Annotated in this window: 48 protein-coding genes (2 of these 48 cut by a window edge); 20 read left to right on the top strand and 28 right to left on the bottom strand. The window is 61.9% G+C overall.

From position 1 onward, the window contains the following. Together EGJ27_RS19435 and EGJ27_RS19430 are read left to right on the top strand one after the other, a co-directional pair. A protein-coding gene (locus EGJ27_RS19435) for a putative DNA modification/repair radical SAM protein (RefSeq protein ID WP_125832359.1) crosses the window boundary here: on the top strand, positions 1-572 show its 3' portion. Its footprint begins 649 nt before the window's first position; the window shows 572 of its 1,221 coding nt (coding positions 650-1,221); the start codon falls outside the window, past its left edge; it ends in the stop codon at positions 570-572. After that, positions 569-1,414, top strand: a complete 846-nt coding sequence (locus EGJ27_RS19430) for a TIGR03915 family putative DNA repair protein (protein WP_125832358.1) — start codon at positions 569-571, stop codon at positions 1,412-1,414. The genes EGJ27_RS19435 and EGJ27_RS19430 overlap by 4 nt, the downstream gene beginning before the upstream one ends. A 21-nt stretch (positions 1,415-1,435) precedes the next feature. On the opposite strand, the gene EGJ27_RS19425 is transcribed toward EGJ27_RS19430, so the two are convergent. From EGJ27_RS19425 to EGJ27_RS19410, 4 genes are all read right to left on the bottom strand, one after another. Beyond that, complete coding sequence (locus tag EGJ27_RS19425) at positions 1,436-2,392, bottom strand: GlxA family transcriptional regulator (protein ID WP_371920871.1); 957 nt, start codon at positions 2,390-2,392, stop codon at positions 1,436-1,438. Between the two features lie 177 nt (positions 2,393-2,569). Next, entirely contained in the window at positions 2,570-7,699 is a 5,130-nt protein-coding gene (locus EGJ27_RS19420; RefSeq protein WP_125832356.1) for an ATP-binding sensor histidine kinase, read from the bottom strand. Between the two features lie 140 nt (positions 7,700-7,839). Further along, the gene (locus EGJ27_RS19415) at positions 7,840-8,682 is read right to left on the bottom strand and encodes a PhzF family phenazine biosynthesis protein (RefSeq protein WP_125832355.1); all 843 of its coding nucleotides are present in this window, start codon (positions 8,680-8,682) and stop codon (positions 7,840-7,842) included. Positions 8,683-8,721: 39 nt separating this feature from the next. After that, complete coding sequence (locus EGJ27_RS19410) at positions 8,722-9,255, bottom strand: hypothetical protein (RefSeq protein ID WP_125832354.1); 534 nt, start codon at positions 9,253-9,255, stop codon at positions 8,722-8,724. Between the two features lie 30 nt (positions 9,256-9,285). On the opposite strand from EGJ27_RS19410, the gene EGJ27_RS19405 reads away from it, so the two are divergent. After that, the gene (locus EGJ27_RS19405; RefSeq protein ID WP_125832353.1) at positions 9,286-10,125 is read left to right on the top strand and encodes an NAD-dependent protein deacetylase; all 840 of its coding nucleotides are present in this window, start codon (positions 9,286-9,288) and stop codon (positions 10,123-10,125) included. Here the strand turns inward: EGJ27_RS19405 and EGJ27_RS19400 are convergent. Beyond that, the gene (locus EGJ27_RS19400; protein WP_125832352.1) at positions 10,122-12,485 is read right to left on the bottom strand and encodes a DNA polymerase II; all 2,364 of its coding nucleotides are present in this window, start codon (positions 12,483-12,485) and stop codon (positions 10,122-10,124) included. The two genes, EGJ27_RS19405 and EGJ27_RS19400, sit on opposite strands and share 4 nt — an antisense overlap. A gap of 34 nt (positions 12,486-12,519) precedes the next feature. Further along, complete coding sequence (locus tag EGJ27_RS19395) at positions 12,520-12,747, bottom strand: hypothetical protein (RefSeq protein ID WP_125832351.1); 228 nt, start codon at positions 12,745-12,747, stop codon at positions 12,520-12,522. Here EGJ27_RS19395 and EGJ27_RS19390 point away from each other — a divergent pair. Together EGJ27_RS19390 and EGJ27_RS19385 are read left to right on the top strand one after the other, a co-directional pair. Next, positions 12,746-14,965 carry a bifunctional diguanylate cyclase/phosphodiesterase gene (locus EGJ27_RS19390; protein WP_125832350.1) on the top strand — a complete coding sequence of 740 codons (2,220 nt, stop codon included), beginning with the start codon at positions 12,746-12,748 and terminating at the stop codon, positions 14,963-14,965. The two genes, EGJ27_RS19395 and EGJ27_RS19390, sit on opposite strands and share 2 nt — an antisense overlap. 123 nt (positions 14,966-15,088) lie before the next feature. Beyond that, positions 15,089-15,532 (top strand): CBS domain-containing protein, encoded by a 444-nt coding sequence (locus EGJ27_RS19385; protein WP_125832349.1) that lies wholly within the window; start codon positions 15,089-15,091, stop codon positions 15,530-15,532. Positions 15,533-15,543: 11 nt separating this feature from the next. Here the strand turns inward: EGJ27_RS19385 and EGJ27_RS19380 are convergent, their stop codons facing one another. Both EGJ27_RS19380 and EGJ27_RS19375 read right to left on the bottom strand, forming a co-directional pair. Continuing rightward, positions 15,544-16,089: a DUF4174 domain-containing protein gene (locus EGJ27_RS19380; RefSeq protein WP_177523063.1), complete on the bottom strand. Its 546-nt coding sequence runs from the start codon at positions 16,087-16,089 to the stop codon at positions 15,544-15,546. 140 nt (positions 16,090-16,229) lie between these two features. Further along, the gene (locus EGJ27_RS19375; RefSeq protein ID WP_125832348.1) at positions 16,230-17,432 is read right to left on the bottom strand and encodes an aspartate aminotransferase family protein; all 1,203 of its coding nucleotides are present in this window, start codon (positions 17,430-17,432) and stop codon (positions 16,230-16,232) included. Between the two features lie 105 nt (positions 17,433-17,537). Between EGJ27_RS19375 and EGJ27_RS19370 the strand changes: the two genes are divergently transcribed. Further along, positions 17,538-18,458, top strand: a complete 921-nt coding sequence (locus EGJ27_RS19370) for a LysR family transcriptional regulator (RefSeq protein ID WP_125832347.1) — start codon at positions 17,538-17,540, stop codon at positions 18,456-18,458. A gap of 8 nt (positions 18,459-18,466) precedes the next feature. On the opposite strand, the gene EGJ27_RS19365 is transcribed toward EGJ27_RS19370, so the two are convergent. The 16 genes from EGJ27_RS19365 to EGJ27_RS24795 all read right to left on the bottom strand — a co-directional run bounded on the left by EGJ27_RS19365 (position 18,467) and on the right by EGJ27_RS24795 (position 38,360). Continuing rightward, the gene (locus EGJ27_RS19365; protein WP_125832346.1) at positions 18,467-19,330 is read right to left on the bottom strand and encodes a serine/threonine-protein kinase; all 864 of its coding nucleotides are present in this window, start codon (positions 19,328-19,330) and stop codon (positions 18,467-18,469) included. Next, positions 19,330-22,839, bottom strand: coding sequence for a type VI secretion system membrane subunit TssM (gene tssM / locus EGJ27_RS19360; RefSeq protein ID WP_125832345.1), 3,510 nt, complete (start codon positions 22,837-22,839; stop codon positions 19,330-19,332). Before tssM ends, EGJ27_RS19365 begins: the two co-directional genes overlap by 1 nt. A gap of 12 nt (positions 22,840-22,851) precedes the next feature. Beyond that, the gene (icmH, locus tag EGJ27_RS19355; RefSeq protein WP_256672886.1) at positions 22,852-23,682 is read right to left on the bottom strand and encodes a type IVB secretion system protein IcmH/DotU; all 831 of its coding nucleotides are present in this window, start codon (positions 23,680-23,682) and stop codon (positions 22,852-22,854) included. 38 nt (positions 23,683-23,720) lie between these two features. Next, entirely contained in the window at positions 23,721-25,052 is a 1,332-nt protein-coding gene (gene tssK, locus EGJ27_RS19350) for a type VI secretion system baseplate subunit TssK (protein ID WP_125832343.1), read from the bottom strand. Further along, positions 25,049-25,531 carry a type VI secretion system lipoprotein TssJ gene (gene tssJ, locus EGJ27_RS19345; RefSeq protein WP_125832342.1) on the bottom strand — a complete coding sequence of 161 codons (483 nt, stop codon included), beginning with the start codon at positions 25,529-25,531 and terminating at the stop codon, positions 25,049-25,051. Before tssJ ends, tssK begins: the two co-directional genes overlap by 4 nt. 5 nt (positions 25,532-25,536) lie before the next feature. Continuing rightward, on the bottom strand, positions 25,537-26,730 hold the full coding sequence (tagH, locus tag EGJ27_RS19340) for a type VI secretion system-associated FHA domain protein TagH (RefSeq protein WP_125832341.1): 1,194 nt from the start codon (positions 26,728-26,730) through the stop codon (positions 25,537-25,539). Positions 26,731-26,748: 18 nt separating this feature from the next. Then, a complete protein-coding gene (locus EGJ27_RS19335; protein ID WP_125832340.1) occupies positions 26,749-26,886 on the bottom strand; it encodes a type VI secretion protein in 138 nt (45 codons plus the stop codon). A 43-nt stretch (positions 26,887-26,929) separates the two neighbouring features. Continuing rightward, entirely contained in the window at positions 26,930-28,459 is a 1,530-nt protein-coding gene (locus EGJ27_RS19330) for a sigma-54-dependent Fis family transcriptional regulator (protein ID WP_125832439.1), read from the bottom strand. Positions 28,460-28,469: 10 nt separating this feature from the next. Next, positions 28,470-31,049 carry a type VI secretion system ATPase TssH gene (gene tssH / locus EGJ27_RS19325; protein WP_125832339.1) on the bottom strand — a complete coding sequence of 860 codons (2,580 nt, stop codon included), beginning with the start codon at positions 31,047-31,049 and terminating at the stop codon, positions 28,470-28,472. Continuing rightward, positions 31,046-32,068, bottom strand: coding sequence for a type VI secretion system baseplate subunit TssG (gene tssG / locus EGJ27_RS19320; protein ID WP_125832338.1), 1,023 nt, complete (start codon positions 32,066-32,068; stop codon positions 31,046-31,048). Before tssG ends, tssH begins: the two co-directional genes overlap by 4 nt. Further along, the gene (gene tssF / locus EGJ27_RS19315) at positions 32,032-33,819 is read right to left on the bottom strand and encodes a type VI secretion system baseplate subunit TssF (protein ID WP_125832337.1); all 1,788 of its coding nucleotides are present in this window, start codon (positions 33,817-33,819) and stop codon (positions 32,032-32,034) included. The genes tssG and tssF overlap by 37 nt, the downstream gene beginning before the upstream one ends. Before the next feature lie 107 nt (positions 33,820-33,926). Then, positions 33,927-34,346, bottom strand: a complete 420-nt coding sequence (gene tssE, locus EGJ27_RS19310) for a type VI secretion system baseplate subunit TssE (protein WP_125832336.1) — start codon at positions 34,344-34,346, stop codon at positions 33,927-33,929. Between the two features lie 6 nt (positions 34,347-34,352). Beyond that, positions 34,353-35,828, bottom strand: a complete 1,476-nt coding sequence (gene tssC, locus EGJ27_RS19305) for a type VI secretion system contractile sheath large subunit (RefSeq protein WP_125832335.1) — start codon at positions 35,826-35,828, stop codon at positions 34,353-34,355. A gap of 28 nt (positions 35,829-35,856) precedes the next feature. Further along, positions 35,857-36,363 (bottom strand): type VI secretion system contractile sheath small subunit, encoded by a 507-nt coding sequence (tssB, locus tag EGJ27_RS19300; protein ID WP_125832334.1) that lies wholly within the window; start codon positions 36,361-36,363, stop codon positions 35,857-35,859. Between the two features lie 34 nt (positions 36,364-36,397). Further along, positions 36,398-37,945, bottom strand: coding sequence for a type VI secretion system protein TssA (gene tssA, locus EGJ27_RS19295; RefSeq protein WP_125832333.1), 1,548 nt, complete (start codon positions 37,943-37,945; stop codon positions 36,398-36,400). Between the two features lie 277 nt (positions 37,946-38,222). After that, positions 38,223-38,360, bottom strand: a complete 138-nt coding sequence (locus EGJ27_RS24795) for a hypothetical protein (protein ID WP_158619368.1) — start codon at positions 38,358-38,360, stop codon at positions 38,223-38,225. Positions 38,361-38,462: 102 nt separating this feature from the next. Here EGJ27_RS24795 and tssD point away from each other — a divergent pair, with 102 nt between their 5' ends. The 7 genes from tssD to EGJ27_RS19260 all read left to right on the top strand — a co-directional run bounded on the left by tssD (position 38,463) and on the right by EGJ27_RS19260 (position 48,059). Then, on the top strand, positions 38,463-38,978 hold the full coding sequence (gene tssD / locus EGJ27_RS19290; RefSeq protein ID WP_158619366.1) for a type VI secretion system tube protein TssD: 516 nt from the start codon (positions 38,463-38,465) through the stop codon (positions 38,976-38,978). 82 nt (positions 38,979-39,060) lie between these two features. After that, positions 39,061-41,076 (top strand): type VI secretion system tip protein TssI/VgrG, encoded by a 2,016-nt coding sequence (gene tssI / locus EGJ27_RS19285; protein WP_125832331.1) that lies wholly within the window; start codon positions 39,061-39,063, stop codon positions 41,074-41,076. Further along, a complete protein-coding gene (locus tag EGJ27_RS19280; protein ID WP_125832330.1) occupies positions 41,073-41,945 on the top strand; it encodes a DUF4123 domain-containing protein in 873 nt (290 codons plus the stop codon). Before tssI ends, EGJ27_RS19280 begins: the two co-directional genes overlap by 4 nt. After that, positions 41,938-45,354, top strand: coding sequence for a toxin VasX (locus EGJ27_RS19275; RefSeq protein ID WP_125832329.1), 3,417 nt, complete (start codon positions 41,938-41,940; stop codon positions 45,352-45,354). Before EGJ27_RS19280 ends, EGJ27_RS19275 begins: the two co-directional genes overlap by 8 nt. 161 nt (positions 45,355-45,515) lie before the next feature. After that, positions 45,516-46,064: a permease gene (locus tag EGJ27_RS19270; RefSeq protein ID WP_125832328.1), complete on the top strand. Its 549-nt coding sequence runs from the start codon at positions 45,516-45,518 to the stop codon at positions 46,062-46,064. A 55-nt stretch (positions 46,065-46,119) separates the two neighbouring features. Further along, the gene (locus tag EGJ27_RS25105) at positions 46,120-47,355 is read left to right on the top strand and encodes a hypothetical protein (protein WP_256672885.1); all 1,236 of its coding nucleotides are present in this window, start codon (positions 46,120-46,122) and stop codon (positions 47,353-47,355) included. Between the two features lie 128 nt (positions 47,356-47,483). Continuing rightward, entirely contained in the window at positions 47,484-48,059 is a 576-nt protein-coding gene (locus tag EGJ27_RS19260) for a GNAT family N-acetyltransferase (protein WP_125832327.1), read from the top strand. A gap of 91 nt (positions 48,060-48,150) precedes the next feature. Here EGJ27_RS19260 and EGJ27_RS19255 read toward each other — a convergent pair whose 3' ends face one another. Next, positions 48,151-48,423, bottom strand: coding sequence for a hypothetical protein (locus EGJ27_RS19255; protein WP_125832326.1), 273 nt, complete (start codon positions 48,421-48,423; stop codon positions 48,151-48,153). Positions 48,424-48,584: 161 nt separating this feature from the next. Beyond that, positions 48,585-50,168 carry a TerC family protein gene (locus EGJ27_RS19250; RefSeq protein WP_125832325.1) on the bottom strand — a complete coding sequence of 528 codons (1,584 nt, stop codon included), beginning with the start codon at positions 50,166-50,168 and terminating at the stop codon, positions 48,585-48,587. Between the two features lie 690 nt (positions 50,169-50,858). On the opposite strand from EGJ27_RS19250, the gene EGJ27_RS19245 reads away from it, so the two are divergent. The 5 genes from EGJ27_RS19245 (at position 50,859) to EGJ27_RS19225 (ending at position 53,561) form a co-directional block, all read left to right on the top strand. Beyond that, complete coding sequence (locus EGJ27_RS19245; RefSeq protein ID WP_125832324.1) at positions 50,859-51,143, top strand: hypothetical protein; 285 nt, start codon at positions 50,859-50,861, stop codon at positions 51,141-51,143. A gap of 120 nt (positions 51,144-51,263) precedes the next feature. Continuing rightward, positions 51,264-51,635, top strand: coding sequence for an FKBP-type peptidyl-prolyl cis-trans isomerase (locus EGJ27_RS19240; protein WP_125832323.1), 372 nt, complete (start codon positions 51,264-51,266; stop codon positions 51,633-51,635). Positions 51,636-51,880: 245 nt separating this feature from the next. Continuing rightward, positions 51,881-52,183: a hypothetical protein gene (locus tag EGJ27_RS19235; protein ID WP_125832322.1), complete on the top strand. Its 303-nt coding sequence runs from the start codon at positions 51,881-51,883 to the stop codon at positions 52,181-52,183. Between the two features lie 91 nt (positions 52,184-52,274). Next, positions 52,275-52,508: a hypothetical protein gene (locus EGJ27_RS19230; RefSeq protein WP_125832321.1), complete on the top strand. Its 234-nt coding sequence runs from the start codon at positions 52,275-52,277 to the stop codon at positions 52,506-52,508. Positions 52,509-52,598: 90 nt separating this feature from the next. Further along, on the top strand, positions 52,599-53,561 hold the full coding sequence (locus EGJ27_RS19225; protein ID WP_125832320.1) for a class I SAM-dependent methyltransferase: 963 nt from the start codon (positions 52,599-52,601) through the stop codon (positions 53,559-53,561). A 128-nt stretch (positions 53,562-53,689) separates the two neighbouring features. Here the strand turns inward: EGJ27_RS19225 and EGJ27_RS19220 are convergent, their stop codons facing one another. Further along, the gene (locus EGJ27_RS19220) at positions 53,690-55,309 is read right to left on the bottom strand and encodes a methyl-accepting chemotaxis protein (protein ID WP_125832319.1); all 1,620 of its coding nucleotides are present in this window, start codon (positions 55,307-55,309) and stop codon (positions 53,690-53,692) included. Between the two features lie 196 nt (positions 55,310-55,505). Continuing rightward, on the bottom strand, positions 55,506-56,354 hold the full coding sequence (locus EGJ27_RS19215; RefSeq protein ID WP_125832318.1) for an IclR family transcriptional regulator: 849 nt from the start codon (positions 56,352-56,354) through the stop codon (positions 55,506-55,508). A 245-nt stretch (positions 56,355-56,599) separates the two neighbouring features. Between EGJ27_RS19215 and EGJ27_RS19210 the strand changes: the two genes are divergently transcribed. Together EGJ27_RS19210 and EGJ27_RS19205 are read left to right on the top strand one after the other, a co-directional pair. Beyond that, complete coding sequence (locus EGJ27_RS19210) at positions 56,600-57,628, top strand: ABC transporter ATP-binding protein (protein WP_125832317.1); 1,029 nt, start codon at positions 56,600-56,602, stop codon at positions 57,626-57,628. After that, positions 57,625-57,671, top strand: partial view of an ABC transporter permease gene (locus EGJ27_RS19205; RefSeq protein ID WP_125832316.1) — the 5' portion only. It continues 826 nt past the right edge of the window; only the first 47 of its 873 coding nucleotides appear in the window; the start codon lies at positions 57,625-57,627; its stop codon lies off the right edge, out of view. The genes EGJ27_RS19210 and EGJ27_RS19205 overlap by 4 nt, the downstream gene beginning before the upstream one ends.

Raw genomic sequence — 57,671 nt, 5'->3', positions numbered from 1 at the left:
GCACGCAGATGATCGTGGGCGCCGACGCTACCGACGACAGCACCATCCTGCACAGTGCCCAGACGCTGTACAGCAACTTCAAGTTGCGCCGGGTCTATTACTCGGCGTTCAGCCCGATTCCCAACAGCCCGGACAGTGTTCCGCTGGCTGCCCCGCCGTTGATGCGCGAGCACCGCTTGTATCAGGCCGACTTCCTGCTGCGCGGCTATGGCTTTACCGCCGGTGAACTGCTCAAGGGCCCCGGCGATCTGGCGCTGGATATCGACCCCAAACTGGCGTGGGCGCTGGACAACAGGCAGGTTTTCCCGCTGGACCTGAACCTGGCCGACCCATCGCTGATCGCGCGGATTCCCGGCATCGGCATCCGTACCACGCAGCGGCTGGTGGAGCTACGGCGCCAGCGGCGCATTCGCTATGAAGACCTGACCCGGCTACGCTGCATCCTGGCCAAAGCCAAGCCATTCATCATCACCAGCGATTACCACCCGCCGCAGTCGGAAGTCAGCAGCGCGCATTTGCACCAGCAACTGCGCGACCGGCCGCAGCCTCAGCAAATGGGACTGTGGGGATGATCTGCCTGGACTGCGACGACCTCTTTGACACGTGGCGCCAGCAGGCACGCTGGTTGCTCAGCCACCAGATCGACCCCAGCCGGGTCAGCTGGAAAGCGCCGGATGCGGCCGACCTGTTTTGCAGCGATGAAGAATTGCCGGAGCAGACCGGGCCTTTTCAGGCACGGGTGCCGCTGGAATTGCTGACCATGCTGGAAAGCGCTTCGGCGTATCGCGGGGACCAGCGCTGGAGCCTGCTGTACGAAGTGCTGTGGCGGGTCAGCCATGGCGACCGCACGGCCATGCTCGCCGGTGACAAGCTGGGCAGCGAGCTGCACCGGCGCCTCAAGTCCATCAGCCGCGAAGCGCATCACCTGCATGCGTTCCTGCGGTTCGTGGCGTTGCCGCCGGCTGATCCGGATGCCGACGCCCAGACCTTGCGCCCTGAATATGTCGCCTGGCACGAACCGGCGCACGACATTCTGCACAGCGCCAGCCAGCACTTTATCGGCCGCATGGGCCAGCATCGCTGGCTGATCGCAACGCCGCAGGACGGCGTGTATTACGACGGCCATCGGTTGATCCATGAACGCCGCTGCCCCGAAGGGTGGCAGCGTATGGCCCGGCAAGTGGACGACCCCCACGGTGAGTTGTGGCTGACCTATTACAGCCACATCTTCAACCCGGCACGCCTGAACCCCAAGGTCATGCAGGGCCACCTGCCGTCGCGCTTCTGGAAGAACCTGCCGGAAGGTCCGCTGATCCCGGCGCTGATCACCCAGGCCCGCACCGGCAAGCAACGCGACGGTCAGGCCAGTGACATCGGCGCCAGACGCGGCAAGAAGATTGCGCTCAAGCCGTAACAGGCTCGCGCGCCACGGTGCTCATGCGGCGCTGAACTGCTGCCGGTATTGGTTGGGCGTGACGCCGATGCGTTCACAGAAGACTTTTCTCATGTAGCGGGCGCTGCCGAAGCCGCAGCGGGTCGCGACGGTCTTGAGCGGCAGGTCGGTGCCTTCCAGCATCCGGCGAGCGTGGTCGATCCTGGCGTTCTGTACGAACTGCATGGGGGTCAGATTGACTTCACGCTGGAAGGCCCGGGCAAAATTTCGCGGACTCATGGCCGCCCTGTCCGCCATGCTCTGAACCGTGAATGCCTGGTCGATATGGTCGACGATATACGCCTGCACCTTGGCGATGGGCGACCCGTCGCGCGGCACCGCCGCCAGCAGCGGTCCGTACTGGGCCTGACCGCCCTGACGCTTCATGACCACCAGCAGAACCTTGGCGACCTCCAAAGCAAGTTCCTTGCCGTGGTCTTCGGCCACCACTGCCAGGGCCATGTCGATACCGGCGGTAATGCCTCCGGACGTGATCAGGTTGCGGTCTATGACATAGATCTGCTCGGTTTCCACTTTGCATTCCGGATAACGCTGCGCCAGGCGCTCCACATAATTCCAGTGGGTGGTACAGCGATAGCCGTTGAGCAGTCCTGCCTCGCCCAGCAGAAACACGCCGGTGCAGATGGCGCCAAAGCGCCTGGCGGTGCGCGTGGCCTCGGGCAGCCAGGCCTGAATCGCCGGATGCGCGACGTCGTAGGCACCCGGGCCGCCCGGCACCAACAGCAGATCGATGTGGGCAGGCGCCTCGGTCAGGGGCAAGTCAGCCATCGCCCGCAGGCCGCAGGAACCGCGCACCCATCCGTCGCCGACACCCAGGGTCAGCAGGCGATAGTGTCGCTCTTCGGGCAGGAAGCGATTGGCTATGGAAAAGGCATCCATGGGGCCGGAGACGTCAAGCATGAGCACTCCGTCAAAGAGCACCATCGCGATCGTCTTCATTGACTTGCCGTTTTGCATGTGTCGTTCGCCTGCGTGCGAGCCCGCCGCAGCAGGCCCAGAGCTCCCGGCGATGCCCGATTCCCGTGTGCAGGGCGGCATCGCAGAGGGTTGAGCGAGGCAAAATAGCATTTATTCTCAATAAAGTGACCCCGTAGTGTTCAGGGTCATGGTGCGGGGCTAATCGCCGACCGGCAGGGTGAATCTCATACGGCAGCCGCCGCACGGCGAGGTCTGCGCATACAGACCGCCGCCGTGGGCGCGCACCACCGAACTGCAGATCGCCAGCCCCATGCCCAGGCCGTTGGTCTTGGTGGAGTAGAACGCACCGAAAATCTTCTCCCGCTCATCGGCGGGAATTCCCGGGCCGTTGTCGTCGACGCAGACCTCGACTTCCGCGCCGATGATCCTTGAGGTGATGCGCAACGCACCGTCGCCGCTGCGAAATCCGGACAAGGCCTCCAAGCCGTTCATGAGCAGGTTGTACACCAGTTGCTGGATCTGGACCGGATCGGCCATCACCCGGACACAGGCGTCCAGCTCCGTTTCAAGCTTGACGCCTTGCTTGACGACTTCGGCGCAGGTCAGCCGTACCACCTGCGCAATCACCTCGTCGGGGTCGATCGGTTTGAGCTGGGCCGGGGATTGCTTGGCCAGGGCGCGTAACGCTTTGACAATGCCGGCCGCTCTCTCGCTGTCGGCGCGGATGTCTTCAAGCCCGGCAATCGCCTCGTCCAGGTCCGGGCTGTCCCGTTTCAGCCAGCGCAGGCTCGCCGATGCGTTGGAGGTGATGCCCAACAGCGGCTGACTGATTTCGTGGGCGATGGACGCTGACAACTCGCCCATCACTTGCAGGTGCGAACTGCGCGCCAGCTCGGCCCGCGAGCGCCGCAACTGTTCTTCCATCTGCGCCTTGATCTGGTTGTCCTCGGCCAGCCGGGTGAAGAGCTTGGCCGCTTGCAGGGACACCGCCGCCTGGGACGCGAGGATTTCCAGCATCGCCAGGCGTTGCGAGCTGAACAGATTGGGCACCAGACGATTTTCAAGGTAGACCAGACCGATCAGCACGCCCTGTTTGACCAGCGGCAGGCAAAGCACCGACCGAGCGTTTCGCTGCTGCAACTCGGTTCTGAATGCTTGCGGACATTCCTGCTGGGCATCGTGCAGCACGAAATTGGTTTTGGTGCGCATGGTTGCGTTGAGCACCGACAGCGGCCCCTGGGTCAGGAATTTCTGGCAGTTCTCGGTGGTTACCCGCACGCCCTCGCCGTCGACATCGGCCACCGACGCCATCTGAAACTCAGCGCCGCTGACGATCAGTAAAGCACCATGATCCGCTCCCGAGTGCTGCATCAGATGGCTCATCAGCGTCTCGATCAGCCGCTCCAGCAGCACTTCCTCGGACAACGCCCGGGCCGCTTCGATACCCACTTCCAGATCGAGCTTGGCCTGGGACGTGCTGCGGAAGGTCTCTTGAACCGGCTGGATGCGCAGAAACGGATGCAGTGTTTCCAGTTGGCGGACCTTGCCGTTGGCGCCCCAGATATGAAAGCAGTCTCGGGCCACGCGCAGGTGCAGGTTGGCGCCCGAGATCAGGCCACTGGGAATGCAGACTTCCGCCAGTTGCTCGTGGGCCAGCGCTTGCTCGTGAATGAAGCCTGCGGCAGCGGCGGCGATCTGCGCCTGGTCAAAGCACCGAATCGCCACCAGGCCATCCCCGTTGAGCTTGGCAATCACACCCTCTATCAGCAGCAGCTTGTTGCGAAAGGTGGTCGGGTTGAGCGCGGCCCACTGTTTGAATCGATCACGGTGACGATGCAACGTCTCAAGTTTTTCTTCGATGGTTCCCGGCGCTTCGGGGCTGCCCAGGGTCAGGCCGTAGAACAGGTAGAAATCCGACAGACTGATGTGCGCCGGTGCCGACCAGGTGACGGTCTGCGCGGCCTCGAACCTGCGCACCGCGCCGGGAATGTCGCCCAGGTAGAAGGCTGACATGCCCGAGTAGAGCCAGGCAAAGAACAGCGTGGTCCTGGACAGCGGCGCGCCGTTTAGAGCGTCAGGCAGATCGGTCTCGACAGCGTCCGGCTCGGTCATCGGCGGCGTGGGCGAGCCGTCCGAAAGGGCCGTGACGAAGCGTTGCTGCGCCACCAGAATCCGTTCGACATCGGCGTAGTCATACTGCCGAACCACCTCCAGGCCGCGGTCGATCACCTTGGTCACCTCCTGCAGGTGATCACCCATGATCAGCGCGTCCGATACCAGATGATTGCAGGCATAACAGGCCATCGCCAGATCGCCGCTCAGATGGCCCGAATCCACCGCTTCCCTGGCCTTTTGCCGGGAATACTCCATCGGCGCGGTCCAGGCGCTGACCTGGTCGAGCGCCACCAGCGCCGCGGTCAGGTCGGCTTCGAAGCCATGCTGTTCGATCAGCTTGAGGGCGACCAGGCTGCAGGAATAGCCGTCCTGGTATTCACCGAACAGCTCGGCAATCATCACGCCATACCAGGAAAACCCGTAGGTGCTGCCCGGAGCGATGCCGAACATCAGCGACAGCTCGATGATCTTCGCCAGGTGCAGGAAGCGAATGTCGTCCTCGACGAAGAACGACGAACCCAGGGTTGCCAGCAACTCGATCGCCACTTCGACTTCCGGGTCCCACATCCTGGGCAGCGACTCGAGCCCGAACAGCCCGCGCTCGGTGATCAGCTGCTTGATTCTGGCGTGCTCGGCGGCGACCACCTCCGGCAGGTGACCGCGCGGCAGGCAAATGCCCAGCGCGGCAAGGCCCTTGAGCGCTTCGTCAATCGCCGCCTCGTAGTCCGAACGCAGCGTCAGCAGCTTGGCCTTGAGCTTGTGGGCGCGGGCCCGCTCGATCACCGAAGCGGCGCGCTGCATGCACGCCTGGATCTTGATTTCCGCGCGGCCCATGTTGGACAGCAACATGTCGCACTCGGCCGCCTGACACATGATGGCGAACGCGAGGTTGCGCTCCGAGCAGGTCGCCCGGCTCGACTGCTGGAGTTCTTCAGCCGAGGCCAGATAACCTGCGGCCTGATCGTAGGCGGCTGCGTCACGCGCCCGTGCTGCGGCTTCCAGCAGCAAGGTGATGAAATCCTCGGCCTGGTTCGGCGCGTAGGCGCCCTTGTCCGACAAATGCACGTGATTGGCGACCTCGAACGTCGCCTGATGCAGTCGGTCGCGCCACAACTCGCGCATGGCGATTGCAATCACGGCGTGTTGCCGGGGGCGCTGCCCGAGGGGGGTCAATTCGTAGGCCGCCTCCAGCACTCGGTCGTGGGTGAAGGACAGGCCGCCCTGGGCGATGCTCAGGAATCCGGCACTGGCCAGCCCTTTCAGGCTGTTGCTCAGGCGGTCGGGGTCGATAGCGGCCAGCGAGGCCAGCAGCACCTCATCGCACTTGCCTCCTACCGCCGCCGCCAGACGCAGGATTTCCCGCTGGGCGGTGGGCAGTCGCCGCAGACGGTGGATCATCAGCTCGGCCACGTTGTCGGCATAGCGGTGCCGTGCCACATCCTGCAACGACCATGACCAGCACATGCGCTGGCTGTCGAACTCGACCAGTTTGTCTTCGACCATGACCTTGAGGATCTGGTTGACGAAGAATGGATTGCCCGCGGTTTTCTCGTGCACCAGCCGGGCCACTTCCACCACCGTGGCGGCGCCGGTGTGGAAGCGCTGGGCGATCAGCGCAGTGACGGCGTCCACCGACAGCGGCGGCAGGCAGACGCTGTGGTGAGTCAGCAGCGCGGAGCCTGCCAGTTGCTGAAGGCTGGCCTGCATGGCGTCGGGGCTGTCTTCATCATCGGTTCGGTACGCCAGCACCAGCAGCGTGTTGCGCAACGGACGGGACAGGTATTCCTTCAACAGGCAGTGCGTGGAATCGTCGGCCCACTGCATGTCGTCGAGAAAGATCACCAGCGGCTGGCCGGGGGAACCGAAGAATTCGAGAAAATCGAGAATGGCGCGGTTTTCCTTCTCCAGCGCCAGGCGCGTGGGTTTTTCCGGAAAGTCGTCCATGGGGCCGATGATCAGTTTCAGGTAGGGCGCCAGCTTGGCCAGCAGCCTGCCCCGGCCTTTCAAACGGCTCGCTATGTCCGCCTTGATCGAGTCCAGGTCGGTGCTGTTCTTGATCAGCAGCTGGGTGGTCAGCGAACCCAGTATGTCGGTCCATGGGCCGTAGGGAATGGCCTGCTCAAGGGTCGCGCATTTCCCCGAGGCCCAGTAATGGTTGCTGTGCAACCGCAGCGACGAGGTGACCAGGCTGGATTTTCCGCTGCCCGCAGGGCCCGCTACGGTCAGGACACGCGGGCTGCTGTCGCGACGCAGCGTGCGCAGGGTATTGGCGAGCAAGGCCTGTTCGTCGTTGCGGCCGAACAGCACATCGCTGCCTACCGAGGACACATCCGCCGTACCCAGGGTGAAATCGGCGATGGAGCGGTCGGCTGACCACTGGCGCAGGCAATGGGCGAAATCCGCCGCCAGCGCCTTGGCCGTCTGGTAGCGGGCGCTGGGTTCCTTGGCCAGGGTTTTGACCAGAATCCGGCTGAGCATAGGTGGAACGGCCGGCTTCACCTCGGCCGGCGGCCTGGCCTGGACACCTGCATGAAGGTGACGCCAGTGCGACTTGTCCCTGCCGGCCAGCGGCAGCTCACCGACCAGCAATTGGTACAGCACCGCGCCCAGCGCGTATATATCGCTGCGCTGGTCAGTGAGCGAGCCGTGCGGGCAGACCTGCTCGGGCGCCAGGTAATTCCAGTGATCGGTGGTTGAGCTGTCGGTGTTGATCAGTTCGAGGGTGTCGGCGCGAAAGCAGCTCAAGCGCACCGAGCCGTTGTCACTCACGATGAAGTGCTGGCCCTGCAAAGAACCGTGGATGACGCCTTTTTCATGGGCCTGGGCGAGGGATCTGGCCGCGTTGGTGGCCAGGGTCAGGAGTCGTTCGAGAGACACACCGCCGGCGGCGATCAGGTCACTGAAGCTGGGTTCCGGGCACGGTGGATAAATCATCAACGGCCCTTCGGCTGAACGCACGAACGCCACCGGCAGAATCGCCCAGTCCGGCTCCAGTCCGATCCGATAGTCGCGTTCCAGACGCTGGCACGCCGCCGGCGACTCGATGGGCGCTCGGGCGGCCAGCCAGGTCTTGCGGGTCTGGGCATCGAAAAGCTCGCAGTACGTCAGCTCACCTTCATGCCGGCGCAGGGAGACGCTGCATCGACTGAGCCACTGCTCGTCCATCACCATGTGCTCGCTGAGCAGCGTGTGAGGAAGACGTTCTTCTAGCATCGTGCCACCATCCTGAGCCACCCGTGTCGTCTCGGGCCGAGTATACGCACGGCGCTTCGCTTGAAACCCGTCAGCGCCGGGTTTGGCAGAATGAGGTCCCTTGATGACTGTTCAGTGCCCCTTGGCAGGCATGTGAGGGGTTACAACGTGACGCTGCCATCGATGCAGGTCACGGTTTGGCCGCCCACCCAGATGTCCTCGCCGATGCGCTGGACATGCACTCTGCCCTCGCGCCCCATGGCGGTGCCCTGGCTGGCGATGTAGCGGTCCGGCGCCAGACCTTCTTCGATCAGCCACCGCGCAATGCCCGCATTGAGACTGCCGGTGACCGGGTCTTCCGGCATGCCGTCGCCCGGTACAAAGGCCCGGACTTCAAACTGCGCCTGGTCACCGTCCTGTTGTGGCTCCCACGGCGCGAACACGCCGAGCACTTGCCCTTGCAGCTTGTTGTAATCCGGCCTGATTGCCAGCACGGCGGCCCGGTTCGCCAGACGCAGGGCCAGCCAGCCTGGACCATTGTCCACCCAGCGCGCATCCAGAATGGCACCCTGCTCCAGCCGCAAGCCCTGGCGCATCCGCTCGATCAACCCGGCGTCCACCGGACCCGCTCGCAGCAACGGCGGCGCGGTAAATGCCAGTTGCCCGCCGATTCGGCGGATGCGCACCAGGCCAATCCCGCACTCCTGCACGATCTCCTCGCCCTTGGGCGTTTCACCACTTTCCAGCCAGGCATGACAGCTGCCCAAGGTCGGATGGCCAGCGAACGGTAATTCGCTCAGCGTGGTAAAGATCCGTACCCGGTAGTCCGCTCGAGGGTCGGTGGGTTCGAGCAGAAAAGTGGTTTCACTCAGGTTGGTCCAGCGGGCAAACGCCGCCATGCGTGCATCGCTCAGCCCGTCGGCCCCAAGCACCACGGCCAGCGGATTGCCCAGCAAAGGCCGATCTGTGAACACATCCACTTGTTTGAACTTGAACGACGGCATCGCAGGGTTCCCTTTGCAATTGATGTTCTAAAGCGGCAATCAGCGCCCGCTGGGCTTGGGCGCACTGTCGTCGCGTTGATCGAGGCTGACCCGGAAGGTGGTGTAGGTGTCGCCGTCAGCCAGGTACAGATCGCTTCTGTACGACTGGACCGCGCCGCGTATCTGGATCTTCAGGCCATTGGCGACTTTCTGAATGGCCACATCCTCAAGGGCGGTGTCGGACACCAGAAACGGCAGTTTCTTGCCCAGCCGCACACTCATCACCTGGGAGCTGGCTTCGACATCATCGATGTAGAACCTCAGGGACGACGGTTCGGAGGCGTCATGGCCGTTGCGCATGACGTACACCCATTGGCCGGGAATGAACGGCTGCTTGAGCACGATCTCGGGCGAATATTGTGGGCGAATCAAATAGAAAAACAGGGCGATTGCCAGCACCCCGAACAACACTATCCACGCCAGAACCTTTCTTCGCAGTGTCTGGTTTGTCTCCAGTTCAGGCATACACGCTACTCTCATGGCCAGGGTTTCGGTGGCACTTTCCGGGTAAAAGTCAGGTCTGGAGATTACCATCTCACTCACTCCTCGACATGGAACCGACTAATGCCCGACAGCCCATCCGTGGAAATACTTGCCCAGGCCATGGTCCAGCGGCCCTTTGTGGTGTTGACCGGCGCCGGGATGAGCACTGCCTCGGGCATCCCGGATTATCGGGACCAGGACGGGGTGCGTCGCGGCAAACAGCCGATGATGTTCCAGGAGTTCGCCGGCAACCCCGCCGCGCGCCAGCGTTACTGGGCGCGGGCCATGCTGGGCTGGCCGCGGATCCGCGCTGCGCAGCCCAACGTGGCCCATCAGGCGCTCGCCGCTTTACAGGAAAACGCGCGAATCACCGGGTTGATCACCCAGAACGTGGATGCGCTGCACAGCAAGGCTGGAAGCCTGGACGTGATCGAACTGCACGGCAATCTGCATCGCGTGGTGTGCCTGGATTGCCGTCAGGGTTTCGAGCGGGCCGAGATCCAGCACACGCTGCTGGCGCAGAACCCGTATCTGGCCGGCGTCGACGCCGTTCAGGCACCGGATGGCGACACCCTGCTCGACCCGGCGTTCGAGGCGGCCTTCCAGGTGCCGCACTGCACCCGGTGCGGCGGAGAACGGCTCAAACCGGATGTGGTGTTTTTCGGCGAAAACGTGGCCCCGTCCACCGCCGCCAGTGCGATGGACAGTATCGAGCAGGCGGCAGGCTTGCTGGTGGTGGGCAGTTCCCTCATGGCCTGGTCGGCGTTTCGTCTGTGCCGGGCAATGGTCGAGGCGGGAAAGCCGGTGATTGCCATCAATTTCGGCAAGACCCGCGGCGACGACCTGCTGACCCACAAGCTTCAGGAGCCGTGCGAGGTGCTGTTGCCGGCCCTGGTCGAGCGCCTGGCTCGCTCTGCCTAGAACAGCCCCAGCTGACCGCCGATCAAGGTGGCGAAATCGTCATCCACGAACGGCAGGATTGCATCGGCCAAAGGCTGCAACTGGCGCGTGACGTAATGATCGTAGTCGATGGGCGCGCGACGGATTTCCAGAGGCTCAGGCCCGTTGACGGTCATCACATAGCTGATCCAGCCGCCGCTCTGGTACTGCCGCGGCCTGCCCTGCCGGTCGTTGTATTCGTCGGCGATTCGCGCCGCTCGCACATGGGGCGGCACCACCCGCTCGTAGTCATCGAGGCGTCGGCGCAGCCGCTTGCGATAGACCAGAAGGTCATCCATCTCGCCGGCCAGGGTGCCACGCACATAGTCGCGCACATAATCCTGATACGGCTGACGCTTGAAAATGCGCAGGTACAGCTCCTGCTGGAACTGCCGGGCCAGCGGCGACCAGTCGGTACGCACGGTTTCCAGACCCTTGTAGATCATTTCTTCCGTGCCGTCTGCCGCAGTGACCAACCCCGCGTAGCGTTTCTTGCTGCCTTCTTCGGCACCTCGCACCGTGGGCATCAGGAACCGCCGGAAGTGCGTCTCGTATTGCAGCTCCAGCGCGCTGGTCAGCCCGTATTCGACGCTCAGGTGCTCGCGCCACCAGTCGTTGACTTCTCGCACCAGCGCCTGGCCGATGGCGGCGGCTTCCTGCTGGCCGTGGGGGCGCCCGAGCCAGACGAACGTGGAATCGGTATCACCATAGATCACGGTGTAGCCCCGAGCCTGAATCAGCTCGCGGGTCTTGAGCATGATTTCGTGCCCGCGCAGGGTGATGGATGACGCCAGCCGCGGGTCGAAAAAACGACAGCCGCTGGAACCCAGCACACCGTAGAACGCGTTCATGATGATCTTCAGTGCCTGGGACAACGGCGCGTTGCGCTCGCGCTTGGCCGCCTCGCGCCCCTGCCAGACCCGTTCGACGATGGCCGGCAGGCTGTGCCGGGTGCGGGAAAACCGTGCGCCGCGGAAACCCGGCACCGACAGGTTCGGGTCGGGCTCGTGCAGGCCCTCGATCAGGCCGACCGGGTCAATGAGAAATGTGCGGATGATCGACGGATACAGACTCTTGTAGTCCAGCACCAGCACCGACTCATACAGGCCCGGTTGTGAATCCATCACGAACCCGCCGGGGCTGGCTTCCGGCAAGCGCTCGCCCTGGTTGGGCGCGACGAAACCCTGGCGGTGCATCAGCGGAATGTACAAATGACAGAACGCGGCCACCGAGCCGCCGCTGCGGTCGGCGGGCAGGCCGGTGACCGTGGCGCGCTCCAGCAAAAAGGTCAGCAGTTCGGTCCTGGCGAAGATCCGCGTCACCAGTTCGCAGTCCTTGATGTTGTAGCGGGCCAGCGCTGGCTTGTCCTCGGCGAACATGCGATTGATTTCGTCCATGCGCTGGTAAGGCGTGTCGATGGCCTTGCCGTCGCCGAGCAGCGTGCGGGAAACGTTCTCCAGGCTGAATGACGGAAAGCTCCAGGTGGCCGAACGCAGGGCCTCGACGCCATCGATCACCAGACGCCCGCTGACTTCGGCGAAGAAATGATTGTTGCGGCTGCCGTGTTCCCGCCAGCCCATGACGTCGCCGCCGCGCCCCAACCGCAACGGCACGTGCAGGCGCTGAGCATGTTCGTGCAGCACCCGCAGGTCGAACTGCACCACGTTCCAGCCGATGATGGCATCCGGGTCGTGGTTGGCCAGCCAGGCATTGAGGCGTTCCAGCAATTGCGCCCGGGTGTCGCAGTATTCCAGCTGGAAATCCAGCGCTTCCGCGGCGCCATTGGGCGGCCCGAGCATGTACACGTCGCGTCGTCCGCAACCCTCGATGGCTATCGAATACAGCTCGCCGCGCGCGGTGGTTTCGATGTCCAGCGAAGCCAGTTTCAGTTGCGGGCGATAATCGGGGGCAGCCTTGATCTGGGCATTGCACAGCACGCCGTCGGCATCCGGCGTGCCGCCGAACAGCACCGGCGCGGTGATGAAGCGCTCCATCAGGTAGCGTTCCGGCGGGCGGATATCGGCCTCATAGACGTCGACGTTGCCCTTGCGCAGCAACTTCTCGATGTTCATCAGTTGCCTGTATTGCAGGCAGTAAACGCCCAGAACCGGCCGATGACGGAAGTCGCGTAACGCCAGTGCCTTGAACTCGACACCGCGCTCGGCCCGCAGCAGGGCCTTGGCACGTTCACCCTGTTCGGCAGGAATGAAGGCGACGGATGGCTGACACGGCAAGCGGATCTGGCGCGGCCCCTGGTCGGTCGCCAGCCAGAACTCGATGAGCGTGCCCTGCGGCGTATCCTGCCAGTGACGGCTCAGGATAAAACCCTGTTGTAACTCCAATGAACCACCTCGGTGAACGGTTTCAGCCGCCATTCTACGTGGCATTGCCCATGACATGCAGGCTGCCGCGGCCATTCAAGAAACCGTGGCCCGGGCCGATACGCCTTGAGACGGCAGCGCCCTTGAGCCTCGGATGGAATCCTGCTTCGCGGCCGTCGAGCCAACGGTAGCGAAACTCATGAGTCCGCATTCGATGCAGACCCTCGGCGTGACCGCACAACTCCTTATTCTTGTCGTTATTGATCGTGGAAGTGGCAGTCATGAAGTTGCCGACAGCGCCCGAGGCCAGCCACCGGGCGGACTCAAGTCACCTGTTTGTCGCCCGGCGAGCCCTGTTCGCGGTGGTCGGTGTGCTGATCGTAATCTCGGTCACCATGATCGGCTCGCTGTCGTATGTCGCCTGGCAACTCAACCGGCACGAATTCCAGCACAGCCAGCATATGGTCGAGCAGGTCTGGCGGTCTCGGCTCAAAAGCATCATTTCCTCGACCCGTGATAACGCATTCTGGGGCGATGCCTACCAGCATCTGCACATCGACACCGACAGTGATTGGGCCTTTGTGCGTGGCAACCTGGGTGCGTCGCTCTACACTGATTTCCAGTTCGAAGGCGTATTCGTGGTCGGGCCGGACGACCGCACCCGCTACGCGGTGATCGGCGGCGAACTGGCGGACCGGCAGCTGGAAAGCTGGCTCGGCGCCTTGCCCAAGCGCCTGATCCAGCAGGCCCGCGACGGCGCCGCCGATGAGCAGGCGTTCACCCAGGTCCAGCCCATGGGCGAGCACCCGGTGCTGCTGTCGGCTGCGGCCCTGACGCCCGGCGAAAACCCGGATGTGGAGATGACTGACGACCCGCAATCGGTGCTGATCCTGGCTTATCGCCTGACGCCCCTGAAACTCGACCAGATCGGGACCGACTATGACATCGCCAACCTGCGCACCCCGCTCGACGGCGCCGATGCCGTAGCCGCACCGGCAGTGCGCGCCGGGGAACTGGTGCTGCGCTGGGACCCGGAGCGCCCCGGCGACAAGTTGATCAACGGCCTGTTGCCGGTGTTGCTGCTGTTGCTCGCGGCCCTGGCGGTCGGCACGTTCGTGGTGTTCCGCAAGAGCTTTCATACCGCACGCCTGATGGACAAGCAGCTGCTGGCGATTACTGCCGGACAAGCCGCGCTGCTTCATCAGTCCCGGCATGACGCCCTGACCGGCCTGCCTAACCGGACACACATGCAGACCTTTCTGCAGGCCGAGCTGCAACGGCTGCCGACCCGCGAAGCACCCGTGGTGATGCTCAGCCTCGACCTGGACAACTTCAAGGCGATCAACGATGTGTTCGGCCACAGCGGCGGCGACAGCGTGCTGCGCGAAGTTGCGCTGCGGCTGCAGGGCTGCATAGCCCGCCAGGACCTGCTGGTCCGGCATGGCGGGGACGAATTCATTCTGATCACCACCAGCCTGCTCGACATGCCGGCCATCCATGGGTTGTGCAGGCAGTTGATCCAGCGCATCGCCGAGCCTTTCACCGTCAACGGACAGGACGTGTTCATTGGCCTGAGCATCGGCATCGCCCTGTGTCCGGCAGACGCTTGCGCATCGTGCGAGCTGCTGAAGTTTTCCGACCTGGCGCTGTACGAAGCCAAGAAAGCCGGGCGCAATACCTGGCGCTTCTACGAGCAGGCAATGACCACCCGTATCACCGAGCGCCGCGAGCTGGAAAAGGATCTGCGGGCGGCCATCGGCGCCGACCAGTTTACCCTGCGCTACCAACCGCGCTATCACATCTCCAGCGGCAGGATCGCCGGGGCCGAGGCGTTGATCCGCTGGGAACACCCCACCCGTGGCTTATGCATGCCGGATCGTTTCATCGGCCTGGCCGAGGAAAACGGCTCGATCATCGCATTGAGCGACTGGGTCATGCACCGGGCCTGCAGCGATGCCGTGCGCTGGGAAGACTCGCTGATCGTCTCGGTCAACATCTCTGCCGTGGAGTTCCGCACCCCAGGTCTGGTCGAGCGGGTGCGCAACGTGCTGGCCGCGACCGGCCTGCCCAGCCGGCGCCTGGAGCTGGAGGTCACCGAACGGGTGATGATCGATGACGCAGAAGCGGGACTGAACGTCATGACCGCCTTGAAAGCGCTGGGGGTGCGGTTGTCGATGGACGATTTCGGCACCGGGTACTCGTCGCTGAGCTACCTCAAATCCTTTCCGTTCGATGGGTTGAAGATCGACCGCAGTTTCATCAACGAGATCGAGGACAGCGCCCAGAGCCAGTCCATCGTACAGGCGATCATCCAGCTGGGTCGCTCGCTGTCGTTGACCATCACCGCCGAAGGTGTCGAGACGGCCCGGCAGCTGGCCTACCTCAAGAGTTTCGATTGTGATGAAGCCCAGGGTTACTTGCTCAGCAAGCCCATGCCACTGGAGGCATTCGTCCAGGCCATGGCCGCTCAAGAGGTCCAGGCGACCGCCGGCACAGCTTGACATGACGTTTTTCGCCACCTGACGGCCGCTTTCACGCCAGCTTCGCGCAGGTCATTTGTTGATGCTGTAGCAGCCCCGGTTTGCGGGCCTACACTCACAAGGTCCCAGACTCCGGAGAACGCCATGACCACCGTCGCCCAGTTGCTGAAATTGAAAGCCGAGCAGCACCAGCAGGTGCACACCATAGGCCCGGAGCAGATGGTGCTCGACGCGCTCAGGCTGATGGCGGACAAGAACATCGGTGCCCTGCCGGTGGTCGACAACGGCCGACTGGTCGGTGTGGTGAGCGAGCGCGACTATGCGCGCAAGATGATCCTCAAGGGCCGTTCTTCGGTGGGTACGCCGGTCAGCGCGATCATGAGCAGCAAAGTCATCACCGTTGATTCGCAACAGAGTATCGAAGCCTGCATGGGCATCATGACCGACAACCGCCTGCGCCACCTGCCGGTGCTGGAGAACGGTCAGTTGCTGGGCCTGCTGTCGATCGGCGACCTGGTCAAGGAAGCCATCGCCGAACAGGCCAGCCTGATCCGGCAGCTGGAACAGTACATTCGCGGCGACGTCTGAACGGGCCGCGGTCAGTCGTCCAGGGTCTTGCCCTGCGGCGCGCCCTTGCCCGGTTTCGCGGCCTTGTCGGCGGGCGCCGGCTGCGCCTCAGGGGCCGGAGGCGGCACGGCCGCTTCCCGCTCGCGCATCGGCATCTGGTCAATGGTGGTGAACAGCTCCTTGGGATCGACCGTGCCGGACTTCTCGATCTTTTTCTCGCCGTCCTTGCCCACCAGAATGACCTTGGTCTGCGCACCCGCGCCCAGTTTCAACTCCCGGATCAGCGCCATGGTGGACTGCGCATCCATGGCCTTGCCGTTACGCTCGCCAATGGTGTTGACCACCGTGTACAGCACCATGTTGCGCTGCGCGAACGCCTCACGATTGGCGGGTTCATCAAGGGCTTTCTTGAGGCTGACCAGCGTGGGGTCTACCGTACTGGGAGCGATGATGATCAACGGGCGGGTCTTGCCGCGCTCCTGGGCCAGCGGGGTATCGCCTTCGGCTGCCAGGGTCGGGGCAGCGACGACCAGCCAGGTAGCGAACATGGCGACCGGCGCCAGTGACCGGATGAGCAATGACCGGATGTGCATAAAGGGCTCCTGTGAAATCCATGGGTGAACATTACGCATAGAGACTTCCGATTGACAGTGCCGTTCTATCGCATATGCGTTCTGACGGTATAGTCCAGGATCGCCCTGCCTCCCAATGACCCGACTCAGGCGCAGCGCTCCCAAGGTTGCCCGGCGACCCCCTTGAGCGTGTTCGATACGCCCAGGGCGATCAGCTCCACTTCGGCGGCATTCAGGGTCAGGGGCGGCAGCAGGCGGATCGTCGTGCTGCGCGTGACATTGATCAACAGTCGGTGCTCGACCGCCGCCCGCAGGACAAGGTCAGCCACCGGCTCATGCAGCTCGATACCGATCATCAAGCCCTGCCCCCGGATCGCTTTCACGTTCGGGTGACCGTCCAGCAACTGAGCGAGACGGGCGCGCAACCGCCGACCCTGTTCGTCGGCATTGGCGACCAGGCCTTGCTGCTCGATGATCTCGATCACCGTACAACCGGCCCGGCACGCCAGCGGGTTGCCGCCAAACGTGCTGCCGTGGCTGCCGGGGGTGAACAGCCGTGCGGCATTGCCACGCGCCAGGCAGGCGCCAATGGGAATGCCATTGCCCAGCCCCTTGGCCAGGGTAATCACGTCGGGCTGCAGCGTCTGGTGCTGAAAGCCGAACCACTGGCCGGTGCGGCCCATGCCGGTCTGGATTTCATCGATCATCAGCAGCCAGTTGCGCCGACTGCAGCGCTCGCGCAAGGCCTGCAGATAGCCGGCCGGTGCCACATGCACGCCGCTCTCGCCTTGCACGGGCTCCACCAGGATCGCGGCAATGCGCGCACCGTGCTGCTCGATCATCCGATCGAGGGCATTCAAGTCGCCAAACGGCACTTTGATGAAGTCGCCGGGCAGCGCGCCGAAACCCAGGCGCACCGCCGGGCCGTCGCTGGCGGACAAGGTCCCCAGAGTGCGGCCGTGGAACGCGTTATCCATGACCACCACCAGCGGGCGCTCGATGCCTTTATGCCAGCCGTGCAGGCGCGCCAGTTTCAACGCGGTCTCATTGGCCTCCGCCCCGGAATTATTGAAGAAAGCCCTCTCCATCCCGGACAGTTCGCCCAGCTTGCGGGCCAATCGTTGCTGCCAGTCAATGCCATACAGATTGGAGGTGTGCAACAGTAACCCGGCCTGTTCGCAGATTGCCGCCACCAGCGCCGGATGGCTGTGGCCGACGCTGGTCACCGCCACACCGGCCACCGCATCCAGATATTCCCGCCCTTGCTGATCCCACACGCGAGTACCCAGGCCGCGGCAAAAGCTCAGGGGCAACGGTTTATAGGTGGTCATCAGGCAGCTAGCGCTCATCGCAGGAATCTCCAGTGGCTGTACGGCGTTGCGATGCAGTATGGTTAGGCACCCAGGCTGCATAAAGAGCGCTTTCCTTTAACCATATTCAATCCAGGCTTGATAATGGATCTGTTCCAGGCAATGTCGGTGTACGTGAAGGTTGTCGAGGCCGGCAGCATGACGGCAGCGGCCCAAGAGTGTTCGATCTCGACCACCATGGTTGGCAACCATTTGCGCGCCCTGGAGCAGCGCCTTGGTGTCAGCCTGCTCAAAAGAACCACCCGCCGGCAACGCTTGACCGAATTCGGCACTGCCTATTACGAGCGCTGCGTGGAAGTGCTGGGGCTGGTCAACGAATCCGAACAGCTAGCCGAACAGGCCCAGGACGAACCGTCGGGCGTGCTGCGCATCACCGCACCCCTGACTTTCGGCAGCGAAGTACTGGCGCCGGCACTGTGCGAATTCTCAAGACGCTACCCGGATGTGAAGCTTGACCTGCTGCTGACCAACCAGCGGCTCGACCTGATCGACAACGGCTTCGATGTGGCGATTCGACTCGGCAAGGTGCCAGACTCGACGCGGCTGATCGCTCGTCCGCTGGAGGATTACACGCTGACCATCTGCGCCTCGCCCGACTATCTGGCTCGCCATGGCACGCCACTGGCGCCCGGCGACCTGGCGCGGCACCATTGCCTGGCCTTCGCCTACCCGGCCGGTGACGACTGGAGCGCGGTGGAAAAACACTGGCGCCTGAGCGGGCCGGACGGCGAGGTGACGGTGGAGGTCAGTGGGCCGATGGTGATGAACACCTCGTCGGGCCTGTACCAGGCCGCCCGGGCCGGCGGCGGTATCGTGATGCTGCCTGACGCGCTGGTCCGGCAGGATCTGCAGGACGGACGGCTGGTCGCCTTACTGCCCGACTATCGCCTGCCCTGCCGGCCGATGCATCTGCTCTACGTCCAGGACCGTTATCGCTTGCCCAAGCTGCGCCGCTTCGTGGATTTCGTGCTTGAGCAATGGAATCGGCCGGGCGGGCAACGCTGAGCCGCAGGCTACATCCACAGTCTCCGATGTCGCGGCGCCTGGACGAACGCCTGATGCAAGTCCCTGGCGTCCACCTGTCGCTCATGTGCGTCGAGCGACAAGGCCTGGCGCAAGACCGCCCGGCAGGCCTTGGGCAGGCTGCGCGGCATGCGCAGGAGCCGGTCGAGACGTTCGGCCCTGGCCCGCACAGCGTCCAGGCGCAAGAACGGGTGGGTTCCGGACGCCAGTTCATAAATCACACAGGCAACCGCGTAGACGTCCGCCGCCGGCGTCAACAGCCCGCGCTCCAGCAGTTCAGGGGCGGCATAGGCAGGCGTCCAGGCCACGGTGCGCTGGCGACACAGCCCGGGCAGGCCCTCCAGCACACCGTCAAGAGCCTGACCCAGGCCGAAGTCGAACAGCCTGACGCCGCGATCGGTAAGCATCACGTTGGCGGGTTTCAAATCCCCGTGAACGATACCGCAGTCGTGGGCGTGCCTGAGTGCGTCGAGCAATGGAATGACGATCTCCCGCACTTCCGGCCAGGGCAGACCTTCCGGTCGCTCGCGCTGCAACTGCTTGAGGGTCAGCCCGCACATCAGCTCCATCGTGAAGAACGCCTGACGCCTGCGGTGATCAATGTCGAACCGCTCGACCCGCACCACATGCTGGTGATGCACCAGCCGGGTCAGGGCAAACTCTCGGTGCAGCAGCAGCGCGCCGTCGGGCGCCTGCGCATGTTCCTCGTCGAGCAGTTTGATCGCGACATGGGGGTCGCTGGCGCCCAGTTGCTCGCACAGCAGATCCCGCGCCCGGTACACTCGGCTGACGCCACCGACCCCCAGGATGCGTTCGATCCGGTAGCGCCCGGTCAGCACATCACCCACGTTCATCACAGCTGCGCCGGCAATCGGAAGCGGCGCAGTGCGCTGGCGTCGAACGGGTTGGGGGAGCGCTGACTCATCAGCAGATAGTTGGCGCGCAGGCCACCGACCTCGGCCTTGAACACCAGCACGTCGCGCCCTTCAAGGGACTCGATTTCCATCAGGTCCAGCAGGCGGAACAGTGACCACGGCCCGGTGTTCTTCTCGATGCCTATCGCCCGACCCGCCATCGGCTCCAGCACCAGTGCCGCCCGGCCATCATCCACCTCGGTGGGCCACTTGAACCCGGTGGACTGGACCGGTCCGTGGCGATACTCGCTGAGCTGGTCTCCCAGGCGGAACTCCGCACGGCTCACCGCCGGATCGAGCGTGTAGGGTTCGAGCTTGAACTGCACCTGAGGCTCGTCGGCACTGTGGGCAAAGAAGCTTTTGCGAATGGCCTGGACGTTGGCCAGCTGATCCAGCCATGCCCGGCTCATCGGTACACTTAAACCGTCCACCGAACGAAGCCGGTAGCTTCCCGGCTCGCCGCTGACGAACGCTTTCAGGTAAGTGTCGAAAAACCGCTCGGCGATACCCTGCGCCTTGAAGAACTCCCGGAAATCGTTGAGCGCCACATCGCTGCTGCTGTGCGCATGGAACGGGTAGCGCTTGTCCAGCGCCTGAGTGTAGAAACGGTAGACCTCATCCTGATAGCGCTGGTTGAGATGCCGATAGGTTTCCTGAAGCACGAACGCCCAGCTGTCCTCGGCCAGGGTGCCGAACCAGCCAGCGACCGGTTGCGGCAGTTGCCCGACCCGGCTGCGCAGCTCGCTCAAGGCATCGCGCTGGCCGGTCATCCGCGCTCTGGCCACGTCGAACGCCACCAGTTCCGGTTGCCCCGAACGCCCCAGGCTGGCCAGTTGCAGCTGCACGTCGCTGAGCGCCTCCAGCACCGACAGCAGATCTGCGGCCGGGCCATTGTTGTCATCCAGCAGCCGATGCAGCGGTTCGAACCGTCTTTGCAGGGCCTTCTTCGCCGTATCCGGCAAGACTCCAGCTGCGGCTTCCTGCGCCAGCCCCGCCACCGCCACCACTGCCTTGCCGGCCACGCCGCCTGCCGCCGGCGTCTGCTGCGCGGCTGCGGGTTCGACCGGGGCCGGCACGGCGAAGCGCGTGTGTTCCCGAATTTGCCCCAGCAGTTGCAGCAGCGGCGAACTGGCCGCGATCAGACCGGCCATTTGTGTAGCCCCCTGGCGGGCGCCTTCGAAAGGTTGCAGCGATACCTGGCCCAGCGCCTCGCTCCAATGCTGCGCGTAGTCGCGAAAGTACAGTTGCTCCAGCTCCACCAACAAACCGCGCAGTTCCCCAGGCTCCATGCCGCTGTTGTCACCGAGCACCCAGTTGTCATGAAGTATTTCGGTCACGGCACGGGATCCGCGGGCAACGAAATACTGCTGGTAGCCCTGACGGGTATAGAAGCCTGGGATCGGGTAATCGGTGCCGGCAAACAGATTGCCCTGGCTGCCCAGATGCTGCGCCAGACGGTAATCAGGACTGCTGCGCGCCTGATCCCGCAGGATGCGGTAGACCGCGCCGGCCAGGGATTCGCCTCGCAGGACCTGCCGGGCCTGGGCCACCAGCATGTCATCCAGAGGATGGACGAAGGGCTGGTCGAGCAGCCGATCAAGATGGCTGTTGAGTTCGGTCTGCACCTGAGCGTCACCGGCGTAGCGCAACGCCCAGTCACTGGCCACCCGGTCTTGCAACCAGGCTCGGTCCCGACGTTCACGCAGGTTGAGCATCAGGTAGGCGCGCAGACTCGGCAGCAGCTGCTCGCGGTCGGTGAGGCTGGCTCGAATCTGCGCCTCTAACTGGCGGGCCAACCGTGGCAGCAGCTGGCGTTGCAGTTCGTTGTCATAGGCAGCGGACACGATCCGGTTGGCCGGCTCGCCCTGATACAGGCCGCCGCGCTCATGCAGCGCCGCCTGAGCGATGTCTGGAAACACGCGGCTGGCCTGGGATGCGGTATTGAGCACCGGCAGCGTTGCCAGCAGGTCGTCGCCCGGGTTCAGCGCGCCGCGCTGCTCCAGCAGGCGGCCGGCCAGATTACGCAGCTGTTCCAGACGCTGATGATTGGCGGAGAAACCCGTCGCCCACAACGTGCCGCACCCCAGCAGCACGCCGATCACCAGGGCAAAGCCCGCGCGCTGCCCCCAGGCGATGCGCCGGCGCACGTCCCTGTCGAGCGTCGCCAGGCTCGACTCCGGGAAAATCACCCGGCTGAGCAGGTCATGGATGAAACGCGCCCCAACCGTACTCAATACCGGCAACCGGCTGCCCGCTTCCGCTCGGGCCGGCTCGTGATCGGCATCGGCCCCTGCCACGACGCCGACATGCGGCGCACGGGTCAGGTAGTAGCCACGCAACCGGCTGGCCCGTTGGTAACGGTTGCCGGCAAAGGCCAGTTCCGCGAGCAGGCACAGGTTGTGGCCGATGCGGCCCAGCTGGTGAGGAAAATCCAGGATCAAGCCTCGCCGGGCAATGCCCCGCGCCTGATGCACCCGACCCAGCGCCTGACCGTTCAAGCGCGCCAGCAACGCCTCGAACGCCTGGCGCAACTGAGCGCCATCGCTGCCGTTACTGCCCGGCTCGAAGGTCGTGCCCAGCACCTGGCCGGCCTCTTCCCGCGACAACTGCTCGAAGAATTCGTCGAAACCGGGCAGTGCATCGGCCCTGGTCAGCACCAGATAGACCGGCACATCGATTCGCAGCAGGCGGTGCACCTCCTGCAGACGCTCGCGCACCGTGGCGGCGAGGCGTTCGACGCGCAACTCTTGAGCATCGAGCAGTGCTTCCACCGGCAAGGCCACCAGCACGCCGTTGAGGGGCCGTGATCGGCGGCGGGTGCGCAACAGGTCAAGCAGGTTCAGCCAGGCGGCGCCATCGACCCGCTGCTGAACCTGACTGAAGTAGCGGCCCGCGGTATCCAGAATCACCGCCTGATCGGAAAAGTACCAGTCGCAGCCACGGCTGCCGCGGATATCCCGGGTCAGGCTGCGCTCGACCTTGTTGAGCGGGAAGTCCAGGCCGGAAAAATCCAGCAGGCTGGTCTTGCCGCTTCCTTGCGGACCGATCAGCAGGTACCACGGCAGCTCCCGACGCGCCTGGCCGTCGCGGCTGGCGTACAGCGTGGACTGGGCCAGCACTCGCTCGGCCTCCGAGAAGCGGGCCCGCAGGGCCTGGCGTTCGTCGGCGATCAACGCGTCCTGCTGGAGCATTTCCTGAACCGCAGGCGTCGCCGGGTCCTGCGCGGCAGTGCCCTGTCGACCGGCAAACGCCATGACCAGTCCCCAGAGCAGCAACAGCAGGCTGATGGAGAGCAGACGTGCCGTCGGGCTTTCCCAGAATTTGTGATCGGCCACTGCCAGCCACGGGCCGGCAAACCAGATCACCAGGTTCAGCGCCAGGACCAGCAACAGCGTCCAGGTCCGGGTCTGGCGCAACAGGCCCACAAGTTTCATGAACAGGTTTTTCATTACAGGTCTCTGTTACGCGCGCCGCTCAGGTTCGGCGATGGTCGTGGAGTGGAAGGGTCGAAGTACCGTTTCGCGCTGGTTGCCCAGCACCCAGGCAAAGCCGCCATACATCGCTGCCAGGCAGATCCCGGTGATCAGCACCAGTTGCCAGCGCGGGATGAGGCGCAGTACGCCTCGCTGCACCGGCTCGACGCCGCGCCATTGCGGCGAGAACTCTCGAGGCGGGTCGCCACGCAGGTGGCGGATCTGCCGGAACAGGCCCTCGCGAATTTCGTCCAGCTCGGTGTCATTCCGGGCGCTGACCCGGTATTTGCCCTGGAAACCGAGGGCGAAACACAGGTACATCAGTTCGAGCATGTGCAGGTGCTTGTGGGGGTTGATGGAAAGCCGCTCCAGCAGATGAAAGAACTTCTCGCCGCCGAAGGTTTCCTTGTGGAACCGGCTCAACAGGCTGTTGCGCGACCAGTCGCTGGCACTGCCCCAGTCTGTGTTGAGCACGGTTTCGTCCAGTACCGTGCACAGCACGTAGCGCGCCGCGATCATCTGTTCGTTGGGCACCTGATGATGCTCGGCGCTGGTTTCGAACAGCTTCACCTGGGCGCAGAGATGACCGTTGAGCATCTGGATGTCGCCCGGATCGTCGGCGGTAGCGAGTCGCGCCACCTGCGCCAGCAGCTCCGCGGCCGCTGCCACCAATGGGTTGATATGCAGGTTGAAGCGCTCCCTGGGTCCCAGGCGCGCGGCATAGTTCAAACGGGCCTCGAGCTGCTCCAGGCTGGGAGGATTGTCATGACCGGTCAACGAGCCGTTGAAGTCGCGGTCGCGCTTTTCAAGCAGCGTCATGTCATGGGCTCCTGATGGCTGTGCTCCATTCATTGCGATCAGCTCCTGATGGCCCAGAATTTGAGTTCAAGCCCGGCGAAGTCACCGGAAACATGCAAGGCAAAGCCGCCCGACTTCTCCACGTCCGCCGCTTCGTCGGCATCCAGTTCGAGCAGGAAATAGGTCTTGTTGGCGTGGTAGGGAATCTGGCGCGGCGCCACCGGCAACGGCTTGACCCGAATGCCCGGCAGGTGCAGGTTCACCATCTGGCGAATACTTTCGACCGAGCCGACCTTGAGGTGCGCCGGAAGCCGGTATCGCAGCTCTTCGGGATCGCAATCGGCCGAGGCTGCGAGAATGAACGACGCCGCTCCCAGCCACTGCGGGTCGACCCGTGGCGAAACCAGAATGCCGTACTGCCGGACCTGCAGTTCCAGCTCCATGGCGTGCTGCTCGAGCACCATCGACAACAGCTCTCGAATGGCCTGCATCACGGCCCTGAAGGTCGCGCCCTGATCGCTGTGGTGGTACTGACCGGTGAACCGGGGTCGCTTGTGTTCACTGCCGAACGTGGCCAGTTCGCCGTACATGGCCAGCAACGCCCGATACAGCTCTTCGGGATGGACGTCCTTGATATTGAGGTAGTGCTGCAACACCAGCTCGGTGCGGTTGATCAGTTGCAGCATCAGGAAATCCCCGACCTCGGCGCTGCCCACCTTGCCGTTGGAGCGGATGCGCCGGGCTATGGCCTCGCCGCGGTGGCCCAGCATGCTGATCACCTCCTTGAGGCAGGACATCAGGTAGCTCGAGCCGCGTGCACTGATGAAAGAAGCGCTGAACTCCGGCGACAGGCTTATCGAGCGGTCGGACGTGCTGCCCAGCACATGGCACAGCTTGAGTTTCACGTAGGCGTGCTGGTCGGTGTGGTCGCCGAGCAACAGACGAAACTGCGGATGGGCGCAGAGGATCTGGGTCGAGCCCGTCTCGCCGGCATTGGAATCGGTGACGGTGGTGGCGTGCGCGGTATAGCGCGCCACCACGTCGCTCTGCTCGGCGCTGCGCGCCTCGATGCAATGGCCCGCGACCAGCGGCAGGGCCAGCCATACCTCCGTGTCGCCGGTGTTGGCAGGCACTTCCAGGACCAGCGGATCGGTGCGATCCCGCAGGTCGAACAGGCTGCCGTCCGGCAGAACGCCGCAGGCCAGGTTGAGCACGATCTGCCCGGAACCGAGGAATTGCGGATCGATTTCCAGCTCGGTGAAACCCCACAGAAACGCACCGGCAAGCTGGGTGCGGCGCCTGAGCTGGTGATCGTAATAGCGATCGTGATGCTGGAAATGCTGTGGGCGCAGCAGCATGCCTTCCTGCCAGATAACCTTGTGTGCATTCATGACCGTGGCACCCCGGGCGTTGCGCCAACACGGTGAATGCCATCGTCGCTCAGGGTCAGGTCGGCCTGGGTCAGCCCTTCAGGGGTCAGTTCCAGCACGTAACGCCATTGGCTGTCAGGCAGGTTCCGGTAGGCGGCCATGACACCGACGTAGCGACTGCCAGGTTCAACCCGCAGCTTCAAATCGACACTTTGGCCAGGGCGAAGCTCCAGCTCTTCGCTGGCCACCAGATCCTGGGCCAGCGTCTCGGCGCTTCTGCCATACAAGGTGAAAAAGTCGCGGGTCTCGAACGCGACCGGATTGCGCAGTTCCAGCAAGCGCACCACCACCGGCGAGGGGCGGCCGTTGATATCCGGATTGAGCAGCTCATTGCCGGTCAGTTTCAGCTGCAGACGGGTCTGGGTCGAATACGGCGAGAGCGCCGAACAGCCCACCAGCAGGAACACGCCCAGCAGATGCAGAGAGTTGCGGTAATACATGAAGATTATCCTTGGCAGTCCAGGTGCAGCGTGCTGAGCAGGCGGATCTGGTCTCGATACGCCTGGGTGAAATGGCGAGCCAGCAACTCGTCGCTCCAGTCGTCCGTGCGGCTCAGGGAATGGTGAAAACGCAGATAGGCGCGCCAACGACTGCCGGCGGTGTTGATCACCGGCCGGCTGCTGTCACGCTCGAACTCCCAGTTCAACTGTTGCGGCGAGAAATGCGCCAGCGTGGCGCGCGCCATGGCTCGACTGCCGGCCCACATAGCCACCTGATGAGATTGCAAGTGCCGGAACGCCCCGGTAATGGCCTGACTCGCCTGCGCAGCAGACGACCGGGGCAGCAACAGCCCGCGAATCGCTGCCGCCACCCCCGCGTTCACGTCCAGGAGCGGCGAGTCTTCCTGCGCCATAGGGCCGGTGCCGCCGAAAATCTCCCGGTGCAGTTCATCCCGATTGCGCAGGCTGCGTTGCAGGCCGCCTATGCACTGCCGTAACAGCCGTGCGGCATCGAGCGCCAAGGCTTCACGGCGCTCCAGGGCCATGGTCGCCAGGTCAATCCCCAACGCCTCACCCAATTGCTGCCAGAAGGCCACGGACGGCTCGGCTGCTTGCGCCGCACCCTCGCCCGTTGCCGCCGACTCGGGTTCGGGGATCAGGCGCGGGACCAGCAAATGGTCATGGTCAACCGGCGTGTGGTCGGCAGGCTGCCGGGGAGCAACGACGGTATCCAGCAGGCCGGCCAATTCGTCGAGCGCACCGTAGGGCGTGTCCTGCTCCTGCATCGCAAGCAGAGGATCGAGGACCGGAGCGAGCGGCGTGACACCTCCCTCCCCCGGCTCCAGCGCGAATGTCAGCCAGTCCCGCTCGGCAGGGGCCGGAGTGAGCAGCCTCGCCACCAGTTCGATCGCACCAAACCGAAAACCCGCGCCGTCGTGGATGCGGACCTCTTGGCCCTTGCACAGCCGCCCGCCGTCCGCCCGCACAATGCCGTTACGGCTTAGGTCGATCAGGAAGTACTCGCCACTGCGCCACACGACCTGCGCATGCCGGCCGGACACCAGGCGCTGCCGGTCTTCGATCGACCAGTCGCAATCGGGGTGACGGCCGATAACCCCGCCCGTTTCACTGAAGACCCGGCTGCGTGCGTCACCGCGCTGCAGCGACCGGGGATCGGTAATTTCAAACACCAGTTCCATGTTGCGCTTCTCTTGCAATCATTTGCCGCGATGGATCGACGCCGGGTCGCCCAACGGGCGGTATTCGTCGTCGCTGAATGTGTAATGGCCGCTACAGCCGGCCAGGCACAGGAGTGCGCCCAGCAGTACAGCGATCAGCCGTCCGTTAGGGGTCATGAAGGGATCTCCAGACAGATTGAAAAAGCGGTGGGCGCGGCAGTCATCCGTTGGCCCTCGTTGACACCGGCGTGATCTCCAGATGAGCCATGCGGTACAGCAGTGTGCGGCGCGCCACGCCCAGCTGGCGCGCCGCGAGGCTGCGGTTACCGCCCGCGCTGCGCAGGCATTGCAGCAGCAGCTCGCGCTCGAACGCTTCAAGTCGTTCACGCAGGGTGAACATTCCGGAGTCGGCAAGCAGCGTGTCGGCCACGGCAAAATCCTCTACTTGCAGGCACTCGCCCTCGCACAGCAGCACGGCCCTTTCGATCATCCCCTTGAGCTCCCGCACGTTGCCGGGGAAGCGGTAGCCCGCCAGCATCGCCAGCGCCGCCTCGGACCAGTGCACCGGTTCACGCCTGATGAACCGGGACGCTTCACGGGCGAAGTGTGCTGCGAGTTCGAGCACGTCATCGCCACGCTCGCGCAAGGCAGGCAGGGCAATGGGAAACTGCGCGAGACGGTAATAAAGGTCGGCGCGAAACCGGCCTTCCGCGATCATGGCCGGCAGGTCGCGGTGGGTCGCGGCGATGATCCTGACGTCGACCTTACGGGTGACGTTGGAACCCAGCGGCCGGATTTCACCTTCCTGTAGCACCCGCAACAATTTGGCCTGCAACGACAACGGCATATCGCCAATCTCGTCGAGCATCAGTGTCCCGCCGTTGGCGGTGTCGAGCAGGCCGGGACGATCGCTCTCGGCGCCGGTAAAGGCGCCTTTGCGGTAACCGAACAATTCACTTTCCAGCAGGCTCTCCGGAAACGCTGCGCAGTTCTGCACCACGAACGGCTTGCTGCGGCGCGGCCCGTGGTCATGGATGGCGCGGGACACCACTTCCTTGCCGGTGCCGGTTTCACCGGTCAGCAGGACGGTGTGCGAGGTTTGCAGGACCTTGCTGATCAGGTGTCGGGTCCGCACCATTCCCGCGCTGCGACCGATCAGGCCATAGTCATCCGTGGTCGCCGAGGTTCGGGCCGCGGTCGGGGTGGGTTGCTCAGCGGCCACCGCCGAGGGCTTCAGGCGCTGCAGAAGCTGCATCTGCGAGACGGCGAACGCCCCCAGCACGCCCAACGAAGACTCGTACATCTCCAGCGACCGACTGCGTGGCGTCGCGCACACCAACAGCGCGACCACCTGACCACCTCGATCCGGCAACGGCCGGCACAGCAACGAGCGCCAGGCTGAAGCGCCGGCCGGAAGAAAACCGAGGTCGTACACGTCGTTCGGGTTGCCGGCGAGGCTGACGGTGCGGTTTTGGCCCAGACTGAACTGCAACAGCTGCTCACTGCTGTAATCGGCATCGTGGGCCACGCCCGACCGGAGCGGCTCTTGCGTGTTCTGCGCCAGCAGTCGCAGGCTGCTGTGGTTCGCATCCAGGCAGAACAACTGGCTCAGTTCACAGCCGGTCAGCTCGCAGACGGCCTTGACCAGTTCGTCGGCAAGCGCCTGGCGGTCGCCGGCCTGCGCCAGTGTGCCGTAGTGGTTGCAGAATCGCTGGGCGTAAACCAACGGTTCAGGGATCGGGGTAAAGATGCCGCTCACCTTACGCAAACTCGCACGACACGGCGCCCGCATCGTCCAGAGTGGCGTGCACCTGGTCGATGGTTTCACCGTTGGCCATGGCCTGCAGCAAGCGGTCGGCGACCGGCGGCATGACATGCTGCTCCAGCAGGCGGTCCACCAGACGGGCACCGCTGTCGCCTTGCGTGCAGCGCTCGCGCAGGTACTCGACCAGCGCGTTCGAATGACTGAATTGCAGCTTGCGGTTCGCCAGGCGTTCTGCGAGGCGTTGCAACTTGAGTTCCACCAGTTGCGCAAGCAGCACATCGCCCACCGGGAAGTACGGTACCACCTGCATTCTCGCCAGCAGTGCGGGCTTGAAATGCGCACTCAACAGCGGGCGAATGGCGGCCTCCAGGGCCTGGGCCGCAGGCCGCTCGCCGTCCCGGCAAAGCTGTTCGATGCGCTGGCTGCCAAGGTTGGATGTCATCAGGATCAAAGTGTTGCGGAAGTCGATTTCCCGTCCTTCGCCATCGTTGGCGATGCCCTTGTCGAAAATCTGATAGAACAGGTTCATCACGTCGGGATCGGCTTTTTCCACCTCATCGAGCAGGATCACCGAGTAAGGTTTCTGGCGAACCGCCTCGGTCAGCATGCCGCCTTCGCCATAACCGACGTAGCCGGGCGGCGCGCCGATCAGGCGCGAAACCGTGTGCTTCTCCTGGAATTCGGACATGTTGATGGTGGTCAGGAAGCGTTCGCCGCCGTACAGCAGGTCAGCCAGCGCCAACGCGGTCTCGGTCTTGCCCACGCCGCTGGGGCCGACCAGCAGGAACACCCCCACCGGTGCGTCGGCCCTGTTCAGCCCGGCGGCGACGGCGCGCATGGCCCGGTCGAGCGCCTCGACCGCCTGGTCCTGACCAAGCACCCGTCGGCGCAGGTCGGTGGCGAAGCCGGCCACCCTGGCGCTGTATTCCCGCGCCAGTTGGGACAGGGGCACGCCGGTCCAGGCGCTGACCACTTCGGCCACCAGCCTGGGGCAGACCTCGAAGCTGACCAGACGCTCGGTCTGCGGCAGCCCGATCAAGGCTTGATGAGTCTGTTGCAGCTCGTGGCGTAGTGCGGTGCTATCGGCATCGGGCTCGCCGGCAGAGCGCCCGGCCAACTGTTGCCGCAACTCAAGAATCCGCTCGGCGGCCAACCGCTGGGTTTCCCACCGCCGTTCCAGCTCCGCCTGTCGTTCGCGGGCCTGTTCGAGGTCCTGTTCCAGCTCGTTGAGCGACTGCGCATCGACCTGCAATCCCGCCGCGGTATCACGCGTCAGTGCATCGAGCCGGCGTGCGCCTTCGGCGACCCTGGCGCGCACGCGCTCCAGGCACTGCGGCATGGCGGCGAGGCTGATGCGCACCCTGGCGCAAGCGGTGTCGAGCAGGTCAACCGCCTTGTCGGGCAGCTGTCGGCCGGTCAGGTAGCGAGCCGACAACTGCGCGGCAGCCACGACCGCATCGTCGCGCAGGTACACGCCGTGGCTGGTCTCGTACAGCGGCGCCAGCCCGCGCAGAATGGTGATCGCCTCGTCCACCGTGGGCTCGTGAAGCTTGACCGGCTGGAAGCGGCGAGCCAGCGCCGGGTCCTTTTCGAAATACTTTTTGTACTCACTCCAGGTGGTGGCCGCGATGGTCCGCAGTTCCCCACGGGCCAGCGCCGGCTTGAGCAGATTGGCAGCGTCCGTGCCGCCTGGCTGGCCACCGGCACCGATCAGCGTATGGGCCTCGTCGATGAACAGAATGATCGGCCGGGCGCTGGCCTGGACTTCTTCGATCACACCCTTCAGACGACGCTCGAACTCCCCCTTGATGCTGGCACCGGCCTGCAGCAGCCCCATGTCCAGCGACAGCAGTTCCACGTTTTTCAGCGGCTGCGGCACTTCGCCCGCGGCAATCCGCAACGCCAACCCTTCGACCACCGCGCTCTTGCCCACACCCGCTTCGCCCACCACGATCGGATTGTTTTTGCGGCGGCGCGCCAGGATGTCGACCATCTGCCGCATCGCATCGTCGCGACACAACACCGGGTCCAGCTTCCCTTCCCGGGCCTGGCGCGTCAGGTTTCGGGTGAAGCGGGCCAGCAGCGACTCATCCGCCGCGCCCGGCTGCAAAACCGGCTCGACAGCCTGTTGACTCCGGGCGAAGTCGCGCAGCCGATCGGCATCGATTCGCGCCAGCAACGGCTGATAGCGGGTTCCGGCGTAACGCAGTGGGTTACGCAACAGCGCGAGAATCAGCGCGGCCTGTTCGATGCAGCTCTGCCCCAGCTCCAGATTGGCGACCAGTAGCGCATCCTGGAGCCACTGGATCAGTTCGGGTGCGAACACCGGGTTGCGTGCCACAGCATCCTCGACCGGCGGCTGCAATGTCCCGGCAAGCTCGGCGGTGTCCACACCGGCGTCCAGCAAGGCCGCGCTCAGCAATCCGTCGGGTCGCTCGAGCAACGCCAACAGCAGGTCTTCCACCACGATCCGGCTGCCGCCGCGGGCGACGCAGCGCTGGGCAGTGCTTTCCAGCGCTTGGCGAGTGGGTGCATCCAGCGCGTTGACGAGCTGTTGCAGGTCTACATTGATCATCGATTTTCGTCCTTAATGAAGGGGCTGCCCAGCCTGACGACGCCGTCCGCACGTTCGTGCCCCAGCCAGCTCGTCCAGCCCAGATGACAGGTGTTCCGTTCACCAATGCGCAGCGCGCGGATTTCCTGGGGCAGCAGTTGCAGCTGTATGTCGTAGTCCAGCGGGTCACGCTGGGTGAACCGCACCAGCGCACCCAAGGGGGCACGGCCGCTGCCGATGGGCAGGAATGCGTGAAAGCGTTCCCAGTCCAGCTCCCGGATGTGAATCCGGAATCGGCCGCTACGGTCCCGCACGCGCTCGCCGAGCACGGCGTCCTCGCTCAACCGGCTGTTGGCGCGGCCAAGTCGATTGCATTGGGATGCGCTGATGGCTACCGACCGTTCGATGCACTGTTCGATGAACAGCGGCGCGTGCTTGAAGTAGTAGCGCAGCACCGCTTCGATCAGCGCCGCCGAATGCGCCCGCAGGCTCAACAGGCCCAGATACGGCAACAAACGTTTCCAGTTGATTTCGCGGGTTTCGCGCAGCGGCTTGCCGCCCAGGCCGATCAGTGCAAACAACCGCTCGGAGAACGGGTCTTCGGCGCCGCGTGTGAATCGCGCGTGGTAGCGGTATTTGCGCCAGATCGGCAGCAGCAGCCGTAACAGCCGATGATTGAACAGGTCCAGGAAGTCACGAAGGGTGTCGCAGGCCTGGTCATCTCCCAGCGCCTGTTCGCTGTAGCACACCGGCAGCGGCGAAGCGGCCCCCATCAGGCCAAGGGCATTGATCCGCACCCGTGCCTGCAGCTGACCGGCGTGTTCGAAAAACTCTGCGGCATCGATGTCGCTGGCGGCGAAACCCAGGCTGGGATTGGTTTGCAACCGCACCCGGTCCGCGAGCGCTTCCTCGTCCAGCTCGGGATGTAGGCGGCGCAGCCGTTCGATGATCAGCGGCATGGCCTGATACAACGAATATTCGCGTATGGCGGTGTCCAGGCCGGTCATAGCAGGGGCTGCTGGCCCATGCGGGGCGTCCATTCGTACCGTGCTCCCTGGGTGCTGGTCACATGCAATTGGTGAAACGAATTGAGGCTGGCGTACAGCGCGAAGAACTCATTGAGCACCGACGCGAACAGGAACAGGCTGCCTTCTCCCAGGTAACCTTGCGGATCGATCACCAGATCGGTGCGCAGCCCCCGAACCGGCAGGCCGCGAAACAGACGATCCACCGGGGTGTGGCCGATGGATTTCAGGCCATTGAGCAGCTGTCGGCTGACTTTTTCGGCTTGCTGGTCGTGGTACCGAGGCAGGTCGTAGGTTTCCAGAATGACTTTCAGCGCCTCGATGTTGGCCAGCGACAGGTAGTTGAGTGACATGTTGCTGATCAGCTTCCACAGGAACTCCCGGTTGATCGGCGGCGCGTAGCTGCGCGTGGCGGGGGTGATATTGCGAAAGCGCACGAAATCCGGAGCGCTCTCGGCAAAATGGCAGATACCGTTGGCCGGAATGTGCAGCGGCAGGCTGTTGTTGGTGCAGGTCAGCTCGATGGAAATGGTCTCGTGGCGTTGCAGGTCGCGCACGTCGAAACTCAGGAAGGTGTCCAGCCCGTCGTGGGTGACCGACGCTCGCTGGCGCACGCTGTAGTACGGACGGGCGTCCTGGACATCGAAGCTGGGGTCATGCTCGAAGGACTCGAACGGCACGTAGTCCTGACAACCCAAGGCACCGGCCTGCCAGCCCGTCACCTTGTCGACGCTGTACACGCTGCAATCCTGGGTCCCGTATCCGGCCGGCATCAGCAGGTATTCGTCCTGCTTGCCTTCGAGCCGGATCGGCACGGCATCCTGCTCGAACAGGTTGACGACAGGCGTGCAGTACAACTTGACGTTTTCGGCCGTGGGCTGCAGGTGCTGGAGTTCGCTGCTGGTGATCTCCAGGCTCAGGATCAGGCCACGCGCCTTTTCCAGCGTGTCCGTGGGCAGCGACTGCAGGACGTGGAGCCCGAGAAGGTCGACGAACAGAAACTTCTCTGGGAAGCAGAAGTATTCTTGCAGATAGCGGTAGCCCCTGAAGGTGTTGAGCGGATACGGAATCAGCGCTTCGTCTTCGGCAAAGCCCACCGGCCTGACATGCTGCACCGGCAGATCCAGCTCTACTACGTCGCCGCTGCTGCCGGACAGCAGGTGGCCATCGGCGTCGAGCAGCGTCAGGCGGATTCGGGTCAACTGGCGCAACAGGCCCAGGTACAGCATGTCGCTGATGTAGCGTTCTCCGGCCAGGTGCAGGCGCAAACGGGTGAGCTGCAGTTCACCCAGATGCCCTTCGCACGTCATGCCCAGGCGCAGGTCCAGCGCCACCGCGTCGCCCTTGGCCGCGCAGCTGAGTGCATCGAGCCTCAGTGGCAGAACCTGCGTGGCGTAACAGGTGCGGAAGCGGCACGTCTTGCCCTCCACCGGGTCACTCTCGACCGCCGTGTCGCGTTCGACCAGCACGCCCGGCCCAGGTTGGTCGAGCGGTTCGAACTGCACCATGCTCATGGCCGGGAAAGGCCGCATGTAGTTGGGCCAGAGCAAGTGCATCAACGAATGCGTCAGCTCTGGCAGCTCATCATCAAGTTTCTGACGCAGCCGACCCGTCAGAAACGCGAAGCCTTCGAGCAAACGCTCGACATCAGGGTCGCGAGCGGCCTGCCCCAGGTACGGCGCCAGCGCAGGGTTGCGGTCGGCAAATTGCCGACCGAGCTGGCGCAGCGCGGACAGCTCGCTTTGGTAATAGAGATTGAACGACAAACCTGACTTCCTGATGGTTGAACCTGCCCTCACGGGCAACAGAAATCTCTCGCCTGGCGATCGGCGATCAGATGCCTCACGGGGATAGGGTTGCGCGATAAACGCTTTCAGTCGTGGGTGACGGACACCTGTCCATGACTGCCCAGATGCGCGTTGAATGTGACCTGGCGCTTGATACCGCCCGCCTCCAGCACGCCTTCAATGGAAAACCGCAGCTTCAGAGCCTCGTGGTGACCGGGTTCAAGCGTGACCCGGACGCTGGACAATCGCGGTTCATATTTGCGTATGAAAGCCTCGATGGCGCTGCGGGCATTCATCACCACGTCATGCAGGCTCCGGTTCATGTCGTTCAGGTCCGGCAGGCCGTAATCGGGCAGCGTCTGCACGCTGCCCGCCCGGGTCCCGAGCATCCTGGTCAAGTGCGCGGCCACCGACGCCATCAGGCTTTCTTCACCCGTCAGGCCGGCGCGGTGAGCAGTATCGCCGGCCAGACGTTCGAACAGGCTGCCGTAAGGACGGGTCGCCACGGCCGCTTACTCCTTGTCCAGCTTGCCGACCAGGGACAGGGTGAAATCCGCCCCCATGTACTTGAAGTGCGGCCGCACGTTCATGTTCACGCGGTACCAGCCCGGCTCGCCATCCACCTCGCTGACGGTGATCTGCGCGGCACGCAGCGGCCGCCGCCCACGGATCTCGGCGCTCGGATTGTCCTGGTCGGCCACGTACTGGCGGATCCACTTGTTGAGTTCGATTTCCAGATCGGTGCGCTCTTTCCAGGAACCCAGTTGTTCACGCTGCAACACTTTCACGTAGTGAGCCAGGCGATTGACGATCATCATGTACGGCAGCTGGGTGCCCAGCTTGTAGTTGAGTTCGGCGATCTTGCCTTCGTCGCTGTTGCCGAAGAACTTGGGCTTCTGCACCGAACTTGCCGAGAAGAACGCCGCGTTGTCGCTGCCCTTGCGCATGGTCAGCGCGATGAAGCCCTCCTCCGCCAGCTCGTATTCACGGCGGTCGGACACCAGCACCTCGGTCGGGATCTTGGTCTCGATCTCGCCCATGCTCTGGAAGTGGTGCAGCGGCAAGTCTTCGACGGCTCCTCCGCTCTGCGGCCCGATGATGTTGGGACACCAGCGGAAGCGGGCGAAGCTGTCGGTCAGCCGGGTTGCGAAGGCATAGGCGGTATTGCCCCACAGGTAGTGTTCATGGCTGTTGGCGACATTTTCCCGATAGACGAAGGTCTTGACCGGATTTTCCAGCGGGTCGTAAGGGTTGCGCAGCAGGAATCGCGGCACGGTCAGGCCCAGGTAACGGGCGTCTTCCTGCTGGCGAAAGCTCTGCCATTTGGCAAACTGCGGGCCTTCGAAGTGATCCCGCAGATCCTTGAGGTCAGGCAGGCCGGTGAACTGCTCCAGGCCGAAAAAGGCCGGGCCGGCGGCGGCAATGAACGGCGCATGGGCCATGCAGGCAACGCTGGACACGTACTGCATGGTCTTGACGTCCGGGGCGCTGGGCGAGAAGTAGTAGTTGGCGATGATCGCCCCGACGGGGTTGCCGCCGAACTGGCCGTATTCGGCGGTATAGACATGTTTGTATAGACCCGACTGCATGACCTCCGCAGAGTCCTCGAAATCCTCCAGCAGGTCCTGCTTGGAAACACTGAGGATCTCGATCTTGATGTTCTCGCGGAAATCGGTGCGGTCGACCAACAGTTGCAGCCCGCGCCACGCCGACTCCAGGGACTGGAACTGTGCGTGGTGAAGTATCTCGTCCATCTGCTGGCTCAACCGGGCGTCGATCTCGGCGATCATGCGATCCACCAGCGCCTTCTTGACCGGTTCGCCCTTGTTGTGCGGCTTGAGCAGTTCTTCGATGAAGGCAGCGACGCCGCGTCGGGCGATGTGATAGGCATCATCACCGGGCGCCAGGCGGGTCTCGGCGATGATCTGGTCCAGAACCCCGACCTCCATCACGTCCTTGTCGAGTTGTTGCGCAGCTTTGTTGCTCATGATGTCAGCTTCCTGAAATAACCGGGACTCAAGCGTTGGTGGAGGAATCAAGGGTCAGGCCCAGTTCGCCCAGCACACGACTGCGTGATTCGTCGTCGCTGAGCACGTGCTCGATGGCCTTGCGAAACGCCGGGGCGTTGCCCAGCGGCCCCTTGAGCGCCACCAGGGCGTCGCGCAACTCCATGAGCTTTTTCAACTCGGGCACCTGCTCGACCAGACTGGCCGGGTTGAAGTCCTTCATCGATTTCACACTCAGGCTGACCGCAAGTTCTTCGTCCGCCGGATCGTCCTGCAACCGGTTGGGTACGCTCAGGGTCAACGATATTTCCTGCTTGGCCATGACATCGTCGAAGTTGTTCTTGTCGACGCCGACCGACCTGCGATCTTCCAGTTTTCTATCATCGGCACGCTGAGTGAAGTCACCCAGTACCATTAACTTCAGCGGCAACTCTATTTCTTCCTGAGCCCCATTGATGGCAGGCTTGAAAGTGACATTGATCCGTTCTTTGGGTGCTACCGAGCCTTCTTTGGCCATAGCCGTTCTCCTTCATTGTTAGGGCCGCACGGGCCTATTCAAGTACGGTTTCCATATCGAGATGACAAAGCCGGCGATACAACGCTTCCTTGTATTCGCGCACCACTTTGTTTTGAGGCAACAGTTCGCAACAGCTATAGAGCAGACGCAGCACTTCAAGATTGAGATCGGGTTCCCAATCGGCCAGGCCGTCGGACTTCAATTGTTCGTCGAGCACTTCAAGCTGGCTCTTGGCCAATTCATATTTTCTGGCCTGATGGCAGATTCTGGCCAGGCTCAGCCGCCAATAAAACTTTGCACGTTCACCGGATGCAGATTGAATGTGCGGTTTGAAAAGTTGCGCCACGCTTTTGATGCCGTCGGATTGAAGCATCGGAATGGCGTCATCCAGCACCGCGTCCCACGGAAGACGCGAATCGAGACTTTCAGCTGCCGGTGGCTCCCGCTCAACCTGCAGAACAGGCGTTACCCGGGATGCGATCCAGCGCTGGGTGGCGGCATCGGCAAAGGGCTGGCCATCCTCGAATCGCAGTTGGGCAAGACCCGGCAGGCGCATCAGAAACAGCGCGAGCTGGATCTCGACTTCGCGCATCGCTGCCTCGGCCTTGAGAGCCTTCAGGCACTTCCATACCAGATGCTGCCCGTCGAACCAGAACGGCGCACGCGACAGACTCGCTTCCAGGTCGACAACCAGGTCGGCATAGCCGCGCTGTTCGAAGCGTTCCTGATAACCCTGCAACTTTTCCGCAGGCAGTGCGCTGAGCTGGGTTTTGTTCTGCGCATCATGCCCGGGCAACCTTTCCATCTGCAGCCAGGTCATCACCCGGTTCAAGCGTAGCGCCCGCACGTCGGACGCCCTGTTGCGCAGCCACCACCCGCACAGCAACCGCCCATTATCCTCCTGGGCGATGTAGGCTCTGCGGGCATCCTTTTCGTTATCGATCGTCGCGGCCGGGGCGAACAGATTGACGGCGGCCTGCTTGACCTGCGCGATCACGCTAGCGGGCCTGGGCTCCGCCTCCCTGGCCTTGAGGATCATTGCCGTAAGCCGCCGGCGCAGCGGCAGAAGCAGCGGTGCCTCATCGCCCAGCTGTCGGGTGAACGCCTCGTCGATTCCCTGCAGGGACGCCTCGAGCTTTTCGAATAACGCCAGCTGATCCTTGATCGCGACATCGCCGGCCAGAGCCTGCTCAAGCCTGGCAATGAACCACACCATAGCCGCGCATCGGGTCCGGGCTTTCTGCGGAAAGAAGTCGCTCCACTGCTCTCGGCACAGATGGCTGATCATCGCGCACCCCGCCGACAGCCCGGCAAACGACTCGGTATGATAAAGCGCCCAGGACAACCAGCACGCCACCCGCAGGTCCTTGGACATCGATTGCAGGATGGCTTCACTGCCCTGGCGCACCTTCGGCCAGTCGACCGGACCTGCACCGTGCATGGACTGCGCCTTGGCCAACTCACCTTCCAGCGCTTCGAATTCGATGGAGAACCTTGCATCCTCGCCCGCATAGCCTTGCGCCGAGACTGGCTGGGTCACAAGCGAAAGATAACGAGTTAGAAGTTGGTCCGAGTAAGGCATATCGGCGTTCAGTCAGGTTTTATTCGGATTGGCGCAGCGTCTGGTAGACCGTCTGGCGCTTTGGAGGCGCAAACATTAGTCATACACACGCCGTCTAACAAGAGCAAAACCGCCCAAAACTCACCTTTCGGAAATATCCTACGAAGTACATCGGCAACATTGTAGGCAATAAAATATTACATATATCCGCCCCACTATCACCGGCACTCTCGATAACCCTGCAACCAGAACTGCGCAACTTTTTGCATAGTCGACCGCGCGTTAAACCTCATCAACATCAGCGCAAGCCATGCTGTTCCAGATGTTGCACGAGGGTGCGCAAAAACTTGCGCAACCGCGCAAGAAATTGCGCACTTTCCAGCGGTTTTACACCATCATCAAGTTGACTATTCGGCATAGCAAACAGCCAACTCATTGAGAGAACTACAAAAAATAAATAATGGCATGCTTATTGTTAGTCGGAGCGCGCACATTCGAGCATTGGCCCGAATGTTTTCCGTCATTACAGGAGAAATACATGGCAGCTTACATGTCCATCACCAATTCGAAGGGCAACGTTATCACCCAGGGCGCCAATACCCAGGATTCGATCGGGACCGGCTTTCAGTCGACCTTCAAGGATCAGGTGCTGCTGCGGGACTACTCCCATCAGGTCCAGACCCCCAGCCACCCTCATTCCGGGCAGCCGACAGGTCGCCCGATACACGAGGCGTTCTGCGTAACGGCCGTGGTCGACAGAACGACGCCGCTGCTCATGGAGGCCGCCAACAAGCAGGAAGTGATGCCCAAGGTCGAGTTCAACATGTACCGCGTCAACGCGGAAGGCGTGCAGGAATGCTACTTCACGGTCCTGCTGGAAGATGCGGTGGTCAGCAAGATCAACCAGTACATGGAAAAAAACAATGATCTGACCAGCCCCCATTCGACCGACCTGGTAGACGTGGCATTCAGCTACCGGAAAATCGTCTGGGATCACCACGTCGCCACCACTACCGGCTCTCATGACCACCGGGAGCCTGCCGTCGCCGGCTAAACCATGACGTCCCATCGACCGCCCGGTCGATGGGACTCACTCAGGTCATTGACTGATACCCACCCGTTCACAGGGATACGGAATGGACAGACTCTTAGACAAGGCTCAGTTCGAACTCAGCATCGCCGGGGTCGACCACGACCTTCAGGTACTGGAATTCGGCGGCCAGGAGACCATCAACCAGCCCTTCTGCTTCGAACTCGAACTGGTCAGCGAAATCGGCGTGGAAGATCTGGAGAACCTGCTGCGCAAACCCGCTTTTCTGCGCATGGGTGCCGGCCACGAAGGCATTCACGGGCTGATCGACCGGGTCGCAGAACGTGATCCGCGAGGCCGCCTCAAACACTACTCGGTAACCCTGCGTCCGCGGCTGGCCTACATGGCTCATCGCATCAATCAGCGCATTTTCCAGCGCCTGACCGTGCAAGAGATCATCAGCCAGCTGCTGGAAGAACACGGCATCATCGCCACCTATCGCTTCGAGCTGGGCGCCGCCTATTCCGAGCGCGAGTATTGCGTGCAATACAACGAGTCAGACCTCCAATTCGTTCAGCGTCTGTGCGAGGAAGAAGGCTGGCACTTCCACTTCGAACACAGTCCCGACGCCCACAGCCTGGTGTTCGGTGACGACCAGCGATCCTTCAAGATCATTGATGAGCTGCGTTACCAGCAGCCCGGCGGCATGGTGGCCGATGAACCTGTCGTCAGCCGCTTCAATCTGCGCCTGGAAACCCGCACCAGTCGCACGACCCGCCGCGACTACCATTTCGGCAAACCGCGTCTGGAGCTGTTCAGCGACGCTGCAAGCGACGCCGTTCCGGACCTCGAAGACTACAGCTACCAAGCGCGCTACACCGACCGCGCGCGTGGAGCACAACTGGCCAGTCGCGCGCTGGAAAGGCATCGTCACGATTACCGGCTGGCCGAGGGTCACAGTGATCAGCCGTGCCTGGCAAGCGGCCACCTCATGCGCCTGACCGACCATCCCAGCCAACGGTGCAATGACCAATGGCTTTTGATCGACGTGCATCATGAGGGTAAACAGCCGCAGGTCCTCCGCGCCTCGGGAAAGGTCGGCAAAGCCGACGGAGCGGGCTATCGCAACCGCTTCACCGCTACCCCCGGCAGCGTTCCCTATCGGCCACCGCTGCGGCATGTCAAACCCCGCATTCCCGGCAGCCAGACCGCTCTGGTGACCGGACCCGACGGCGAAGACATTCACTGCGACGAGCTGGGCCGGGTCAAGGTGCAGTTCCATTGGGACCGCGAAGGCCAGCGCGACGCGGCCACCAGTTGCTGGCTGCGGGTGGCTTCGGGCTGGGCGGGTAACCGCTACGGCAGCGTCGCGATCCCGCGAGTGGGCATGGAAGTGCTGGTCAGCTTTCTGGAAGGCGACCCCGACCAGCCCGTGATCACCGGCTGCCTGTACCACGCCGAACACCGGCCGCCCTACCTGTTGCCAGATCACAAGACGCGCAGCGTTTTCAAGTCCTTGAGCAGCCCCGGCGGCAAGGGCTTCAACGAACTGCGCATCGAGGATCGCAAGGACCAGGAGCAGATTTTCATCCACGCCCAGCGCGACTGGGACGAGAACATCGAACACGATCAGAAGATCCGCGTGGGCCACGAGCGTCACGACCGGGTGGAAGCCAACAGCTACAGCGAGTTGCTGGCCGAGGAACACCGCGTCACCCACGCCGATCGCCTGACCGAGATTCGTGCCAACGATCACCAGACCGTGGGCCAGTCTGTGCATGCTCAGATCGGCGCGTCGTACCTGTTACGCGCCGGACAGCAGGTCCACCTCGCAGCCAACGAGGTCGTCATCGACGCAGGGATGGAAATCACCCTCACCGCCGGCGGCAGCTTCATCAAGGTCGACCCCAGCGGCATCACCCTGTGCGGCCCGCAGATCAAGCTCAATTCGGGCGGCGCGCCGGGGGTGGGCATGCCCGCCGCTCCACTGTTGCCGAGTTCCACCCAGCCGGCCGATGCCGATGCGCCGGGAGAGCCGCTGACGCCGTTGCAAGCCACCGCGATCAGACGTACCCCGCGCTGTGAAATGTGTGAGCGGGCCGCCGGGGAAGCCAAGTCATGAACTCAGCCAATTATCTGCTCATCGACGGGCTCTTGCGTCCGGACGCCATCAAACGGCTTTACCAACGAGGCGAGCCACTGGCGATCAAACCCTTGTACCTGAGCACTCGCTGGGCGGGGATCAAGGAACAGGGGCCGGTGCTGGTTCAGGCTGAGCCACCTTCCAAATTGATTCACGAGTGGCGCACTTCGCCCGGCCAGCACCTGGACGCCTGCGCTTTATACAGTCCCGCTGCGGCGCACACGGTCGCCGACCATTTGCGGCACTTTGTGTCGCCACCCGACCATCTGGGCCAATGCAGCCTGCTGCGCTTCGCGGACCCGGTAGTTCTGCATTACTGGTTGTCCAGCTACAACGCCGACCACCTCGATCAGATTCTGGGGCCTGTCGAGCACATCTGGGTTCCCACGCCCGTGCACAGCTGGCAACCGGCGCCACAAGTCCCCTTTACCCATTTTGTCCGACAACGCCCGGCACGTGCCTGGGAAGCAAGGTTCTCACTGTTGGGCGAACCCCAGCTCGCGGCACTGCAGCAAGCGTTTGTCTGGATATTAAAAGAGCGCCTCTACGACTGGCTCAACTCGCGCAACAGCGAGACCTTTGCCGAACACAACGGGGCCGGGATCGATAATTGGCTGGAGCGCGCCCTCGATGGTGCGCGGCGATGGGGGCTGGTGAGCGAAGTGGCACTGGTGACCTGGGCGGAACTTTGCCAGGACTGGGGACTGGACTTCACTGAGCAGCCCGACACGCCTTACCGGCGCTGGGCCATCGAGCATCCCGACCAGACACGCCTGGCGCCCGAAGTGCGTATCGAGGCCCTGGACAAGTTCCGCATCCAAGCCGCCAAGGAGGCCACGCATGACTGACAAGCACGGAACACCGGAACAACGCCGCAATGTTCTCTTTGAACGAACGCCTGCGACTGAAACGAGCAGCTGCCCATTCAAGGGCCAGGAAGCCGCCATTGTCCCGGTCCGCTATGCGCTGGACAGGTCACGCTACGACGCCGAGCCCGACAAGCTCAAACCGTTGCCCAAGACCGGCAACTGGGCCCTGTTGCCCGAACTCGAAACCCGCCGCTATACGCTGCGTCAGCTGTACGACGGGTATGTCTATGTGTTCGATGAAACGGATCGCACTTTTCATGAGTACGCGGTCAATGCCGCCGACGCCAGCCTGACCCGCATCGTCTGGACTGACGCCCACTTGGGTCAGGACACCCGACGTGGCGTGGGCGAGGCCAAACCTCATCTGCTCTATCCGCGCCTCAATCGTCTGCATCTGGCCTTTTCGCCCATGCAGTGGACCTGGCGACTCTGCGAGCACATGCGCTCGAACGCCGACAGCCGCGCCACATGGATGAAGCCGCTCGATCTGGCAGGCTACTGCATCACCATGGCCGAGCCCGGCACCCTGCCTCTTAGGCGCATCGCTGAAGCCGTGGCCGATATCGACCCTGGCAACGCCACACCGGACAGCCGCTTCGATGACTCCTCCGTGCCAACCAGCAACACTGAAGCCGGAGTTACGCAAACCGACGTGTCCTGCAAACCGCTGTTTTCACCGGTGGGTGCCGACGTCTACTGGCTAGGCAGCGTTCCTGACAAAAACAGCGCCCTGCTGATCGCTCTCGACGACCCGCTGGCGATGCTAAACGACCTTGGATTGCAGCTGGCAGCAGATCAGGCGGCATATCGGGTTTGGCAAGACGAGCACGGGCACAAGCTGGAGATGGCGAAGGTCGTTACCAATCTGTGTGCCAGCAGTGACGATCCCGATGGGTTGCCGGCGTCGGTGAAGGGGGATGTGGTACGGACGCAGCGTTACCTTCAAGAAGTTGACGAATATCTGGACCAGTTGGAGCTGGAAGAAATCGTGGTGACGGGAGGAATTCTCCACGACTCGTATGTCGATCGGGAATTCGCCAAGAGTCCGGAGATGAAAAGCGCCCTCTCGGAAAAATACGGCACGACTCCCGACCGCAAGGATTTCGAGGCCTGGAAGCCCCGTGCGAAATGGCGCCGCGAGGTCGACCTGAAACGAGCTCGAGCTTACATCGCCACACACCAACCGACCGCCGAAAAGCTGTTGCAACAGATTCGCGACACTCAGGCTGACTTCCGGATGTGGGCAGACCACATAGGCCTGGACCCGGCCGTGTTGTTCGTTGATACCACTCATGTGAAAAGCCTGCTGTATCTGCAGACGGTGATGAGCGAGCTACTGACTGTCTACAGCCAGGACATCGACGCCCATGGCTGGCTGCTCGAGCAAGAGAAGCATGCAACCAGTCTGTTCGGTACGTTGCGCTATGGGTTTTCCCCGGCAATCAAAGAGGCCCTGCATCAGGAGGCCGACAGACTTCTGAAGGGAATGAACGACTACACCAACCTGGCCACCCGGGCTGGCGAGATCAATGCTGCCTTGAACCATCCGGATGTCGCTGAAGCTGCCTGGATGAAGAAGCTCACGCAATCGGCACGCGATACTTATAGCGCGCTCCGCGAGTTGGCGAGCGGTAAAGGTAGGACTGTAGCGGAAAGCATCGTTGTCGCCTTGATTCCGGTTGACGCCAGGTATAGCAAAGGCAAAAAGAAAGATATTCTGGCACTGTTCCGAAGTTTCATGATTGGTCAGGTTCTGCTTGATTCCAAGCATAAGGTGGCTATCGATGCGAAGGTGGGTGCCAAGCTTAAAACCTGGAAAGAAAACTATATATTACTCGATCATAAAATCACGAAACTGAGAAACAGCTGGGTTCACCCGCGCACGACCTACGACCGTAAAAGCTTATCTCATCAGATTTCTCAAGTTCAGGATGACATTCAGAAACACATGCTTCAATTCCCCATCGCCATTGACTATCAGGAACAACAGTCAGCGCTTGCACTTCGCAATCAGATGCACGCTCATATAGAGTCGGGACTTAAAACACTTAAACACTGGGAGGCTCGCGCAAAGGAGTGGATAATTCATTTGGGCGCAGGGTTAGCGACCACTGTCACCTGGGGTGTATTAATGATGAATTTCATCAACACCGCATTGCTGTACGGAGAATTGACACGTGACGGAGAGTTCAGCGAAAGAGATATGATCAAGGTCGGTTATGGTTTGGGTTATAGCTTAAACCTGTTGATGAGTGTTTTTGTAGAAACGCCTTGGGCGGTGGTCAAGACCGCACAGCCGGTCATAATCGAAGGTAAAACTGTTGGAATTCTCCAGCGGTCGTCAGCGTATTGGATAGGTCGCGGAGATAGCGCTTGGGGAAATGCAGTCCATGGATTTCGGGTTGGAATAGTGGCAGTAGGAGTGGCTGGAGTAATTGCTGCTACTCTGGAGGTTTACGATCTTTATGAAGACTTGAAAACCGCGAGAACCACCGACGAGTCAAACGGCATCAGAGCTAAAGCAATCGCAGTGGGAGCCATGCAGCTGGGCGCAATAGCACAGGTGATAGCCGGTCTATCACCCTCAAGTAGCGTGGCTGCAGCAGTGTTGAGTTCATGGTTCACGGCAGCGTTAGCAATTGCGGGGATCGTTTATATAATCGGCACAGTGGTCTTAAATTATATCCAGCAAGACAGCGTGGGTTGGTGGCTCCGCAAGTCGTCATGGTCTATTTCCAACGAGCATCGCCTTCAAGACACGCCTGCTGGACATGCTGAAGAAATCAGAACATTGTTAGCAATTCAAAACAGTCCAAGTATTTTTGTGAGAAGCACATGCGAGGATCGTTTGGAATGGGTAGGCAGGTCCGGCTATATTCCTCAGACTGTGCTAAACGGCGCGTGGATTCAAATTTCGCTACCTAGCACTGCACGAGGTGAAACCCTGCGCCTCACCATCATCAGCACCGAGCGTCCCTATGGTGTGTTAGTTACTGAGAAAAGTAAGACTTCAATTGCTCAGCAGTTCCTGAACAACGGACGTTTTGGTAGCGCAGAGCATTTTGCAACCATTGATGAGCGATATGGAAAAAACACTGAAGAGATGTATTTCCCAAAAGTACCACCCTCAAACAAGCCAATCCTCTGGCAAGTATGGGTCCCACTGCCTAAAACCGCAGCGTTCATTGAACTGATGATCCAGCCTCCTGCAGGAACCCTAATCAGCGACCCAGGGATCAGAGAATATCTCTACCAAATCAACCTCAAGCCGGGTGGCGAGATGACTTCAGATGGGCTAATCAAAACCAATCTGACCGTGCAGACAGCAGATCCGACGGAAACCATATCCTTGGAAATACCGTTCGGGTCAGCAGGGGACCAATCTTGAAACTCACTCCGTCTCAAACAGACTGCAGCCCAGCCTATATGACACCCCCTACTCAAAATAAAAGCATTTTCTCCTGGTCAATACATCAAATGCCCGGCTCCCCAGCCAGGAGACTTGAAGGACAACTTTTAGTTACGGCCGCAAACCTCATGAGCTGGGGAATGTTTTTTACTATCTGGAGGGATGCATTACTGGATGATTCAAAGTTCTTAGCCATTTTCATTTGCGTGGCACTCGGATTCTTAGCCTTTTATCTTAAAATGGCTCGACAAAAAACCGCATACCATTATCAGATTTATGAGGATCACGCCACGCTCGACCATCAAGTGTATTACTCCACTCTAGAAACCGGAATTATCAAAACCGTCGCAGTTATCTGCATGCTTGCTTTCGTGGGAGTAGCGCTGTTCACCGGCTCCCTGCTCTTTCTAGTGGGGCCTGCCGCCATCGGCTTCCTTGCCGCACTACGCTTGATGAATTGGCAAAACCCGGTAACCCATGAGGACAGCCTGCCCTGGCACGAATACAACTTCGTGACCGTTGACCGAAAGCGAAGAGTCATCGTCACTCATCGCACTGACATAACCTTGGGTTTTGAAGCGAGGCTTCCCGATGATGAATTGTTTGAGAAGTACCTGGCAATCTTGAGAACGTCTCTTCCCCCAACCGCAGAGTTTATGGAAAAAAAATGGGACTTGGACTTGCTCTAAACCCCCTGAAGACGTCTTCCACCCTATCAGAATCCGCAGCAGCTGAAAAAACCACATGACACCAAGCACTACATCTGACTATTCCGACACCTGTTACCGAAGCGACAGCGCCACCCGCATGCCATCAGCGCAGTTTATCTGCGACCGTAATCACAACGGAATATTTACCACTCACCTGGCCCACGGCTCCTACGCCCACCTGGAACCAGTAAGCATAATATCCGCTCAACTGGAAGACGAACAGCATCGGCATGATGACCATAGAGAAAACGCTATCCCCTCATCAGAAGCCGCTTGTAATGCCAAACGCTGGAAACTCAACGATACAAGCGTGACTGCCGGCCTCCTCATCGCATTAAGAATAATGTGTTTCCCCACCGGCTGGATAGTTTGGAGTGCGGGGTTTTTACCCTCACTGTCGACAGAGGTTGAGTCTGAACTTGCTCACAAAATCATTGCATCATCAGCGCCTGTCATGTCGCTCACGATCGTCACTTCACTCTTCCTCTTCGTTATTTACCACAAGGCCGCCCACTGCCTCCAGCTATCCGCCATAGCGGTCTGCACCTTTTTACTTTTTCACTTCAAGGGAACATTATTGGGCTCAACTGAACTGCACATCAGCTATTGGGGCAGCGTATTTGTTTATTTAATGGGCACTGTTGGCTGCGATGGGATGTTATGGCTGCGTAACTTATGCTCTCCACATGAAAGCGGCGAATTCAACCGGGCAGACGGCATGGTCCGATTCAGACGCCGGCTCCGCCGTCCCTTCGTGGCCCCTTTTGAAGAGTTCGATGCTGTTCTAGAAGTCGCTCCTATTAATTATGGCTTCCCTCTGCACAGCATCGTTTTGCGCCATCGATATACAGGCAATTCGATTAGCCTGGCCGGGAAGATGCATCATATTGAGATCGACCGGGTCAACGCCTTGGCATTCTGGGATTGCCTGCAGCGCTACATGGATGTGACGCAGCCTTTACCGGATCTACCTGTTCTGGAGCGGAGTCGACATCTCGATCCGGTCACTGCCCAATACGATTCGCGTACCGGCCGACCGGAGCGTCGATGGCGCAATCAGGCCGTCACAGGCTGGAAAACGGGTGGAGAAAGACGTCTTCGAGCGCAGCTGGAACGATACCCATGGCAGCAGCATGCGTGCATCATCCAGGCCCGGCTGTCGGACACGATAAGAATTCAGGATTACTACCGGGCATTAGAAGCCGCCGGTGTCGAAATCACTCCGGACTCTCAGGACTATCAGTGCCTGCGCTTGCCTGAGCGTGGATGACTGACGATCAAGCGAGCATCGATATATTGCACACTTATCGGTAGAGCGAATAAGGTTGCTGCCATCGTTTGGCTATCCGTTTGCCGTCCCGAAAGGTACGGACGTCTAGAACTCCCCCAAGGACCCCCATGATCCAGATCCGCCCCATGACGCCCGAAGACTTCGAGCATTTCTGGCCCACCTTCCAGGCCGTTGTAGCTGCCCGGCAGACCTACGCCTACGACCCCGCGCTGACCAAGGAGCAGGCGCGTGAACTGTGGTTTGGCTACCCGCTGCACACGCTGGTGGCCGAGGAAGACGGGGTGCTGCTCGGCAGTTATTACCTCAAGGCCAACGCCGCCGGGCCGGGCAGTCATGTCTGCAACTGCGGCTACATGGTCACCGAGGCGGCGCGCGGGCGTGGGGTGGCGCGGTTGATGTGCGAGCACTCCCAGCAACTGGCACGTGACAGCGGCTTTCTGGCCATGCAGTTCAACTCGGTGGTCGCCAGCAATGAAGTTGCCGTGGCGCTGTGGAACAAGCTGGGCTTTGAAACTGTCGGGCGTCTGCCCAAGGCGTATCGCCACGCTCAACTGGGGCTGGTGGATTGCCTGGTGATGTTCAAGTGGCTGGCGCCGTCCGACGAGGCTGTCGAGCCTGCGCAACCCAGGCTGATCGGGCGCAAGAATATTGAATCAGTGGTGTCCCGGCCGCGTCGCGGTTAGTGCAGGTTCCCGAACTCCCGGCTCGCTCCTACGATCCGCCAGTCACTGGCCAGAGCGAGCCCGCGTCGAGTGGATTGAAAGCCTGCTTCCGTCAGTCCTTGACCTCGGTCAGCGCGAACCTCTGCCCTTTGATATCCCTGACCTCGGCGCCGACGATGTAGGCGATGGTCTGACCATCATGGTCGACCAGACGCTGTGGTGTGCCGAGGCTCAACGTCCCTATTTCACCGCTCCAGTCACGGCGCGGGTCGTGCTCCAGATACGCGTAAACCTTGCGTTCTCGAATCCGCCAGACCGGATAGGCCTTGCGGGTCGAGATCACGTCGTAGGTCAGGTTGGGGTTGAAGGTAAAAGCGGCAGTCATGACAGTCTCCGTGCTATGGGTGTGGCTGACTGCGCGTTGAAGCCACGTGGCAATGACGCAGGATAGACCAAGGCTCGCCACTCCTCGCGTCTAACAGACGATCAACTGATGAGCAAAGAAAAACGGGCCCTGAGGCCCGTTTCGCTTTACTCGGATGAGCGCTACTTACCGCTGCTGACTTCGGCCTGTTTCTGCAACAGGACGCGGGTCACGCGACGCTCTTCGACGCCCACCACTTTCACATCCCAGCCCTGCCAGTCCAGGTCATCACCAATCACCGGCAGACGGTCCAGCAGGCTCATCACCAGGCCCGCCATGGTCTGGTAGTCCTCGGTGGCCTTGGCCTGAAAACCGGTCCGCTCGCGGATCAGGTTCAGGTTCAAGGCACCGGAGACCAGATAGCCGTCGCCCTGGGCGACGATGTCCGGACCTTCAACCTCGCTGGCGTCCGGCAACTGGCCGGCGATGGATTCAAGAATGTCGGTCATGCTCAGGACACCGATGAAATCACCGAACTCGTTGACCACGAACGCGATGTGGGTCGATGCCTTACGCATCTGTTCCAGGGCGTTGAGGATCGAAAAGCTCTCCAGCAAGTTGACGGCCTTGCGCGACAGCAGACGCAGGTCGGGCTCGTTGCCCGCCAGCATTTCCTTGAGCAGTTCCTTCTTGTGCACGAAGCCTACCGGCTCGTCGATCCCGCCCTCGCCGATCAACGGCAACCGCGAGTATGACGAATGCATCAGGCGGGTACGCACCATTTCCGCATCGTCGCGCAGGTCGATGTAGTCCACTTCGGCACGCGGCGTCATGATGGTGCGGATCGGCCGCTCGGCCAGCTGCAATACGCCACTGATCATGATCCGCTCGCGGCGGTCGAACACCGCTTCGCTGGCGTCGCCTTCGCGCAGGTCGCCCTCGAGCATGTCGATGATTTCTTCATCGACTTCGCCCTCTTCAAGGCGACGACCACCCAGCAGACGCATCACCGCATGGGCGGCACGTTCCCGGCGCGGACGCTGACCATGATTCGAGGTCTTGCGGCGCTTGCGGGCGATCTGGTTGAACATCTCGATCAGGATCGAGAAACCGATGGCCGCGTACAGGTAGCCCTTGGGAATGTGGAAGCCCAGGCCTTCAGCGGTCAGGCTGAAGCCGATCATCATCAGGAAACCCAGGCACAGCATGATCACGGTCGGGTGGCTGTTGACGAATTTGGTCAGCGGTTTACTGGCGACCATCATCAAGCCGATCGAGAAGATCACCGCGATCATCATCACCGACAAGTGCTCGACCATGCCGACGGCCGTGATCACCGCGTCCAGCGAGAACACCGCATCGAGCACGACGATCTGCGCCACGATCGGCCAGAACATCGCGTAAGTCGCGTTACCGGTGCGCTGGCTGACATGGCCTTCGAGCCGCTCATGCAACTCCATGGTGGCCTTGAACAACAGGAACACACCGCCAAACAACATAATCAGGTCGCGGCCGGAGAAACTGTGGTCGAACACCTCGAACAGCGGTTCGGTCAGCGTCACCATCCAGGAAATACTGGCCAGCAGGCCCAGACGCATGATCAGCGCCAGCGACAGGCCAATGACCCGCGCCTTGTCGCGCTGATGAGGCGGGAGCTTGTCGGCCAGGATGGCGATGAAGACCAGGTTATCGATACCCAGTACCAGTTCCAGCACGATAAGAGTCAGCAGGCCAAGCCATGCCGTGGGGTCAGCGATCCATTCCATGGGTTATGAATTCTCGTGAACAATACGGGAAGCGACAGTGCGCGGTTTCGTGCGGACACAGTTGTACGTCACCGGGCCTGGCTCGGCGGATAGGGCTGGCGGGATCGGGCCGGAATCAGCGCGCCGGAGAGAATCGACGAGGCGGCGTATCGGCAAGGGCCTGTCGCTCGAGGGCAAGCGACGTGAGTACGGAAAAGCGACTGCGGTAGCAGAGCAACAAGGAGGCTCCTGAAGGGTATTCATACGGTCCTGAAATTTAATGTGGGACGTGATCCTACAACATGCGCCGGTTTTTCCTTCGATGCAAAAGTATTACAAAGGTTGACCAAACTTCTCTTGAGTCAATGGAAGGCATGCGTCGCCAGCGACGTTATGTCGCACTGAATTGTATGACCGGTTGTCTGACGACCACCCGCACAGTGTAGAAGCCATCCGCCACATGTTTTAAAATATTTCCATATCGTCGAGCGCGGCATCGGCTGAGGTTCCTGTGAATTCTCCTGCCAACCGCTGCGCATTGACCAGAACATAAAAACAAGAGCCCGTCATAGACGGGCTTTTTGCGTTTACAGCTTTTGTTCCGCGTCCCTGTTCCGGGTGCCGCGGCTGGATTCGAGCGCTCTGCGAGTCGCCTTGCCGATACGGCTGGTCGAAGCGCTGCTCTGTTTTTTGATATTGAGGCTATTACCCATGTTGCGGCTTGTTGTAGTTCATCTGTTCCAGTGGTTCAAACGTTTTTCCGTGTCGCTGTTTGCGCGTAATGCGCAGCAAGCGCGTTACTCGCGTGACTTCACCCGTGAGAGCGATCGGGGTCGCTGGACGTTCGTGTCGATCTTCATCGTCTTTACCCTGGGCCTCTACTGCCTGGCCGGCCTGGGTTACTTCGCCAAGGTCAATGTCTGGGACGGTTTCAGCGAAGAGCAGAAGCTGGCTGTTGCACAGGCCATGATCGCCGGTTCACAGAACCTGCTGTAACCGCGCATGACTCGCGTCACCTGACGGGGAAGCTTTGGCTTCCCCGTTTTCGTTCGGGCTGCTTGTCAGCCCGGCGGTTTTCTGCGAGAAAGCACCCCGCTATCCATAGGGACGACCACCATGCGCGACGACTCGAACAACCCTGAACCCACCCTGCCGCAGTTGCAGGTGACCGACCTGCATGTCGGCGACGGCAAAGCGGCGGTCAAAGGCGCGCTGATCACCACCCATTACACGGGCTGGCTACAGGACGGCACCGTTTTCGACTCGTCGCATCAGCGCGGCAAGCCTTTCCAGTGCGTGATCGGTACCGGCCGAGTGATCAAGGGCTGGGATATCGGCCTGATGGGCATGAAAGTGGGCGGTAAACGCAAACTTTTCGTTCCGGCGCACCTGGCCTACGGCGAGCGCAAAATGGGCGCTCATATCCCGCCCCACTCCGACCTGACCTTTGAGCTAGAGCTGCTGGAGGTTCTGACTCGCGATGACTGACGGCTGGCGGCCCTTAGTTTCGGGCTTGCTGCGCTAAAACCGCCCATCGGTCGGGCGTGTTCCGGGGTTCAAAGACACGGCATTTGATGCAAGCATCCCGCATTCATGGGACGTCGCGGTTGAGCGTGCAGTCGTCTTGAACTGAAGTGATTCAGGGTTTCGTCATGAAACCGGTGCAGGAGCTGAGTGAGGTGCTCCTTGCACGCTTCCCGGCTGTGGCCGGGCTGGATCAAAGGGAGCTCAGCATGCTGCACGACAGATTCAGACACCTCACCGGCCTGACCTGGGATCAGGCCGTCGCCCATATCAATAGACTGTTCCTCGAAGCCGAGCGCCTCAACGAATCGGCTTACTCACTCTTGAGCCAGAACACCTTGTCCCCGGAAATATGGGCGGCGTTCTCGGCAACCCGAAAACAGGCCGAGGCCAAATCCGCCCAGGCGCGCCAGGAATGGCTGCGCGTCAGACGCACGTTGGGCTCGGTCAAGCGCGCCTCCCACCACATGGCTGAGCGGCTGGCCTTTCAAGGCCCGTTCCAGCACTGTTGAAACGTCCCTGAACCCGCTGCGGTCCGGTTTGCTTGTTGGCAAGGAAGAAGCCATGCTTCGCGCATGGCTTTCTTCGCTCACAGGAACATGTATGGCCCTCAACAAGTCGACCCAAGAGCTGAAAAAACACCTCAAGGGCACGGCCTCGAATCTCGAGAACACCGCGGACGAAATCCTCAAGCTCGCCTCACAGATGAAAGAAGTCGATGTCACCGCGATCCTGCAACTGGTCAATCGTCTCTACAGCGATGCCGATCAGCTCAAGGCGTATGCCGATGAAGTCAAGGCCAAGAAGATCGTCCGGGCCAAACCTTCATCTGTTTGAGAACGCGTTGGCGCCCTTACGGCGATGCGGGGATTTTCATCGGCCTGAATAGGTTTACCATGTGCGGCCTTTTCATCACCGACCCCTGTCATGACTCCCGAAGCGCTCGCCACCCTGCAACAGCACCTGCTCACGTCCCTGACCGACGTACCCGCCGACACCCGACGCCTGTTTCATGGGCGCGGGCGTGTCTGGCCGGGGCTGGAGCATGTCACGGTCGACTGGATGCAGGGTGTGGTGCTGGTATCGCTGTTCAAACAGCCCCAGGAAGATGAACTCGCCGCACTGACCGCGTTGTTACACGCGCTGACTCGCACCGCGCAATGGCAGCAGAGCCAGGCGCACAGCCTGTTGCTGCAACATCGCTATCTGCCGCAAAGCACCGTGCAATGGCTGTCTGGCGAGAGCATTGATGAATGGGTGATCACCGAGAATGGTCTGCGCTACAAGGTCGATTTCGGCAAGAAGCAGAACAGCGGCCTGTTCCTTGACATGCGCTACGGCCGCGACTGGGTACGCGAGCAGGCCAAGGGCAAGCGCGTCCTGAACCTGTTCGCCTACACCTGCGGGTTTTCCGTGGCGGCCATCGCCGGCGGCGCCGACCATGTGGTGAACCTGGACATGGCCCGCGCCGCGCTCAATCGCGGGCGCGAGAATCACCACCTCAATGGCCATGACTTGAGCCGGGTGAGCTTCCTGGGTCACGACCTGTTCAAATCCTGGGCCAAGGTGACGCGCATGGGGCCGTATGACTTGATCATCATTGACCCGCCCTCCTTCCAGAAAGGCAGCTTCATGCTCGACAAGGATTACCAGCGAGTGCTGCGTCGGCTGCCGGAGTTGCTGGAAGAGAACGGTACGGTGCTGGCCTGCATGAATGACCCTGCGCTAGGGCCTGATTTCCTGATCCGGCACACAGCCATTGAAGCCCCGGGCCTGCGCTTCGAGAAACGCCTGGAAAACCCGCCGGAATTCCCGGACGACCGCGAAGACGGCGGGCTCAAGGCGCTGGTGTTCACCTATGAAGGTGAGTCACGCAGCGGTTGGGCGTAAGCCGGAAACGTTTCTGCAGGAGCCACCTTGGTGGCGAACCGGCCGATACATTCGCCGCGTACGAACCGCAAAACCGCCTTCGCCAGCAAGGCGGATCGCCGCGCCGGTGGCCACCGCAGGGAACTGCGTCAGGCGCCCAGCCGCGAGATCACTTCATTCAGGCCAACCGACAAGCCATGCAGATCCTGACTTGCGCCTTGGGTGCGCTTGACATTGTCCTGGTTGGTGGTGGCGATGGCGGTGATTTCGGTCAGGTTGCGCGAGATATCCTCGGCCACTGAAGTCTGCTCTTCGGCGGCGGTGGCGATCTGGCGGTTCATGTCGCGGATGTTTTCGACTGCCAGCGTGATGCGCTGCAAGGTCTCGCCGGCCTGGGTCACCTGCTCGACGCTTTCTTCACTGCGTGCCTGGCCACCCTGGATCGCCTGGACAGCGTCGGTCGCGCCGGTCTGCACCGAGTTGATGATCTGATTGATCTCGGCGGTGGATTCGGCGGTGCGCTGCGCCAGTGTGCGCACTTCATCGGCCACTACGGCAAAGCCACGCCCGGCTTCCCCGGCCCGCGCGGCTTCAATGGCGGCGTTCAAGGCCAGCAGGTTGGTCTGCTCGGCGATACCGCGGATCACTTCCAGCACCTTGCCGATGCGGCCGCTGTCGTTTTCCAGGCGCTGAATGACTTCAGCGGTGGAGGCAATCTCGTTGCGCATCCGGGTGATGGTGGAAATCGTCGATTGCATGACCTTCTCACCGCTCTGAGCGCTGTGATCGGCTTCATCGGCAGCCCGCGCGGCATCGGCGGCATGACGTGCGACTTCCTGAGCGGTGGCGGACATCTCGGTCATGGCGGTCGCTACCTGGTCGGTGCGCTCGAACTGCTCGTTGGTGCCTTGGGCCATGAGGGCGGCGATCGCTTTCAGCTCGCCACCGGCGGTGTCCAGATCGGCGCTGCTGCTCTTGAGACGGGTGAACGTGTCGGCCAGAAAGTCACGCAGGGTGTTGGCGGCGGCGGCCAGCCGGCCCAATTCGTCACGACGGTTGATATCGACGCGGGCTACCAGTTTGCCTTCCGACAGCTTGGCAACGTAGTCGATCAACACGCTGACCGGCACAATCACGTTGCGCGTCACCATCCACAAGGTCAGCAAGCCCACCAGCACGGCCGACACCAGCAGCACCACAATGCCGATCAGGATAGTTCGGTCGGCATCGGCGCTGATCGCCACCGATTGAGCGCTGCTGGATTTGTGCAACTGATCGACCACGACCGCCATCTGTTCGCTGGTCGAGCGATCTACGCCCTTGACGGCCAGATCACCGGCGGCCGCGTCCCCGTCGGCGGCGACGAACGCATCACGCCCGGTCCGGTAAGCGGCTCCCAGCGAACGGTGTTCCTGTTGCAACGTCTGCAACTGGGTTTTCAAAGCCGCGTCGATACTCGGCAATGCACCGAGCTTGCCCAGGGTTTCCTGGACCAGACGCTCTTGTTCCTCGAACTGACGCCAGTATTTGTCGCGTTCCGTGGCCGTTTTACCGCGCAGCAGAACGTTCTTCCATTCCTGGACCTGAACCTTGAATTGCAGGTTGGCCTCGTCGACCAATTGCGACGCCTGAACAGGCCCCTGGAGCAGTCCCCGGTAAGCATGCACGTTGTTGGACAGGAAGTTGAAACAGGCCAGGGCGATGAGCAGCATCAGCACCAGGCTGCCACTGAGCATGGCAAGGATTTGTAGCCGCAAGGATTTGGACATGACGAGATCTCTGGGAAATGAGGTCGGCGGCGTTGCGCCAACGGTAGTGCTACTTCCCTGTAATCACCCTGACGGGGTGTCGTTCATCCGGCCTATCGGCTTGGCGGCGTACTTCTTTAATCAAGCGGCTATCGTCAGAGAAATCGAGATGAATATGACAATATGATGACGCCAGAAAAATTATTTTCCATGGCGCTCAATCACTCAACCCGAACACTTGGCTCGGACGCCGCAGGGACGGATCGAACGGGTTGATCCGGGCACTGACCGCGCCAGCCTCGCGCTTGAGCAGTTCCACGACGGTCAGCAGCCGGTCCGGACCCAGTCGGTCGCTGATGGTCGCCACACTCAACGCGGCCACCGCTCGACCGCTTCGATCCAGAATGGGCACGGCAAGCCCGGCCATGCCGGGCAGCGCGCCGGTGTTGCGAGCGGCATAGCCCTGCCGCCGCACGTTATCGATCTCTGAGCGCAGCAGCACTTCGTCATACAGATGAAAATCCTTGAGGCGCGGCAGGTTGTAGCGAATCACGGTTTCCCGCTCTTCTTCAGGCAGGAACGCCAGAATCGCCAGGCTGCCCTGGCCCACGCCCAGCGCCACGCGGCCGCCGATATCGCCGGTGAAAGTGCGGATCGGATACGGCCCTTCGCTGCGGTCCAGGCAAATGGCATCGAAGCCGCTGCGCGCCAGCAAGAACAACGAATCCCCCAGCGACGCCGACAGCCGCAACAGGCTCGGGCGCACCAGATCCCGCAGGTTGCCGCTGTTGCCGGCTTTCGCTGCCAAGGCGAAGAACTCGATGCTCAGCCGGTAGCGCTTGCTGAGCTGATCCTGCTCGACCATGCCCTCTTCGACCAGACTGCGTAACAGGCGATGGGTCGTGGGTTGGGAAAGCCCGACTCGCTGGGCCAGTTGAGTGACGCGTTCGCCACCTTCCGGACAGTCGCCCAGGCAGCGCAGCACAGCAAACAGGCGGGAAACGCCGCCAACGCCCACCGCTGTTCCGACGTCATTATGTTCACTATTCCGCTCAGTGGAATTCATGGTCGTTTAATCCGGCAAGCCATCCATTGAATGAAAGAATTCAAAAATAAATATCAACCAGTGAAATTCCCCGTTGAGCGAATCCTAGTCCTGGACCTAATCTGAGTCCACAGGGGCGATTTGAACAATCACCGGTAGCCGACCCAGAGCGAGCACCAACGTCCACAAGCTGCATGGCTTCACTTCGCATCTGCCCATGACAACACGCGTGTTCCATCGCGCATGACAACAAGGTGCAAGCAGCCATGGCATTTTTGCAGCTCGAAGGTCTCTCCAAACGTTATGGCGCCATTGACGCCGTGGTCGCCACCCACCTGGCTGTCGAACAAGGCGAATTCGTCTCCCTGCTAGGCCCGTCGGGCTGCGGCAAAACCACCACCTTGCAAATGATCGCCGGCTTCGTCGACGTCAGTGACGGCCGCATCGTGCTCGACGGACGCGACATCACCCACGCCAGGCCCAGCACCCGTGGGCTTGGTGTGGTATTCCAGAGCTACGCGCTGTTTCCGCACATGACCGTGGCCGACAACGTTGCCTTCGGCCTGCGGATGCGCAAGATCGCGCAGGCAGAGATTCAGACCCGCGTGAATCGGGTTCTGGAGCTGGTGCGCCTCACCCAGCATGCCGAACGCTATCCACGCGAATTGTCCGGCGGCCAGCGCCAACGGGTTGCCCTGGCCCGCGCCCTGGTGATCGAACCGCCGGTCCTGCTGCTGGACGAGCCGCTGTCGAATCTGGATGCCAACCTGCGCGAAGAGATGCAGTTCGAAATCCGCCGCATCCAGAACGAGGTCGGCATTACCACGCTGATGGTGACCCACGACCAGGCCGAGGCGCTGTCCATCAGCGACCGCGTGGTGGTCATGCAGGCCGGGCGCATCACCCAGATCGACGAACCCTACAAGCTCTACGAACACCCGCGCACGCGCTTCATCTCAGGCTTCGTCGGCAAGGCCAATATGCTGCCCGGCGACCTGGACGGTGCCGGCTGCCCGCAGGTGCGGCAGTTACCGGGGGACGGCGCGCTGACGTTGAGCCTGCGCCCCGAAAAGATTGATCTGGTGGAGGCTGGCTGCGGTCGGCTGTCAGGCCGGATCGTGACCCGTTACTTTCTTGGCAGCCAATGGCTGTACCGCATCCAGACCGGTGTCGGTGAGGTCACCGTGGTGCGCCGCAACGACGGGCTGGCGCCGCTGGAGGAAGGCACGGCGGTCGGGCTGGACTGGCCAAGCGACCTGTTGCGAGTGCTGGACGCCGACGAGGTGCGCCCATGAGCCTGGCGTCCGAAATGCGCCAGGGCGGCCGCGGCTACTGGCT

Origin of the sequence: Pseudomonas sp. v388, from assembly GCF_003935425.1 — a bacterium.
In the GTDB taxonomy this organism is placed as follows: domain Bacteria; phylum Pseudomonadota; class Gammaproteobacteria; order Pseudomonadales; family Pseudomonadaceae; genus Aquipseudomonas.
Note: the sequence above shows the minus strand (reverse complement) of the source record. Positions and strands in the feature narration are given on the sequence as shown.

Excerpts from the sequence above, each read along its gene's own strand:
- EGJ27_RS19430 (WP_125832358.1), top strand. The coding sequence starts at position 569 with ATGATCTGCCTGGACTGCGACGACCTCTTTGACACGTGGCGCCAGCAG.
- EGJ27_RS19425 (WP_371920871.1), bottom strand. The coding sequence starts at position 2,392 with ATGAAGACGATCGCGATGGTGCTCTTTGACGGAGTGCTCATGCTTGAC.
- EGJ27_RS19420 (WP_125832356.1), bottom strand. The coding sequence starts at position 7,699 with ATGCTAGAAGAACGTCTTCCTCACACGCTGCTCAGCGAGCACATGGTG.
- EGJ27_RS19415 (WP_125832355.1), bottom strand. The coding sequence starts at position 8,682 with ATGCCGTCGTTCAAGTTCAAACAAGTGGATGTGTTCACAGATCGGCCT.
- EGJ27_RS19410 (WP_125832354.1), bottom strand. The coding sequence starts at position 9,255 with ATGGTAATCTCCAGACCTGACTTTTACCCGGAAAGTGCCACCGAAACC.
- EGJ27_RS19405 (WP_125832353.1), top strand. The coding sequence starts at position 9,286 with ATGCCCGACAGCCCATCCGTGGAAATACTTGCCCAGGCCATGGTCCAG.
- EGJ27_RS19390 (WP_125832350.1), top strand. The coding sequence starts at position 12,746 with ATGAAGTTGCCGACAGCGCCCGAGGCCAGCCACCGGGCGGACTCAAGT.
- EGJ27_RS19395 (WP_125832351.1), bottom strand. The coding sequence starts at position 12,747 with ATGACTGCCACTTCCACGATCAATAACGACAAGAATAAGGAGTTGTGC.
- EGJ27_RS19385 (WP_125832349.1), top strand. The coding sequence starts at position 15,089 with ATGACCACCGTCGCCCAGTTGCTGAAATTGAAAGCCGAGCAGCACCAG.
- EGJ27_RS19375 (WP_125832348.1), bottom strand. The coding sequence starts at position 17,432 with ATGAGCGCTAGCTGCCTGATGACCACCTATAAACCGTTGCCCCTGAGC.
- EGJ27_RS19370 (WP_125832347.1), top strand. The coding sequence starts at position 17,538 with ATGGATCTGTTCCAGGCAATGTCGGTGTACGTGAAGGTTGTCGAGGCC.
- EGJ27_RS19365 (WP_125832346.1), bottom strand. The coding sequence starts at position 19,330 with ATGAACGTGGGTGATGTGCTGACCGGGCGCTACCGGATCGAACGCATC.
- tssM (WP_125832345.1), bottom strand. The coding sequence starts at position 22,839 with ATGAAAAACCTGTTCATGAAACTTGTGGGCCTGTTGCGCCAGACCCGG.
- icmH (WP_256672886.1), bottom strand. The coding sequence starts at position 23,682 with ATGACGCTGCTTGAAAAGCGCGACCGCGACTTCAACGGCTCGTTGACC.
- tssK (WP_125832343.1), bottom strand. The coding sequence starts at position 25,052 with ATGAATGCACACAAGGTTATCTGGCAGGAAGGCATGCTGCTGCGCCCA.
- tssJ (WP_125832342.1), bottom strand. The coding sequence starts at position 25,531 with ATGTATTACCGCAACTCTCTGCATCTGCTGGGCGTGTTCCTGCTGGTG.
- tagH (WP_125832341.1), bottom strand. The coding sequence starts at position 26,730 with ATGGAACTGGTGTTTGAAATTACCGATCCCCGGTCGCTGCAGCGCGGT.
- EGJ27_RS19335 (WP_125832340.1), bottom strand. The coding sequence starts at position 26,886 with ATGACCCCTAACGGACGGCTGATCGCTGTACTGCTGGGCGCACTCCTG.
- tssH (WP_125832339.1), bottom strand. The coding sequence starts at position 31,049 with ATGATCAATGTAGACCTGCAACAGCTCGTCAACGCGCTGGATGCACCC.
- tssG (WP_125832338.1), bottom strand. The coding sequence starts at position 32,068 with ATGGACGCCCCGCATGGGCCAGCAGCCCCTGCTATGACCGGCCTGGAC.
- tssC (WP_125832335.1), bottom strand. The coding sequence starts at position 35,828 with ATGAGCAACAAAGCTGCGCAACAACTCGACAAGGACGTGATGGAGGTC.
- tssB (WP_125832334.1), bottom strand. The coding sequence starts at position 36,363 with ATGGCCAAAGAAGGCTCGGTAGCACCCAAAGAACGGATCAATGTCACT.
- tssA (WP_125832333.1), bottom strand. The coding sequence starts at position 37,945 with ATGCCTTACTCGGACCAACTTCTAACTCGTTATCTTTCGCTTGTGACC.
- EGJ27_RS24795 (WP_158619368.1), bottom strand. The coding sequence starts at position 38,360 with ATGAGTTGGCTGTTTGCTATGCCGAATAGTCAACTTGATGATGGTGTA.
- tssD (WP_158619366.1), top strand. The coding sequence starts at position 38,463 with ATGGCAGCTTACATGTCCATCACCAATTCGAAGGGCAACGTTATCACC.
- tssI (WP_125832331.1), top strand. The coding sequence starts at position 39,061 with ATGGACAGACTCTTAGACAAGGCTCAGTTCGAACTCAGCATCGCCGGG.
- EGJ27_RS19280 (WP_125832330.1), top strand. The coding sequence starts at position 41,073 with ATGAACTCAGCCAATTATCTGCTCATCGACGGGCTCTTGCGTCCGGAC.
- EGJ27_RS19275 (WP_125832329.1), top strand. The coding sequence starts at position 41,938 with ATGACTGACAAGCACGGAACACCGGAACAACGCCGCAATGTTCTCTTT.
- EGJ27_RS19270 (WP_125832328.1), top strand. The coding sequence starts at position 45,516 with ATGTTTTTTACTATCTGGAGGGATGCATTACTGGATGATTCAAAGTTC.
- EGJ27_RS25105 (WP_256672885.1), top strand. The coding sequence starts at position 46,120 with ATGACACCAAGCACTACATCTGACTATTCCGACACCTGTTACCGAAGC.
- EGJ27_RS19260 (WP_125832327.1), top strand. The coding sequence starts at position 47,484 with ATGATCCAGATCCGCCCCATGACGCCCGAAGACTTCGAGCATTTCTGG.
- EGJ27_RS19255 (WP_125832326.1), bottom strand. The coding sequence starts at position 48,423 with ATGACTGCCGCTTTTACCTTCAACCCCAACCTGACCTACGACGTGATC.
- EGJ27_RS19250 (WP_125832325.1), bottom strand. The coding sequence starts at position 50,168 with ATGGAATGGATCGCTGACCCCACGGCATGGCTTGGCCTGCTGACTCTT.
- EGJ27_RS19245 (WP_125832324.1), top strand. The coding sequence starts at position 50,859 with ATGTTGCGGCTTGTTGTAGTTCATCTGTTCCAGTGGTTCAAACGTTTT.
- EGJ27_RS19240 (WP_125832323.1), top strand. The coding sequence starts at position 51,264 with ATGCGCGACGACTCGAACAACCCTGAACCCACCCTGCCGCAGTTGCAG.
- EGJ27_RS19235 (WP_125832322.1), top strand. The coding sequence starts at position 51,881 with ATGCTGCACGACAGATTCAGACACCTCACCGGCCTGACCTGGGATCAG.
- EGJ27_RS19230 (WP_125832321.1), top strand. The coding sequence starts at position 52,275 with ATGGCCCTCAACAAGTCGACCCAAGAGCTGAAAAAACACCTCAAGGGC.
- EGJ27_RS19225 (WP_125832320.1), top strand. The coding sequence starts at position 52,599 with ATGACTCCCGAAGCGCTCGCCACCCTGCAACAGCACCTGCTCACGTCC.
- EGJ27_RS19220 (WP_125832319.1), bottom strand. The coding sequence starts at position 55,309 with ATGTCCAAATCCTTGCGGCTACAAATCCTTGCCATGCTCAGTGGCAGC.
- EGJ27_RS19215 (WP_125832318.1), bottom strand. The coding sequence starts at position 56,354 with ATGAATTCCACTGAGCGGAATAGTGAACATAATGACGTCGGAACAGCG.
- EGJ27_RS19210 (WP_125832317.1), top strand. The coding sequence starts at position 56,600 with ATGGCATTTTTGCAGCTCGAAGGTCTCTCCAAACGTTATGGCGCCATT.